Here is a 57,460-nt window from a genome sequence, read left to right as displayed (position 1 = left end):
AGGGTCTGAAAGACATGACCGTGCCGCTGCGGGTGGCCGTCATGGGCTGCGTCGTGAACGGCCCGGGCGAAGCGCGAGAGGCCGATCTCGGTGTCGCCTCGGGCAACGGCAAAGGCCAGATCTTCGTGAAGGGCCAGGTCATCAAGACCGTGCCCGAGGCCGAGATCGTCGCGACCCTCATCGAAGAGGCGAACCGCATCGCCGAAGAGATGGGTCCTGCGGCGCCCGTCGGCACGGCTCAGGTCGTCACGAGCTGAGACCGTGGCGTCCATCGAAGCCTGACCTTCGGCCCCCTCACTACACCGGCTCGAACGAGACCGTGCCGGTCGCGATGGCGCTGGCGAGCAGCCGCACGCGGACAGATTCGCCCGGCGCGCCGAAGACGCCGTCGACGGATGCCTCCACCGCCGGGTCGGTCAGCTGGATGCGGGTGTGCGCGGTGCTCTGCGCGAGGACGACCGCGTCGAACTCGTCGCCGATCCGCCCGGCGAGCAGTGCCGCCTCGATCCGGTCGATCGTGCCCGACTCGAGGCGGCCGGCGAGCCCGGAGCTGGACGCCATCGCGCGTGGCAGCGAGCCGAGCGAGGCGCGCGCCCACGCCGGCACGTCCGCTCCGCGCGAGATCGCCTCGCAGATCACCAGCCCCCAGCGGTCGACCAGCCGCCTCAACGGCGCGGTCACGTGCGCATACGGCGCGGCCAGCGCCGCCTGCATCCGCTGCTCCGGGGCGGCGCCGTCGAACGCTTCATACCCCGCGCCGCGAAAGAGGGATGCCGCATCCTGCAGGACGGCGAGCGCCCTGGGGTCTCCGCGGTCGAGGCTGCGGAGGTATTCCCCATACTCGAGGCTCTTGGCCCACGGGAGGCCGAGGAGCTCGGTCTGCCTGCGGAAGGCGGCCACCGCCTCCGGCGGCGCCGGTGGCATCGTGCGGAGGATCCCGATGCCCGCGTCGAGCATGATGCGGGCGGCGGCCATGCCGGTCAGCAGTGAGAGCTGGGCGTTCCAGTCCTCGACCGGCAGGGGCATCCGTCGTTCCAGGTCGTATCCGCCGTCGGTGAGCACGACCTCCTGGTCGGGCGCGTTCAGCGACGCCCCTCCCCGCGCGGCCTCCTGAGCGACGAGCGCCCGGCCGATGTCGGGGAGCGGCGCCAGTCCCTCGGGGGCGCCGCCATTCTCCAGCGCGCGCTGCGCTTCGTCGTACGTCCACTGCTGCCGCGACCGGATCAGCGCGCGGGTGAGTGTCGTCTCGCGCAGCGCCCCGTCGGCGTCGAGCGCGAACCGCCACACGAAGGCGCGCCTCGTGCGGTGGGGAAGCAGCGATCCGGCATCCTCCGATATGACCGGCGGATGCAGGGGCACGCGGCCGTCGGCGGCGTACAGCGTCTGCCCCCGCCGACGGGCTTCGATATCAAGAGCACCGCCGGGAGCGACGAAGAACGGCACATCGGCGATCGCATAGCGCACGGTGAACCCGGCCGCAGTAGCCGTCAAGTGCATTGCCTGGTCGAGATCGGTCGAGCCGGCCGGATCGATGGTGAAGAACTCGACGTCCGTCAGATCGGGCAGTTCGCCGAGCGGTTCGGCCGCAGCTTCGCGTGCCTCGGCCTCGACGTCGGCGGGAAACGCCTCTGTGACATCGAGCTCCGCACGCAGGTTCGCGAGGGCCGCTGCCAGCTCGCTCTGCGCCGCCGAGGGGGACAGTCGTGCCGTGCGACGCGTCATGCCCCCGACCCTACCGAGGCGCGCCGACGCCGCGATCCGCTACCGTCGGGAATCTCATGAGCGACACGCACACCCGCGCACCATTGTCCCGCCCGATCGTCGCCGGGATCGTCACCGCACTGGTCGGCGTCACGAGCTCGTTCGCGGTCGTCCTCACCGGCCTCGACGCCGTCGGCGCATCGAGCGCACAGGCCGCGAGCGGGCTGCTGGTGCTCTGCCTCACGATGGGGACGGCCGGCATCGTGCTCGCGTGGCGGTACCGGATGCCGATCACGGTGGCGTGGTCGACCCCCGGGGCGGCCGTGCTCGCGACGACGGGCGCTGTCGAGGGCGGCTGGCCTGCGGCCGTCGGCGCCTTCTTCGTGACGTCGGGACTGATCCTCCTGACCGCGCTGTGGCCGCAGCTCGGACGCCTCATCGCGCGCATCCCTCCGTCGATCGCGCAGGCGATGCTGGCCGGGGTTCTGCTGCCGCTGTGCCTGGCTCCGGTGACGGGCATCGTGGCAAACCCGTGGGGCGTGGTGCCGGTGATTCTCACGTGGCTGGTCTTCGTCCGGCTCGCGCCGCGCTGGGCCGTGCCGCTGGCGTTCGTCGCGGCATCCGCCGTCGTCGGCGTGCACGTCGTGACCACCGGAGCGGTGATCGATCCCGCGGTCTTCGTGCCCCGACTCGATTTCACCGCGCCGACGCTCACCTTCGGCGCCGTCGTCGGGCTCGCGCTGCCGCTGTTCCTGGTCACGATGGCCTCGCAGAACGTGCCGGGCGTCGCGATCATGCGCAGCTTCGGCTACGAGGTGCCATGGCGTCCGGCGATGCTGGTCACCGGCCTCGGCACCGCGCTGGGTGCTTCCGCAGGCGGCCACGCCATCAACCTCGCCGCGATCAGTGCGGCGCTCGCCGCGGCGCCCGACGCCGACCCCGACTCGAAGCGTCGGTGGGTCGCGGGCGTGTCTACCGGCGCCAGCGGGATCGTGCTCGGCGGCCTGTCGGCCGCGCTCGTGGCTCTCGTCGTGGTGGCGCCGGACGCTGTCATCCCCGCCGTCGCCGGCATCGCACTGTTCGGCGCCTTCGGGGGTGCTGTCCAGCAGGCCATCGACGACCCGGGGGAGCGCCTGCCCGCGGTGGTCACCTTCCTCGTGGCAGCGTCGGGCATCGCGATCGCCGGCGTGAGTGCCGCGTTCTGGGCTCTGGTCGCGGGCCTCGTGGTGCGCGAGGTGCTGCACGTGGGCCGTCGGTCGCGCTGACCCGGCCCCGCCGGACGTCAGTGGAGGGCGCCTGTCGGGATAGAGGCATCCTCGGTCAGGTCGAGGCTCGTGCGCACCGCGATCTCGAGGGCACGGACGATGTCGGCGAGCGGAAGCGTCGCCACCTCGGACGTCGGCGCGTGCTCGGCAGACCAGGGGACATGGATGAATCCCGCGCGGGAATCGGATGCCGCCACCTCGAGGGCCGTGAAGAACACGTGGTTGCAGACGAAGGTGCCGGCGGTGTGCGAGACCTCGGCAAGGATTCCCGCGTCCGAGAGGCGACGCGCGATCTCTTTCACCGGCAGGGTCGCGAAGCGCGCGGTCGGGGCGCCCTCGATGCTGGGCACGTCGACCGGCTGCACACCGTCGTTGTCGGGAATGCGCGCGTCGATGAGGTTCACCGCGATCCGCTCGACGCCGATGGCGGCGCGGCCCTCGGCGAGACCGGTCGCGATGACGACGTCCGGGCGGTGTTCGGCGACGAGCTCACGCAGGCGCTCAGCGGCTCCCGCGAACGTGACCGGCAGCACGGTGGTCACGAGGTCCTCCGGACCGCTCCAGCGTGCCGACATCTCGCGAACGGCGTCGCCCGAGGGATTGGTCGGGTCTCCGCCGAACGGCTCGAACCCGGTGAGGAGCACTGTGGTCACCCCGCAAGCCTAGGCCGACCGCGAACGCCGGCCCCGATGCGAGCCGCATCACCCGACCGAGGCGGGCCGCGGCATCCGGCCGCCCTAGACTTGACCCTCGTGGTCACCCGTCTGTCGCACTTCTTCCTCCGCACGCTTCGCGAAGACCCCGCCGATGCGGAGGTCACGAGCCATCGGCTGCTCGTGCGCGCCGGCTACATCCGGCGCAACGCGCCCGGCATCTTCGCGTGGCTGCCGCTGGGGCTGAAAGTCAAAGCGAGGATCGAGAAGGTCATCCGCGACGAGATGGCGGCCGCGGGCGCCTACGAAGTGCACTTCCCCGCTCTGCTGCCGCGGGAGCCGTACGAGGCGTCGGGCCGGTGGGAATCCTACGGCGACGGCATCTTCCGGCTGCAGGACCGGAAGGGCGCCGACTATCTGCTCGCGCCGACGCACGAGGAGATGTTCACCCTCCTCGTGAAGGACCTGTACTCGTCGTACAAGGACCTGCCGCTGGCGATCTACCAGATCCAGGACAAGTACCGCGATGAGGCACGTCCTCGCGCCGGGCTGCTGCGTGGTCGCGAGTTCACGATGAAGGACGCGTACTCGTTCGACTACACGGACGAAGGGCTGGATGCCTCCTACCAGCGCCAGCGCGACGCCTACGAGCGCATCTTCCAGAAGCTGGGCCTGGAGTATGTGATCGTGCAGGCCGACAACGGACTGATGGGCGGCGCTCGTTCCGAGGAGTTCCTGCACCCGACTCCGGTCGGGGAGGACACCTTCGTTCGCTCAGCCGGCGGGTATGCCGCCAACGTCGAGGCGTACACGACCACTGCGCCCGCTTCGATCCCGTTCGACGGGATCGGTGCGCCGGTCATCTTCGACTCGCCGAACACCCCGACGATTCAGACGCTCGTGGACCACGCGAACGCCCACCTGGACGCCCCGGCGCCGGGCATCGCCGGCCCCTCGACCGACGGAGTGGCCGAGTGGACGGCCGCCCACACCCTCAAGAACGTCGTGCTCGCACTGACGCACCTCGACGGTTCGCGGGAGCTTGTCATCGTCGGGCTCCCCGGCGACCGCGACATCGACGACAAGCGCGTCGAGGTCGCCTTCGCGCCGGCGGTCGTCGAGCAGGCCACCGAGGCAGACTTCGAACGCCACCCGCTGCTGGTCAAGGGATACATCGGGCCGTGGTCCGAGACGGGGCCGATCCTCGGTGAGGAGTCGGCCACCGGCATCCGCTACCTGCTGGATCCGCGCGTCGTGGACGGCACCGCGTGGGTCACCGGCGCCAACATCGACGAGAAGCACGTCCACACCCTGGTGGCCGGGCGCGACTTCACCGCAGACGGATTCGTGGAGGTGGCCAGTGTTCGAGCCGGTGACCCCGCGCCGGATGGCTCCGGCCCGGTCGAGCTGGCGCGCGGCATGGAGATCGGTCACGTCTTCCAGCTGGGGCGGTTCTTCGCCGAGACTCTGGGCCTGAAGGTCCTCGACGAGAACGGCAAGCTCGTCACCGTGACGATGGGCTCCTACGGGATCGGCGTCACCCGCATCCTCGCGATCATCGCCGAGCTGAACAACGACGAGAAGGGCCTGATCTGGCCGGCGTCGGTGGCGCCGTTCGACGTGCACGTGGTGGCCACCGGTCGCGAGCCCGTCGTGTTCGAGGTGTCGGAGCAGCTGACGGCCGAGCTCGAGGCATCCGGTCTCGATGTTCTCTATGACGACCGCCCGAAGGTCTCGCCCGGCGTGAAATTCGGCGATGCCGAGCTGGTGGGCGTGCCCCAGATCGTGATCGTCGGCCGCGGCGCGGCTGACGGGCAGGTGGAGCTGTGGGACCGCCGCACCGGCGACCGCGAGGTCGTTCCGGTGGCGGAAGTGGCTGTGCGGCTCGCGGCGCGCTGACGCCGCCCACAGCCCGGGATCGAGCCCGCACCGCGCGTCGACGTGCAACGCTGGAGGCATGCACGACGATGCCGCAGTGACTTCCGAGGTGACCGACGATCTGCGCCGCGTGATCGCGGACGCCGGCATCACCGAGAACATCGACCTCGTCGCCCGGATTCTGGTGACCGGTGTCGGCCTCGGGCTCGATGAGGCGAACCGCCTCGACCTGAAGATCACGACAGCCGCGCTCACCGAGATGCGCGCGGCGTTCCGCCTCTTCGCGCCGTACGAGGACGTGCCCAAGGTCACGATCTTCGGCTCCGCCCGCACACTCCCGGAGCAGCACGTCTACCGTGCCGCCGCCGAAGTCGCCCGAGCGCTCGCCGAGAGCGGGTGGATGGTGGTCACGGGGGCCGGCCCGGGCATCATGCAGGCCGCGGCGGAAGGGGCAGGACCTGACCGCTCGCTCGGTGTGTCGATCCGGCTGCCGTTCGAGGAGAAGCCCAACGCCGTCATCGCCGCCAATGCGCGCAACGTGGCGATGAAGTACTTCTTCACCCGCAAGCTGATGCTGGTCAAGGAGTCCCACGGCTTCGTGTGCGTGCCCGGCGGATTCGGCACGCTGGACGAGCTGTTCGAACTGCTCACCCTGCAGCAGACCGGCAAGGCCGAGCCCACCCCGATCGTGCTGCTGGACGAGCCCGGCGGCATGTTCTGGCGCGGCCTGCAGCGCTTCGTCGACGAGCAGCTCGTGGCCGGCCGCGTGATCTCGCCCGGCGACTTCGACCGCGTCCTGGTCACCGACTCGGTGGAGGCGGCGGCGCGCGAGATCACCGACTTCTGGCGCAACTACGATTCGCTGCGCTGGGTCGGTGATCGTCTGGTGCTGCGCGTACGGGCCGAGCCCACCGACGCCGAGGTCGAGAGCCTCAACGAGCGGTTCGGCCCCCTCATCCTCTCCGGACGCATCCAGCGCCGCGGCGCCCTGCGTCGCGAGCGGGATGACGATGACCGCGTCGATCTGCCGCGCCTGGTGCTGCGTCTCAACCAGGTGCACGTCGGCGAGCTGCATCGCCTGATCCGTGCCGTCAACAGCCTCGACTCCGCCCCGAAGGGGCCGGCCCGCGCCGCCTGACGCGTCATCCGCACCGCGCTTCGCCGATGGCGAGAGCGGGTGGATGCCGCATGAGCGCGCTCTCATCGGCTCGTCGCGTTCCGTTCACCCGGCGTTTCGGAGCGTGTTCGCGGACGCGAGGATCCTGACGGCCATCCGAACGTCAGGGAGGGCGTCCACCGTGAGCATCGTCGAAAACCCCCGCACCTCGCAGCCGAGCCCGCGCACCTCGCTGCCGATGGCCGATCACGTCCGCGGCAAGCGGTCAGCGGTCACCTGCCAGTACAAGTGCGCCAACGCCTGCCTCGGCCCCGAGTGCAACACGTCGTCCAACGCGCACTTTCGCGACGTCGCGTCGGCGGCGCTGTCGCGCCGCGCGCTGCTGGGCCTCGGTGCCGCGGGCGCTGTCGCCATCGCGGTCGGCGCGTTCCGCACCTCGGCGCCGACGTCGGCTCCCGCCGCGGCCGGCGTGAGCGGCCCCGGCGCTGCGTTCGCACGACCGGGCACCGCGGGCCTGGCGTTCGAGCCCATCGCCCCCGTCGCACGGACGGTGGACGCCTTCACCGTGCCCGCCGGCTACACCTGGAGCCCCATCATCCGCTGGGGCGACCCGCTCTTCTCGAGCGCGCCGACGTTCGACATCCTGGCGCAGTCACCACAGGCGCAGGGTCTGCAGTTCGGATACAACTGCGACTACCTCGACATCCTCGCCGACCCGAACGGCAAGCGGGGCGTCCTCGTCACCAATCACGAATACGTCAATCCGGGCATCATGTTCCCGCCGTCCAGCGACCCCGCCGAGCTGCGCCGCCGCAGCGAGATCTACAAGGCTGCACAGGGCCTGTCGGTGGTCGAGTTGGAGCGGCGGCGGACCGGCGAGCCCTGGCGCTACGTCGTCGACGGTCGCCGCAACCGGCGCATCACCGTCGAGACGGTCTTCGAGCTGACCGGCCCCGCTGCAGGCACCGACCTGATGAAGACCGCCGACGACCCGGAGGGGCGCTGGGTGCGCGGTACGCTCGGCAACTGCGCCGGCGGCACCACGCCGTGGGGGACCATCCTCTCGGGCGAAGAGAACTTCAACGGATACTTCGCGTGGGCCGCCGACACCCCTGGGCAGAAGCGCTACCAGTCGTCCGCGTCCACCTCGACCTCGACGGGCTGGGAGACCTACGACCCCCGGTTCAACGCTCACGACCCGGGCTTCGTCAACGAGCCGAACCGGTTCGGCTACATCGTCGAGATCGACCCGGATGACCCGACGTCGACGCCGCGCAAGCACACCGCGATGGGCCGCATGAAGCACGAGGGCGCGAACGTCATCGTGGGCCAGGACAAGCGCGTGGTGGCGTACATGGGCGACGACGAGCGCAACGACTACCTGTACAAGTTCGTCTCGAAGCACAGGATCTCGGGCTCGCGCAAGAAGAACATGCGCCTCCTCGCCGAGGGCGACCTCTACGTGGCCAAGTTCACCGGCGACTCCCCGGCTTCCGAGATCACCGGCACCGGCGCCCTGCCTGCCGACGGCCAGTTCGACGGCAGCGGCCAGTGGATCCCGCTGACCCAGAACGGCGCGTCGGTCGTCCCGGGATTCAGCACGGAAGAGGTACTCGTCTACACCCGTCTGGCGGCGGATGCCGTCGGCGCGACGAAGATGGACCGCCCCGAGGACGTCGAACCCAACCCGAAGACCGGCAAGGTATACCTCGCTCTGACCAACAACTCGCAGCGCGGCAGCGCGTCGCCGCTGGACGAGGCGAACCCCGTGACCGGCAACCGCTACGGTCACGTCATCGAGCTCACCGAAACCGCTGGACAGTCGGGCACGACCTTCGGCTGGAGCATCCTGCTCCTCTGCGGCGACCCGGCCACGAACGCGAACACGTACTTCGCCGGGTTCCCGTCGGAGCTCGTCTCGCCGATCTCGTGCCCGGACAACGTCGCGTTCGACTCGGAGGGCAACCTCTGGATCTCGACCGACGGCGCGCCGAGCACCATCGGCTACAACGACGCGCTCTACAAGGTGCCGCTCGAGGGACCCGAGCGCGGTCATGTGCAGCAGTTCCTCGCCGTCCCGCGTGACGCCGAGACATGCGGGCCCGTCATCCACGACCGTGAAGGTCTGGTGTTCGTTGCGGTGCAGCATCCCGGCGAAGACGGTACCTTCGACGCGCCGACCTCGATCTTCCCCGACTACGGCTCGACCGCGCCCGGCGCCGTGCCCAACGCTCCGCGCCCTTCGGTCGTGCAGGTGTATCGCGCCTGATCGACCCGGCACGTCCGCGGCGCCTGCGACCTTCCGGGGTTGCAGGCGCCGCCGTGATTCTCAGAGGCGCCGGAATCGAGCCGACAGCACGAGGAACACTCCGTACGCCATCAGACCGAGGCCGATCGCCGCGCACACCGCCGGTCCATACGAGAGCGCGGTCAGTCCGTCGAGTGCGGCGTCGAGCGCGCCCGTGTCGTCGGCATCGATCTTCACCGATGCGACGACCAAGAGCACTCCGACGGTGACGAGGGCGACGCCTTTCGCGACGTACCCCACGACGGCGAGCCCGTTCACCACGATGCCCGAGCGCCCCTCGGGTAGCGCGAAGCCCTCGAGGAACTTGCGACGGATGCCGACTATCCCGAACACGATGCCGCTCACGCCGATGCCGGCGCCGATCAGCCCGAGTACCCACGGGCCGCCCGGCACATCGAGAAGCCCGCGACTGGCGTCCTGAACGCTCTCGTCCGGATCGGGACGCGCGCCGATCGCGACAGCCGCGGCGATGGCGGCGAGAGCGAGGAAGACTGCCGCCTTGCCCCACTCGGTGATGCGCGCACCCCACTTGCGCGGACGGCTGCCGCGGGGCACCAGGACGCCCTCGAGGATCTCCCACAGGCCGAGGGCCGTCAGCGCGATCGCGGCGACCCACAGGACGACGAAGCCCAGGGGCGCGCCGGCGATGGCGCGGAATGCGCCGGGCTGGTCGGTCTCGCCGTCCCCTCCGAAGGCGACCACGACCGTGAAGACGCCGATCAGGATGTGGACGAGTCCGTCCGCGACGTAGCCGCCGCGAGCGAGAGCCTCGAAGATCGGGTTGGCCTCGGCGCGGCGCGCTGCCGACCTCACCTCAGCGCGTGCCATGGGGTCAGCATAGAGACCGTGCCCAGGGGTGGAGGGAGGGCTTGCTTCTCAGCGTTCGCTCTGCAGGTGGTCCCGGTGCTTCTGGCTCTGCCGCCGCCTGGTGACCACATCGATCGGCCCGGTGACCGAGAGCTCGTCCTCCCACACGGCGATGCCGTCGATATCGGGCATCCGATCCCGTGTGAAGACCGGATCGCGTCCCTCACGCCGCTGCCACGTGTAGTCCTTGAGCAGGCGGAACGCGATGCCCGAAAGCAGCCCGATCGCGATCAGGTTCGTGAGCGCCATGAGTCCCATGACGCCGTCCGCGAAGCTCCACACCAGGTCGGCGCCGACGACGGAGCCCGCGAGGACTGCGATCACCACCAGCGTCCGGTAGCCGGCGAGCACGCCGCGGTGCGGAGTGATGAACTCGATGTTCGATTCGCCGTAGTAGTAGTTGCCGAGGATGGACGAGAACGCGAGAAGGAAGATGATGACGCTGAGCGCGATGTTCGACCACTCGCCGAGCGTTCCGACCAGAGCCCCTTGCGTCAGCCCGATGCCCCGCGTCGCGGTGCTCAGGTCCGGGACGGACACCAGGATGATGAACGCGGTGATGGAGCACACCAGGAACGTGTCGAAGTACACCCCGAGCGTCTGTACGAGCCCCTGCTTGACCGGGTGCGTGACGGCAGCGCTGGCTCCCGCGTTCGGGGCGGAACCGAGGCCGGCCTCGTTGGAGAACATGCCGCGCCGCACGCCGGTCAGGACGATGTAGCCGAAGGCCGCACCGACGACTTCGTTGAAGCCCCACGCCTGCGTGAAGATCTCGGCGAACACGGCCGGCAGCCGGTCGATGTGCAGACCGACCACGACGAGGCCCAACAGGAGGTAGGCCAGAGCCATCAGCGGTACGAGCATCTGCGTCACCGAGGCGATGCGGCGCACACCGCCGAAGACGACCAGCGCCGTCAGTAGCGCCACCGCGACGCCGATCACCCAAGGCAGCCACGCCGCGGACTCGGCGCCCATGCTCGCGGTGACGGTCGCTGTGATCGTGTTGGCCTGCAGTGAGCTGAACGCGAACGGAAAGCACACGATGAGGATCACGGCGAAGACGATGCCCATCCAGCGAGCCTTCAGACCCCGCTCCATGTAATAGGCCGGTCCACCGCGGAAACCGTCGCTGTCACGCACTTTGAACAACTGCGCCAGCGACGACTCGATGAAGCTCGAGGCGCCGCCCACGAACGCCATGAGCCACATCCAGAAGACCGCCCCCGGGCCGCCGAGCGCGATCGCGGTTCCGACGCCCGCGATGTTGCCGACGCCGACGCGCGAGGCCGCCGAGATCGTGAACGCCTGGAACGCCGAAACCGACTGCGGGCGACCGTCGTCGCCGCGCGGAGTCTTGTCGGTCAGGGTGCGGAACATCTCGGGGATGAGCCGGAACTGCACCACTCCCGACCTGACGGTGAAGTAGATCCCGAGGCCCACCACGACCGGCAGGACCATCCACGTCCAGAGTCTGTCGCCCCACGTCAAGAGCCAGTCGTTCACAGCATCCATCGGCCCAGTATGTCGGCGCAGCGGTGGGCGCGGTAGTTCGTGTCGCTCTCCGCGTCGCGCCACGCTGTCGAGTCAAGGCGGCGTCAGTCGTGACGACCGTCGGTTCTGCGCCGCACGGTGGGAGGGTGCGGACCCGTGCCGGGCATCCCGGTCGATGCTGGCTGGGCGTCGGGTGTGGGAGGGCGAGATGTCGACCTGGGCACGGGGAGTTTCATCGAGAAGACCTCCGCAGGACGCCATGCGCCACTGGGCGGACGTCGGGGACGGGAGGCTCCCGTCCCCGACGGGGATGGCTACTCGAACAACGGGGGTCAAGACCCAGCCGTACGAGCCGGGCTCGACCCCGGCGTCGACCTGGAGCTTGGGGCCAGCCGTCGCGCTCCACGAACCACCGAGATGATGAGGCGGCCCCGGCCCTTGATCAGCTGGCCGGATAGGCCGCCAGCTTCGTCATGGTGACCGTCTCGCCGGCGATGGTACCGGTGACCTCAACGCTCGCCGTGCCGGCGGGAACCGAGCTCATACGAGAGTTCATCGAGACGTTCGCGGACCTTCCCGGGCCCACAGCGAGGAAGGTCTTCGAGCCGTAGGGGGTCTCGATGACGATGTCGACCGGGGAAGGCTCGTGGTTCGTCGCGACGACCGACACGTACTGCTTGCCGGCCAGGATGCGGGTGGACGCTGTGACCGCCACGGCCATCGGCTCCACCTCGAACTCGACCGTCACCGGCGTCCCGGCTCGCGTTCCGAGTGCTTGCACGAGCTCGATCGAGTTCTCACCGCGAACCAGGCCCTCGGCGATCTGGAGCTCCCACGTACCGTCGGCGGTCACCATCGTGCGGGCATCCGCGGCGGTCGAGCGGACCTCGGCACCGGGGAAGCCGGTGCCGGCGAAGGTCACCGGTTCGCCCACGCCGACGGCGCCCTCAGGCGCCTGTGCGACCGTCAAGCCGCTGAGGTCCGCGCGCTGCGTCAGCCATTCGTCCGGCGTGGTCGGCCGATCGACGATGCGCGTTTCACCCACGCAGCCGTGCCAGCCGTTGCGGGCTGCGTCATCGACCCAATCCGCGCCGATGATCCAGGGCATGTCCGCCATGCCTGCCTGGCCGACGACGTTGGTCGCATTCCGCAGAACCGGAGCCCCGTCGACGTACATCGTCGTCGTCCCCGCGGCGGCGTCGTTGACCACTGCCACGTGTGACCACGCGTCGACCATGATCTCGCCCGACCAGTTCACCCGGTCGCCTTGCGTGGCGTCGGCGGGCAGGCTCGTGAACTGGAACTCGCGCAGATTCGAGATGCCCAGAGCGGTCGGCGAAGCCGTCCAATCCCACTGGGTACGAGGCGCCCCCATCAACGAACGGTTGCCGGTACGGGTGATGGCTTTCGACCATCCGTTGGTCGCGGCATCCCAGTCGGCATCCATCTTGACGAAGGTCTCGATGGTGTAGCCGTGCGTGAGGTCGGCATCGTTGATCGCCGCGTCAGCGGCGGTCGTGAGGTAACTGAAGCGCGTGCTCGACGAGTTGTCGAAGCATGCCGCGGCCCCGTCGGCGGAGAACCCGTGCACGCTGTCGCTCTCGATGGTGACGTCTTCCCACGTGGCGCCGATGGCATTCGTCTCCGCCGGGTCGACGCGGGTCAGATCGTTGTCGCCGACGATGTCCTCGATCACGGTGTCGCCGTCGATGACGCCGTCGTGGCCGTTGAATCGCCAATGGGCCAGGGTTCCTTCGGCCGGGACGAAGTCAAGCTCGTTCCCGGGCGGCTCGGTCGCGATCGGGTCGGGGCCTTCGAAGCCGTCGAGGAGGATCGAGCGCGCGGCCGCGCTCAGCGACGGCTCATCGGGGGTGCCCGCCGTGAATCCGGGGTGGAAGCCCTGGAAGCGCTCGCTGAAGTCGAAGTCGAGTGTGAAACGCTGGTGCTGACCGTCCAGGAGCGGCTGATCGTAGCTCGTGAGTGTGTCTTGGGGCTTGAAAGTCACCCAGGGCGAACCGGTCTCGAGCGAGATGGTGTCGTTCGTGAGATCGAACTCGAACAGGCCCAGGTAACCGTTGCCGCCCTCGTACGCCATCTGATAGTCCATGAGGATCTGGTGCACCGGGTGACCGAAGTCGTTGATCTTCACCTGCCGGGTCGCGCCATGGAAATGGCCATTCAGCGTCATGAAGATCTGGTCGTTGCCCTTGATGAGCTCATCCCACATCCGGGTGCTGTCACCTGTCTCGACCGGCGTCGTCTGGTCGGCGCCGACGCTGATGAGGGCGTGGTTGCTCAGGATCACCGGCACGGTCGGATGCGCGTCGAGCACGCTCTGCGCCCAGGCGAGCGTCGCGTCGGACGGTCGCCACGACAGTGCGAGCGACATGAACTGCTGTCCCTCCGCCTCGAAGATGTGGTACTGGCTCAGGCCGGTCGGGTCGCTGCCACCGTAGGTCGACTGCATCGCGGCACGTGCTTTGCCGAACCAGCGGTTGAACGGCTCAGCGGCGGCGTCGAGCTCGGTGTCCCACTTCCTGCTGTCGAGCACGTCGTGGTTCCCCGGGAGGATCGAGTAGGGCAGGCCGGCGTCGTCGAGCGTCTTCATCGCGCGGTCGGCCGCCTCCCATTCGTGCTGGGTGCCGGCACGGTCGACGACATCGCCCAGATGCGCCGTGAAGGGGATGCGAAGGGCCTCGGCGTGTTCGGCGAGCCAGTCGGTCTGGACCGAGAAGGGGTCGGTGCCGTAGCGGGGTACGAACTGGTCGGACGAGTATCGCGAATAGAACTGCGTGTCGGGCAGCACCGCGAAAGTGAACCGCGACGCGAGTTCCTCGGCGGGCGCGGACTCTTCGGCCGCGACCGCAGCGGTTGCCGGGGCGACAGCGAACACTCCCGCGGCGAGACCGGCGGTCGCGCAGAGGGCGAGACAGCGGCGCACGACGCGCCGCATCGGATGGGTTGTGGGCGAGACCACGAATGCTCCATTCATCGGGGAAGGAAGAGCGCAGCGAGATGTCGGATCGCGCAGACGCTCTCTTGCGAGGCTGACGGCGTCGAGTAACGGATTGGTTGCGCGCAGCGCATCGGCAGGTGGACAGCCGACCAACCGGAGCGTGATCCGGAGCAGCTGAGCCGACGGGGGCGACCTCCGGCGATCTATGATGGTGCGGGTGATCCGCGGAGCCCGTCATCTCCGCGTGGCCGGCTGGAGCATCGCGCCACGGCTCCTTCGTGGCGCACCCCCGGCGGCTCTGGCAGTCGTCGGTGCGTTGTCTCTGCTGGTGGGTCTGCTGATCGTCACGCGGCCCCTGACCTCGCTGTTCCTGCTGACGATCTACGTCGGACTCAGCGCCGTGTTCACAGGCGTCGCGAGAATGCTGGGGACCCCCGAGTCGGCCCTGTGGTCGCGTGTGACGTTCGGGGCGCTGTGGATCGGGCTCGGCCTCGCCATCCTGGTCGGTCTTGGCCGCACGCTCGAACTGCTGCCACAGCTGATCGCCGTTCTGCTGCTCGTCGGCGGCCTCGCCTCGCTGTACGACGCGATCTCACGGGGCCGCGTCAGCCAGCGCGTGCTCGCCACTGCGTGGGGAAGCGCTCAGGTCGTCTTCGGCATCCTCGCCTTCTCGTGGCCCGATGTCACCGTCCTGGTCGTCGCCATCGTGTTCGGGGTGCGCACCATCGTCTTCGGCGCGACCCTGGTGGTGCGGGCGGTGCGTGCCTACGTCGCGGGCCGGGGGACCGCCCCAGCGGACGTCGGGTCACGTGAAGAGGACAAGAACGGCGCGATGGATGCCTCGGCCCAGCCGACACCTCGTGCCCGCGCACGCAGCGCGTGGGTGGCGGCGGGCCGCTACGGGGTCGCGGCGCTGCTGGTGGCGCTCGCGGCGGTCGGCTGGTGGGCCAGTTCGTGGCTGTCTGACGGCGCCCCCGTCGTGGACGCCTTCTACGATCCGCCCCCGGTGGTGCCGTACGAGCATGGTCGGCTCATCCGGGTGGGCGAGTTCGCCGGTCAGGAGCCGGCGGGCGCCCACGTCAACCGCATCCTCTACACCACGCGCGACGCGGTCGGCCAGCCGGCGGTCGCCAGCGCGCTCGTGATCGTGCCGGACGAGCGGCCACCCGGCGCACGCCCGGTCATCGCGTGGAACCACGGCACGACGGGAGTGGCCAGGGGCTGCGCACCGAGTCTGCGTGACGCCTCCGCGACGAAGTGGGCCATCCCGGCGCTCGACGAGGCGATCCGACGCGGATGGATCGTGGTGGCGTCGGACTACTCCGGTCAGGGTGCTCCAGGTGTCTTCCCGTACCTCATCGGCCGAGGGGAGGCGCGGTCCTCGTTGGATGCGGTGCTGGCGGCGGGGGAGTTGGATGACGTGACGCTGTCGGCGCGCACGGTGGCGTGGGGCCACTCGCAAGGCGGGCACGCCGCGCTGTGGATGTCGCAGATCGCCGAGGACTATGCGCCGCAGGTCGACATGCTCGGCACCGCGGTGCTGGCACCCGCGGCCGATCCGCTCGCGCTGGCGGACGAGCTCACCGACGGCGACGCCAGTGTGCTTCTGTCGATCCTGATCTCGTGGGTCCTGGTGCCCTACGCCGACACGTATGACGACGTCGACCTCGCGAGATACATCGCTCCCGGCGCCGAAGCGATCGTGCGCGAGATGACCCAGCGCTGCCCGTCCGAGCCCGGAGTGATGGTCTCGGTCGCCACGGCGCTGGGGGTGGCAGAGGACCGTCCGCTCTACGTGGGGGATCTCACCGCCGGGGCGCTCGGCCGGCGGCTCGCCGACAACGTGCCCACCGGGCCGTGGGAGCACCCGCTCCTGGTCGTGTGGGGGACGGAGGACGAAGTGATCCCTCCGCGACTGCAGGAGGAATTCGTCGACCGCCTGTGCGCCCAGGGTGAGCAGGTCCGCCGGCTCGCATACCGCGGATACGACCATCTCGGGACGCTGCTGCCGGGATCGCGCTTCCTGCCGGTCCTCGTGAACTGGACCGAGGCGAGGCTGACCCGCACCGACACGCACGTCGACGACTGCGGTCGGTGAGCGACGAGCGCCCGGCGACGCGCGCGTACCGGATTCGCGCAGCGTGGCATCGGGTAACGTTGTAGGGTTCCGGCGCGCGTCGACGTGCCGGTGAGAGCTGAATACGGAGGCCACTGTGGACATCGATCTCGGACTGCTTCGGACCGTCGAGCGCGAGAAGGAGATCCCCTTCGATGAGCTCGTGCGCATCATCGAGCAGGCGATCCTGACCGCGTATGCCAAGCACACGTCGCCGACCGGCGAACTCCCCGAGGGTGCGCGCTCGGAGCTCGACCGCAAGACCGGCCATGTCGCCGTCTTCATCCCCGTGCTCGACGAAGAGGGGGCTGTCATCGGCGAGGAGGAGAGCACTCCCGAGGACTTCGGGCGTATCGCCGCCTTCGCCGCGAAGCAGGTCATCAGCCAGCGGCTGCGAGACATCGCCGACGACGCCGTGCTGGGGGAGTTCCGCGGCAAGGAGGGCGATATCGTCGCCGGAATCGTGCAGCAGGGCCCCAACCCCCGAATGGTTCACGTGGACCTGGGCACGGTGGAGGCGATCCTGCCTCCGGAGGAGCAAGTGCCGAGCGAGAACTATGCGCACGGCTCGCGGCTGCGCGTCTACGTCACGAGCGTCTCCAAGGGTGCAAAGGGGCCGGCCATCACCGTGTCGCGGACCCACCCTGGCCTGGTCCGCAAGCTCTTCGCGCTCGAGGTCCCCGAGATCCCCGCCGGGCTCGTCGAGATCGTCTCGTTGGCCCGCGAGGCCGGTCACCGCACCAAGATCGCGGTGAAGGCGAACGATCCTTCGATCAACGCCAAGGGCGCCTGCATCGGCGAACTCGGGCGTCGTGTGCGCGCGGTCACCGAGGAGCTCGGCGGCGAGAAGATCGACATCGTCGACTACGACCCCGAACTGGCGAAGTTCGTCGCCAATGCGCTGTCGCCGGCCAAAGTGACCTCGAGCTTCATCCTGGATGCCACGAGCAAGGCGGTGCGGGCGCTCGTCCCCGATTACCAGCTGTCGCTGGCCATCGGCAAGGAGGGGCAGAACGCCCGGCTGGCCGCCAAGCTCACCGGCGCCAAGATCGACATCCAGCCCGACAGCATCCTCGAGTCCTGAGGACCGCTCGAGATCGGCGCCCGGCCCGCGAGGTGTGAGAGAGGGGTCCGGGGTGTAAGCCCCGGCGTGTAGAATGGAAGCTGTACGAACGTGCGTCGGATGCCGCACGCGTGCTCCCCGGTCCGCCCTTCTGAGGGTGGTCGCCGTCGATTCGGCTGTCGTTCCTGACACTCGTGCGTCGATGCCCGGACGAGGCGCGTGGGTGCACGAGACGAAGGAGTGCGTGGAGTCCGCCATCCGGCGCCGCGCCTTCGTTCGGGCATTGCGTGCGTCGGGTCCGCTCGACACGCAGACCATCGAGAAATACCTACAGCGAACAAAAGGCTGAACGGCTATGGAAACAAAGTGAACGGCTCGAAATGAGACCCGTCCGCGACTAATGGTCTGCCCTGTCTGGGTAGACCTCAGACAGGAGAATTGTGGCTGCCAAACCACGCGTGCACGAGATCGCTTCCGAACTCGGCGTCGACAGCAAGGTCGCGCTCGAGAAGCTGAAGGCCCTGGGCGAATACGTCAAGAGCCCCTCGTCCACCATCGAACCCCCCGTGGCGCGCAAGCTGCGCGCCGCGCTCGAGGCGGATGGCGCAGCGAAGCCCGCCGCCGATGCCAAGCCCGCGGCTGCCGCGGCCAAGCCGGCCGCACGTCCGGGCCCGTCCCGACCTGCGGCACCCGCCGCCAAGCCTGCGGCCCCGACCCCTGCCGCTCCGGCTGCTCCCGCGCCTGCTCCCGAAGCAGCGCCGGCGGCCCCCGCCGCGCAGGCTCCTGCCGCGCAGGCGCCCGCCGCGCAGGCTCCCGCCGACGCAGCGGCACCGGCGGCTCCCGCCGAGCCGAAGCCCGGCGGCGCTGCTCCCGGCCCGGCGGCCCCCCGCCCCGGCGGCACGCCGCGACCGGGCAACAACCCCTTCGCCTCCTCGCAGGGCATGGGCCAGCGCCCCGCCGGCCCGCGGCCGGGCAACAACCCGTTCGCGTCGGCGCAGGGCATGGGCCAGCGTCCCACCCCCGGCAACATCCCGCGTCCGCAGGCTCCGCGCCCGGGCGCCCCTCGTCCCGGCGCCCCGCGTCAGGGCGGCGCAGGCCGCCCCGGTGGCGGCGGTCGTCCCGGTGCCCCGTTCCAGCAGCGTCCCGGCGGTCCCGGCCGTCCCGGCGGCGCCGGTGGCGGTGGCGGCGGCTTCCAGCGTCCCGGTGGCGGTGGTCCGCCCGCAGGCGGCTTCGCCGGTCGTCCCGGTGGCGGCGGTGGCCGTGGCCGTGGTCCCGGCGGTGGCACCGCGGGTGCCTTCGGCAAGGGCGGCGGCAAGTCGAAGCAGCGCAAGTCGCGTCGCGCGAAGCGGCAGGAATTCGAGATGCGGTCGGCGCCGGTCGTCGGCGGCGTCAACGTCTCCAAGGGCAACGGCGAGATCATCCGCCTGCGCCGCGGCGCGTCGATCTCCGACTTCGCCGACAAGCTCGAGGCGCTGCGCGGCTACAACGTGCAGCCCGGCACGCTCGTGACCATCCTGTTCAACCTGGGTGAGATGGCGACCGCGACCGAGTCGCTCGACGAAGCCACCTTCGAGGTGCTCGGCGAAGAACTCGGCTACAAGATCCAGATGGTCTCGCCCGAGGACGAGGACAAGGAGCTCCTCGAGGGCTTCGGTCTCGACCTCGAGGCCGAGCTGGAGGCGGAGAGCGAGGAAGACCTCGAGATCCGTCCTCCTGTGGTGACCGTCATGGGTCACGTGGACCACGGTAAGACCCGCCTGCTGGACGCGATCCGCCAGACCAACGTGGTCGCCGGCGAGGCCGGCGGCATCACGCAGCACATCGGTGCCTACCAGGTGTGGACCGAGCATGAAGAGATCGAGCGCGCGATCACCTTCATCGACACCCCCGGGCATGAGGCGTTCACCGCCATGCGTGCCCGCGGTGCGCAGGTCACCGACCTCGCGATCCTCGTGGTCGCCGCCGACGACGGCATCATGCCGCAGACGGTCGAGGCGCTCAACCACGCCCAGGCGGCGAACGTGCCGATCGTGGTCGCGGTGAACAAGGTCGACAAGCCGGACTCGAACCCGGCGAAGGTGCGACAGCAGCTCACCGAGTACGGTCTGGTCGCCGAGGAATACGGCGGCGACGTCATGTTCGTGGATGTGTCGGCACTGCGTGGTCTCGGCATCCAGGAGCTTCTCGACGCCGTCCTGCTGACCGCCGACGCGGGACTGGACCTCACGGCCAACCCGAACAAGGCCGCTCGCGGTGTCGCCATCGAGGCGAAGCTCGACAAGGGTCGCGGCTCGGTTGCCACCGTCCTGATCCAGTCGGGAACCCTGCGTGTCGGCGACGCGATCGTCGCGGGCACGGCCTACGGCCGCGTGCGCGCCATGATCGACGAGAACGGCGACCCGGTCGACGAGGCCTACCCGTCTCGCCCGGTGCAGGTGCAGGGTCTGAACTCGGTGCCGCGCGCCGGCGACACGTTCATCGTGACCGAAGAGGACCGCACCGCTCGCCAGATCGCCGAGAAGCGAGAAGCGGCCGAGCGCAACGCCCAGCTGGCCAAGGCCCGCAAGCGCATCTCGCTCGAGGACTTCACGCGCGCTCTCGAAGAGGGCAAGGTCGAGTCGCTCAACCTCATCATCAAGGGCGACGTCTCGGGTGCCGTCGAGGCGCTGGAGGAGTCGCTGCTCAAGATCGAGGTCGACGACTCGGTGCAGTTGCGGATCATCCACCGCGGCGTCGGTGCCATCACCGAGTCCGACATCAACCTCGCGACGATCGACAACGCGATCGTCATCGGGTTCAACGTCCGTCCCGACACGAAGGCGCGCGAGCGCGCCTCGCGCGAGGGAGTGGACGTCCGGTTCTACTCGGTCATCTACAACGCGATCGACGACGTGGAACAGTCGCTCAAGGGTCTGCTCAAGCCGGAGTACGAAGAGATCCAGTCGGGTGTGGCAGAGATCCGCGAGGTGTTCCGCTCCTCGAAGTTCGGGAACATCGCCGGTGTCATCGTCCGTTCGGGCACGATCACGCGCAACGCCAAGGCGCGCGTCATCCGCGACGGCGTGGTCCTGGCCGACGGCCTGGCGATCGAGTCGCTGCGTCGCTTCAAGGACGACGTCACCGAGGTGCGCACCGACTTCGAGGCCGGTATCGGGCTCGGCAAGTTCAACGACATCCAGGTCGGCGACGAGATCGAGACCACCGAGATGGTCGAGAAGCCGCGAGGCTGACCCAGTCGGTCGTTGAGCGAGCGAAGCGAGACGAAACGCGTGCACACCGCGCGTTTCGTCTCGTTCCTCGCTCGACGGCCGGGAACAAGGAGCAATCATGGCAGGCGAACGTCAGGCCCGTCTCAGCGACCGGATCCGCGTGGTCCTCGCCGAGCGCCTCGAGAAGGGGTTGCGGGATCCGCGCCTCGGATTCGTGACGATCACGGACGTGCGGGTGACCGGCGACCTCCAGCACGCATCGGTGTTCTACACAGTGCTCGGCTCGGACGAGGAGCGCGAAGCGTCGGCGCAGGCGTTGAAGTCGGCGACCGGGATGCTGCGCTCGGAGCTGGGCAAGCACCTCAATGTCCGGCTGACCCCGTCGCTGGAGTTCATCCCCGACGCGCTGCCCGACACCGCCGGGCACATCGCGGATCTGCTGCGCGAGGCGCGTGAGCGGGATGCCGCGGTGGCGGGCATTGCGGCCGCCGCGTCGTATGCCGGCGAGGCCGACCCGTACCTCAAGCCGCGCGACATCGACGACGAGACCGGCGAAGAGACCACGGAAGAGACCACCGAAGAGGACTGACCCTTTCGGTGCGGTCATGAGGGCAGGCGGAGCATCCCGCCGGATGCCTCGGCCAGTCCATCGGCGATCAGCGAGTCGATCGCCCGGTCGCGCTGGTGAGAGTCGGGCCAGTCCGGCACGACCTCGGTCAGCGGCACCGCGTGGGCCGCCGCATCCCTCAGGGTTCTGAGGACTGCGCCGCGCGCCTGCCGATCGCTGCCCTCGTAGCGCGCCTGCCTGCGGCGCTGGTCGCCGGTCTCGGGGTAGCCGGCGGCGCGCCACGCGCAGCGGTCGGCGATCGGGCACGCATCGCAGCGCGGCACGCGTGCGACGCAGACGGTGGCGCCGAGCTCCATCGTCGCCGCGTTCACGACCGCGGCCTTCTCGATGCCGCGGGGCAGTTGCGCCTCCATCTCGGCGAGGTCTCGGCGAGAGGGTGGACCGGGCTGGGAGCGGCCGCCGAGCGCGCGGGCCAGCACGCGCCTGGTGTTGGTGTCGACGACGGGATGCCGGTCGCCATAGGCGAAGACCGCCACCGCTCTCGCGGTGTAGTCCCCGATGCCCGTGAGTGCGAGCAGATCACCCACGTCGCGAGGAACAATGCCGTCGTGGCGATCGCGGATCTCGACTGCCGCGCGGTGCAGCCAGAGCGCCCGTCGGGGATAGCCGAGGTTCGCCCACTGGCGCACGGCCTCGGCCGGCGCATCCGCGGCCAGCGCCGCCGGCGTGGGCCAGCGCTCGAGCCAGCTCTCCAGGTGAGGGACAACGCGGTTCACGGGGGTCTGCTGCAGCATGAACTCGCTCACGAGGATTCCCCAGGCCCCGTAGCCGGGGCGACGCCACGGCAGATCTCGTGCGTTCTCGCGGTACCACGCGGCGAGCGGGGTCGCGAGGTCGGGCATGCCATCGAGCCTATGCCGCCGCCGTAGGCTGGAGTCATGCGCCTTCCCGTGACGCCTGCGACCACCCTGTGGCGTGACCTCCGGGACGACGTGCTCCGGCACTACCCGGCAGGGCGCGTGATCGTCGCTGTCGACGGGGTCGACGGATCGGGCAAGACGACGTTCGCCGACGGTTTCGCCGAAACCTTCGCCGAGACCGGTGCGGCGGTGTTCCGCGCGTCGATCGATGACTTCCACCGGCCCCGGGCCGAGAGATATGCGCGCGGACGCATGAGCCCTGAGGGTTTCTATCGCGACTCGTACGACTACCCGACCTTCCGCCGCGTGCTCGTTGATCCGTTCCGCGACGGCGCGCAGGCTGGGGCCGGCACGGGGTTTCAGCTGACGGGGTTCGACCTGGTGCGCGACGCGCCGGTCGAGTCGCAGTGGGTCACCGCGCCCCGCGATGCTGTGCTCGTGGTCGACGGCATCTTCCTTCACCGTCCCGAGCTGCGAACGGTGTGGGACTGGTCGGTGTGGCTCGATGTTCCGTGGCGAGTCGCCTACGCCCGCATGGCGCTGCGCGACGGCAGCGACCCCGACCCCGACGCCGCCTCGAACGCTCGCTATCGCCAAGGGCAGGAGATTTACCTGCGCGAGGCGCGCCCCACCGAAGCGGCATCTGCGATCGTCGACAACGCCGATCTCGCACAGCCCCGCCGTATCTTCACGGGAGCGGGCTGATGGTCGCGCCCGGCATCCTGCTCGTCGACAAACCCGGCGGCATGACCTCGCATGACGTCGTCGCGCGCGCCCGACGCGCGCTGGGCACCCGCAAGATCGGGCATGCGGGCACACTCGATCCGATGGCGACCGGCCTCCTCGTGCTCGGTGTCGAGGGCGCCACCCGGCTGCTGACCTTCGTCGTCGGCCTCGACAAGACGTATGAGGCCACCATCCGGCTCGGCGTCGCGACCGACACCGACGACGCCGACGGCGAAGTGGTGTCGATGACGGATGCCTCGCTCTTGACGCCGGTGGCCATCGCGGAGGGGATCACGGCGCTCACAGGCCGCATCTCGCAGGTGCCGAGCACCTTCTCCGCGATCAAGGTCGACGGGCGCCGCGCCTACGACCTCGCCCGCGCCGGCGAGGACGTGCAGCTGAAGGCACGCGAGGTGACGGTCTCGCGCTTCGACATCGTCGCCTCGCGTACAGGGCTCGAGGCGGGGCATGGGTTCGTCGACCTCGACGTCGTGGTGGACTGCTCCAGTGGTACCTATATCCGCTCGCTCGCGCGCGACCTCGGGGCAGGCCTCGGCGTCGGCGGGCACCTCACCGCGCTGCGCCGCACCCGGATCGGACCCTTCGCCGTCGACGACGCGGGCGCGCTGGACGCCTTCCCCGACACGGCGATGCTGACGCCGGCGGCCGCGGCCGCGGTCGTCCTCGGCCGCTTCGACGTCACGGCGGACGAGGCGCGGGATCTGCGGCACGGCAAGCGGCTCACCGGCGCGGGCGTGCGGCTCTCGACGAGCCCGGTGGCGGCGGTGGGTCCCGACGGCGCTCTCGTCGGGATCGTCGAGCGCCGGGGCGACGACATCAAGAGCGCGATGAACATGCCAGAGGAGGCATCCGCATGATCCTGTGGTTCACGATCGCGCAGCTGTTCGTCGCCGTCGCAGCCGGACTGTTCTGCGTCATCGCCGGGCTCGCGGGGCGCCGACCGAGCGACTGGACCGTCGGCGCGCTCGCGCTCGTCGAGCTGCTCCTCATCGGCCAGGTCGTGGTCGCGATCATCGCGCCGCTGGTGGGCAATTCGCCCACCGGGAGCCTTCTGGAGTTCTGGGTGTACCTCGTATCGGCCGCGCTGCTGCCGCTCGGGGCCGTCGCCTGGGCCCTGCTGGAGCGGAGCCGCTGGAGCACTGTCATCATGGGCATCGCGGCGCTGTCGATCGCCGTCATGGTGTGGCGCATGCAGGTGATCTGGACCGTGCAGATCGCGTGAGCACCGGCGCCGGTCTGGCTGCCGTCGACGGGCGCCGGCGCTGCGGCATCCGAACTAAAATCGAGGGGATATGTCGACGCCGCCCCGCCCTCGCATGACCGGAATCGGCCGTGTGCTCGTGATCGTGTACGCGATCATGGCGCTCGCCGCCACCGGCCGGTCCTTCGTCCAGATCGTCCAGCGATTCGATGAGGCCCCGCTCGCCTACACGCTCTCGGCGGTGTCGGCGGTCGTCTACATCGTCGCGACGCTGGCCCTCGTGTTCGCAGGCCGCCGCGGGTGGTACCTCGTCGCGTGGGTGGCGATCGTCTTCGAACTCATCGGTGTGCTGGTGGTCGGCGCCCTCAGTCTCGCCGTTCCGGAGCTCTTCGCGCACGACTCGGTGTGGTCCTGGTTCGGGCGCGGGTACGTGTTCGTGCCGCTGGTGCTGCCGTTCCTCGGCCTGTGGTGGCTGGTGACGCACCGGCCCGCGGCATCCGTCCACGCCACCGAGCCTGCAGCGGTCCGATCGTGATCGTCTTCCGCGCCCCGGGCGACGTCCCCGCCGGATTCGGCCCCTCGGTGGTCGTGATCGGCAAGTTCGACGGTGTGCACTCGGGACATCGCGCCGTGATCGACCGCGCCCGGGTGGATGCCGAGGCCGCGGGCGCTCGCGTGGTGGCCGTGACGTTCGACCGCAATCCGCTCGCCCTCCTGCGGCCCGAGATCTGCCCGGACAGTCTGGTAGGTGCGAACCAGAAGCTTCAGCTGCTCGCTGATGCGGGCGTCGACGCGACTCTCATGCTCACGTTCGACCGCGCGCTGGCCGACCTCGGCGCGCGCGAGTTCGTCGAGCATGTGCTCGTCGGAGCCCTCGGTGTGCGGATCGTGCTCGTCGGAGCCGATTTCCGCTTCGGGCGCGGGGGAGCGGGCGACCCGGCGCTGCTGCGCGAGCTCGGCACCCAGTTCGGGTTCGAGGTCGACGTGATCGACGATGTCCGGGCGATCGACGCGGGGCGCCGCGTGTCGTCGACATGGGTGCGCGACCTGCTGGCCGAGGGCGACGTGGCCGGTGCCGCCAGGCTCCTCGGCCGCCCGCACGCGGTGCGGGGGGAAGTCGTCCACGGCCTCAAGCGCGGGCGCGACCTCGGCTTCCCCACCGCGAATCTCGCTGCCGACCTGGAGGGCTTCGTCCCGGCAGAGGGCGTGTACGCGGGCTGGCTGATCGACGCGGGCGCGCGCGGTGACGGGTCGGCGCAGCCGCGCAGCAGCGTGCGCTACCCCGCCGCGATCAGCGTGGGCACCAACCCGACGTTCGACGACATCGACGTGCTGCAGGTCGAGGCCTATGTGCTGGACGAAACCGACCTCGACCTGTACGGCCACACCGTCGACGTCGAGTTCGTCGAGCGCATCCGCGGCATGGTCGCGTTCGAGGGCGTGGAGCCTCTCATCGCGCAGATCACCGACGACGTCGCGCGAGTGCGGCGCGAGCTGTCCTGAACCGCCGTGCCATAGACCGGCGGCCCCTGTCGCGCCTACGATCGAGGCGTGAATCCGCTGGAGCTGTTCGCCGCCGACACGGCGGCCGCGAACCCCGTCAATCTGTGGGGCGCGCTCGGCTGCGCTGTCGCATATTCCGCCTCGCTGCTGGCGACGCTCGACGCGTTCGCCGACCTGATCCTCGCGAGGGGCGATGCGCCCGCCGGGCGGCTGACCCCCGGGGTAGGCTTGAAGTCCGCCTCCAAGCTTGCGGCGGCGGCGATCGCAGTCCTTGCGGCGGCCATCGTGCTGGCGCTCGACGAGAACTGGTTCGCCTTCACCACCTTGAGCATCGCGTTCGCGGTGGTCGTCGGGATCGGCGTGATCGTACTGCTACGGCATTCGAAGGCGACCGCCGTGCAGCACGCACCGGCGAACAAGACCGGGTGAGGCGTCCTCGCCCTCACCCGAGCCACACGACTGAGGGAGAACAATGAGCCGGACCGATCTGCAGACGCTGCCCGAGCGGGCCGTCGAGCTGCTCGGCGGCGAGCCCGACGACACCACGCTGCGGCGCTATCTGCACGGATTGGCAGGCGTCGATGCCGTCGGTCTCGACCAGCGCGCAGCCGGCCTGGGCACCCGCTCCATCAAGACGACCTCCAAGGCGTGGGCGCTCGACAAGATCATCGAGCTCATCGACCTCACGACCCTCGAGGGGGCCGACACACCCGGAAAAGTCCGGTCGCTCGTCGCGAAGGCACTGAACCCGGATGCGTCGGACCCGACCTGTCCGCGGGTCGCCGCCGTCTGCGTCTACGGCGACATGGTGCCGCATGCCGTGGCAGCCCTCGGCAGCGCCCACGGCGACCCGGACGAGGGCGGCGTCTCGGTAGCCGCGGTCGCCACGGCGTTCCCGAGCGGACGTGCGTCACTGGACATCAAGCTCGCCGACACGGCGGAGGCGGTCGCGCACGGCGCTGATGAGATCGACATGGTGATCGACCGCGGCGCGTTCCTCTCGGGCCGCTACGGCCTGGTGTTCGATCAGATCGCGCGCGTCAAGCATGCGTGCCGCCGCGAAGACGGCACCTACGCGTCGCTCAAGGTGATCCTCGAAACCGGCGAGCTGAACACCTACGACAACGTCAAGCGCGCGTCGTGGCTGGCGATCCTCGCCGGCGGGGACTTCATCAAGACTTCGACCGGCAAAGTGTCGCCGGCGGCCACGCTGCCGGTGACGCTGCTGATGCTCGAGGTCGTGCGCGACTGGCATCGTGCGACGGGCGAGAAGGTGGGCGTCAAGCCCGCGGGCGGCATCCGCACCTCCAAGGACGCGATCAAGTACCTCGTGACCGTGGCTGAGACCGTGGGGGAGGAATGGCTGCAGCCCCACCTCTTCCGGTACGGAGCATCCAGCCTTCTCAACGACGTGCTGCTGCAGCGCCAGAAGCTGAAGACCGGACACTACTCCGGGGCCGACTACGTGACGATTGACTGAGTCGCAGCCAGGCGACTGATTCCCGATCTCGGAAGACACACATGAGTTTCCTCGAATACGCACCGGCGCCCGAGTCCCGGGCCGTCCTCTCACTCAAGCCCGAGTACGGGCTCTTCATCGACGGCGACTTCCGGTCGGGGTCGGGCGAATCGTTCGCCACCATCTCGCCCGCCGACGAGAAGCACATCGCCACGATCGCCTCGGCGAGCGACGCGGATGTCGATGCCGCCGTCGGCGCCGCCCGCCGGGCGTTCGACAAGACCTGGTCGAAGATGAGCGGTCGCGACCGCGGCAAGTACCTGTTCCGGATCGCCCGGCTCGTGCAGGAGCGCGCCCGCGAACTGGCCGTGGCAGAGAGCCTCGACAACGGCAAGCCCATCAAGGAGAGTCGCGACGTCGACGTGCCGCTGGTCGCCGCCTGGTTCTTCTATTACGCAGGCTGGGCCGACAAGCTCGACTACGCCGGCCTCGGGGCCGACCCGAAGCCGCTGGGCGTGGCCGGCCAGGTGATCCCGTGGAACTTCCCGCTGCTCATGCTCGCGTGGAAGATCGCGCCGGCGCTCGCCGCAGGAAACACCGTCGTCATCAAGCCCGCCGAGACCACTCCGCTGTCGGCTCTCATCTTCGCCGAGATCCTGCAGCAGGCCGACCTGCCGCCGGGCGTCGTCAACATCGTCACCGGCGCCGGGCCGACCGGTGCGGCCATCGTGCGGCATCCCGATGTCGACAAGGTTGCCTTCACGGGCTCCACGGGCGTCGGACGCGAGATCGCGAAGTCCGTCGCCGGCACCGACAAGAAGCTCACGCTCGAACTCGGCGGCAAAGCCGCGAACATCGTGTTCGAAGACGCCCCGATCGACCAGGCGATCGAGGGCATCGTCAACGGCATCTTCTTCAACCAGGGCCACGTGTGCTGCGCCGGCAGCCGCCTGCTCGTGCAGGAGTCGGTCCACGACGAGGTCGTCGACCGGCTGAAGACGCGGCTCTCCACGCTGCGCCTGGGGGATCCGCTCGATAAGAACACCGACATCGGTGCGATCAACTCTCGCGAGCAGCTCGAGCGCATCCGCGAGCTCAGCCGCATCGGCGAGGAGGAGGGCGCAGAGCGCTGGAGCGCAGACTGCGTCATTCCCGACAACGGGTTCTGGTTCGCTCCGACCATCTTCACGAACGTGCAGGCGAGCCACCGCATCGCGCGCGACGAGATCTTCGGACCGGTGCTGTCGGTGCTCACCTTCCGTACGCCAGCCGAGGCCATCGAGAAGGCGAACAACACGCCTTATGGCCTCTCCGCGGGCATCTGGACAGACAAGGGATCACGCATCCTCGCCGTCGCCGACCGGCTCCGCGCCGGCGTGGTGTGGGCGAACACCTTCAACCGCTTCGATCCGTCGTCGCCGTTCGGCGGCTACAAGGAATCCGGGTACGGCCGCGAGGGCGGCCGCCACGGACTCGCCGCCTACCTGAAGGGAGCGCGCGCATGAGCAAGCGACTCAGCGTCCCGAAGACCTACAAGCTCTTCATCGGCGGCGCCTTCCCGCGTAGCGAGTCGGGCCGCACGTACGAGGTCGTCTCCAACAAGGGCGCGTTCCTGGCGAACGCGGCGCTGGCCTCCCGCAAGGACGCGCGGGATGCCGTCGTGGCCGCTCGCGGCGCCGTCAAGGGCTGGTCGGGGGCCACCGCGTACAACCGCGGTCAGGTGCTGTACCGCGTGGCCGAACTGCTCGAGGGTCGCCGCGCGCAGTTCGTCGACGAGATCGTGCAGCAGACCGGGGTGTCGACGTCCGCTGCGACTGCCGAGGTGGACGAGGCGATCGATCGGTGGGTCTGGTACGCCGGCTGGTGCGACAAGTTCGGGCAGGTGGCCGGCAACGGCAACCCCGTCGCGGGGCCCTACTTCAACATCTCGGTGCCCGAGCCCACCGGTGTGGTGGGGGTCATCGCGCCGCAGGACACCGCGCTCCTCGGCCTGGTCTCGGCCATCGCGCCGGCGCTCGTCACGGGCAACTCGGTCGTCGTCGTGGCCGCGCAGCGCTACCCGCTGTCAGCGATCTCGCTCGCCGAGGTGCTGGCGACATCCGACGTGCCCGGCGGTGTCGTCAACATGCTGACCGGTTCGCCCGCGGAGCTCGCGCCGTGGCTGGCCTCACATCCCGACGTGCACGCGCTCGATCTCGTCGGCGCCGGCGACCTCGACTGGGTCGATCTGCAGATCGCTGCCGCCGAGACGCTGACGCGGGTGCTCCCTCCCGAGAACGGGACGGATGCCGCGGCTCCGAGCCTGCAGCGCATCGCCGCCTTCACCGAGACGAAGACCATCTGGCACACCAAGAGTCTGGTCTGATCTTGACCGCTGCTGCAGTCGCATCCCCGCCTGGACCGCCCGGTTCGGCCAGCGGTGAGACGCCTGCAAGTTCGCCCCGCTCAACCTTTACGACGTGGTCTGGCGCGTGCAGAACTGGGTCCGGTCGGGGATGACTGACTAGGCGGGGACAGCGAAGGCCCCGCCTCCCAGGTGGGAAGCGGGGCCTTCAACGCTTGGTGGGGCTAGCGCAGACGCAGCACGTCACCGGGCTGGATCGTGCCCTGCAGGTGAACGTCGTTGAAGTAGAAGATGCCGGGCGAGAAGGTGCAGAACCGGGTTCCAATCCCGGCCATCGCGTCACCAGCAGCGACCGTGTAGAGCGTCGGGATGCCGTCGACTAGCTCGACGGTGCCCGCGGCGAACTCGCGCACTCCGGTGTCGATAGGAGCCTCGAGTGCCGGGCTGATCCCGCCGTCCGGGTAGTACAGCAGCTCGCAGTCGCCGTGGGTGCGGTCCTTGATGGGTTCCGCGGTGGGTTCGCGGTCCGACGCGGGAGTGAGGCCCACGTAAGCGGTCGGCTCTGGCTCGGGGCTGAACACCGCCCAGGAGGACAGTTCGCTGTGGACCGACGCGACGGCCGGAACGGCGAGGGCGACGAGGCCGCCGACAACGAGCGCTGACCCCGCCACGGTGGCCTTGGCCGAGAGTTTCATCATCGCGAATGTACCGGGTGCGGGTTCGCCCACGCCAGAGATTCCGCCCGCCGCACACAGAATCGGATCCGCTGGTGCGGACGGGGCACGCGACACGCCGCGCTGCGGCATCCGGCGACGGCGCGTCGAGGCGACCATCCGCTCCTACGGATCCGATTCTGTGTCCGGCGACCCAGGACCGGAGCCGGGGATTAAGACGGGAATGGGGATGGGGATGCCGGTGGCGAGGCGGGTCAGGCGAGCTCGAGGCCACCGCCCCAGTGGCCGGGCTCGGTCAGCTCGCCGTAGTGCACGTCGATGTCGTGTGGCGACACCGTCGCCACGCACGCGAGGAGTGACAGGGTCGGGTAGCCGTGCGGGCGGTTGTCGCGGATGATCGCGCGGTCATCGGTGCTGCCCAATGCGGCCGACCTCTCGAGCACGTCGACCCACGGCATCCACCATCGTTCGCCATCGGCGGGCTCGGCGGCGCGGAAGTCGTCCAGCCACTCGGCGATCCGCGGTGTCGCAGGGTCATCGACGTCGTCGTGCGCGATCATGTGGGTGCCCGGCGTGAGATCGACCGAGCGCAGGGTGGCGCCGTCCCAGGTCAGAACGCGCGCTCTCGGCCCCTCCACCTCCACGAGGTTGAACCCGTGCGTCGCGGGCTCGCCGTGGGGGGAGCGGCCGGCGACCGACTCGAGCACGATGCCGCCGCGGGATCCGAGCTCGGACGCCGGGCGGGTCGAGGCATCCGCGCGGTTGAGCAGTACGGCGAGTCGCCCCGTCTCGGGATCCGCCGCGAGCCACGCGCCGCCGGCACGCGCGTCCCGCACGCCGATGATCCCCGCGTGCGGCTCGGGCCACCAGCGCCCGAAGGGGTTCCAGGGCCGAGCGGGGTCCTCGTCGCGGATGGCCAGCAGGCGGACGGGCTCGTCTGCCGCCGCCGGGACGCGGATGACGACCGTGCACATATGAGAGCTCCTGCCTGTCGCGATCCGGGGTCGTGCCAAGATCGGAGGATGTTCGTCGTTGTCGGAGTCACGGGCGGGATCGCCGCCTACAAGACCGTGCAGCTCGTGCGTCTCCTGGTGAAGGAGGGCCACGAGGTCCATGTCGTGCCGACCGACGACGCCCTGCGGTTCGTCGGCCTCCCGACGTGGGAGGCGATCAGTCGCCACGCGGTGACCACCTCCGTCCACGATGACGTCGCACGCGTACGCCACGTCGCGCTCGGCCAGGCGGCCGATCTCGTGATCGTGGCGCCCGCGACGGCGAACACCCTGGCGAGGATGACCGCGGGACTCGCGGACGACCTTCTCGGAACGACCCTACTCGCCACTACGGCACCGGTCGTCGTCGCCCCGGCCATGCACACCGAGATGTGGCGACACCCCGCGACGGTGCACAACATCGCGACACTTCGCGAGCGCGGCGTGATCATGGTCGGTCCCGACGACGGCGAACTGACCGGCGGGGACAGCGGACCGGGACGGATGTCGGAGCCCGAGGCGATCTTCGACGCTGCGCTGTCCGCAGCCGGCGCCGCGCGGCGGGACCTCGAAGGTCTGCGGGTGGTCGTGACGGCGGGCGGCACGCGCGAGCCGATCGACCCGGTGCGCTTCATCGGCAACCGTTCCAGCGGAAGGCAGGGCGTCGCGGTGGCGCTCGCCGCCGCCGACCGGGGTGCAGATGTGCGGCTGATCGCCGCTCATGTCGACGATGGCGTGCTCGCCGCCGCATCCACTCGTCCGGGCATCACCGTCGAGCGCGCAGGAACTGCGGTCGAACTCGGGGAGCGGCTGGCCGGGGCCGCCGAGGCCGCGGAGGTCGTCGTGATGGCGGCCGCCGTGGCGGACTATCGCGTGGCTGAGGTGTCGCCGCGCAAGCGTACGAAGGAGACGGCGCCGGACGGCGGGATCACACTCGATCTCGTCGAGAACGACGACCTGCTCGCGGGCCTGGTCGGCCGGCGGCGCGAGGGGCAGACGATCGTCGGGTTCGCGGCCGAGACCCCCGGCGACGGCGAGACGCTGCTCGAGCGCGGACGCCGCAAGGCGGCGCGCAAGGGGGCGGACCTTCTCGCGGTCAACGAGGTCGGCTGGTCGAAGGGGTTCGAGTCCGACGACAATGCGCTGACGATCCTCGACGGCGCGGGCGAGGTCGTGGCGGCGCCGACGGGCACCAAGCGGCAGGTCGCGGACGCCCTGTGGGACGCCATCGTCGGACTCCGACAGAAAGAGTAACGAAACGGTAACGGCGCATGTAGAGTGGTCGGCACCACGTCGACGAGGACGTGGTGCACCACCCGGAGGACATGCCCGATGCCCGACTCCGCTCTTTCCGAACGCCCCGGCGACCGGACCCACGCCCTGTTCGTCGTCTGCGTGCTCGCGGCGGCGAGTCTCGTGATCGCCGTGCTCGCGGCCGCGCCGTCGCGCGTCAGCGCGCGCGAACTGCTGGGCGACACGCGCACTCCCGGCGACGCCGCCTTCATCGCCAGCCACCGCGGTGGCGCGGCGAACGCTCCCGAGAACACGCTGCCCGCGATCGCGGCCGCGCTGTCGAGCGGGTTCGACTACGTCGAGGTCGATGTGGCTCTCACGCTCGACGGGCATCCGGTGCTCATGCACGACGCCACGGTGGACCGCACCACGGACGGCCACGGCCGCGTCGCCGAGCTGACCCTCGCGGAGGTGCGTGAGCTGGATGCCGGGTCGTGGTTCTCCGCGGACTATGCGGGAACGCGGGTGCCCACCCTCGAGGAATTCCTCGACGCGCTCGCGCCGTCCGGCGGGCGGGCGATCGTCGAGCTGAAGGGTGAGTGGGATGCCGCATCCATCGACGCCGCCCTGGCCGGTGTGGCTGCGAGGGATCTCGAGCACCGGGTGGCCCTCGCGAGCTTCGACGCGCGCTCTCTCGCCCTGGCCGCCGCGGCGTCCGACGTCGTGTCGCGCCTGCTGATCCTCAAGCACCTGCCGTCCGACGTCGTCAGCGCGGTGGCCGAAGCGGATGCGCGCGGCGTGGTGGTCAGTCGAAAAGCCGTGCTCGCCCGCCCCGGGATCGTCGATGAGCTGCACGCGGTCGATGCTCGCGTCGTCGTCTACACACTCAACGATGACGCGCATTGGGACGCGGTGACCGCGCTCGGCGTGGACGGCATCGTCACCGACGACCCTCATACTCTTTTCGAGTGGCAGAGGGCGTACGCCGGCTCGGATTGAGGCGTCAGGTGCCCCCCGCGTGGCTGCCGCGGCGTGTCTCGTCGCGCGGCGGCTTGTCTCGTCGCGCGGCGTGCCTGGGCGACGTAGGCTCGGATCACGCGAGACCGGAGGTCACATGCAGTTCCATGCTCGGAGTTCGGCGGGGCGGGTCGTACTGATGTTCGCAGCCGTGGCGACCCTGTCGGTGATGGCGACCGGATGTCAGCCGGAACCGGGGCAGACGCCTTCGCCGGCGTCGACGACGTCCCTCGAGGCTCCCACGCCCGACCCGTCGTTCAGTCCGATCGAGACCGAGCTTCCCGACGCGGATTTCGCACTGCCGGAGTCGTGCGAGGAGATCTACTCCGCCGACATGCTCGCGCAGCTGCAGGCCGCGAACCCGCCGCTGAACGACCCGGGCGTGACGATGCTCTCGACCGAGAGCGCCGATCTGCTTGAGATCATCCACAGCGGTGCGCCGACGATCCGCTGCTCGTGGGGCCAGCCGAGTGAGTTCGGACTGGCGACGAACGTCACCGTGGTCGACGCGGGTCAGGCCGACGCGATCGCGGCAGCTCTGCCGGCGGCCGGGTTCGGCTGCGAGGCGCTCGGCGATGGCACGATCTGCCGCATCGAACAGCGCGGCATCACTCTCGACGACCAGGAGTACACGCGCGGCGAGACGCACTACCTGGGTGAGGGAGCGGTCGTCACCACGGCGTGGATCAACTTCTCGCCCGAGGGCTACACCGAGGATGTCGTCGCGACCCTCTGGGGCTGAGAGGCGCTGTCTTCGCTGCACCTTCCCCGGATACGGGCCGTTTCCCCTTAGAATGGGCGAAGGAAGACCGCTGACGACGTCGCAGCTCGCAGAAGCGAGTGCCCGCGGCCGTCGACGATCAACCCCGATCCCGCGTTCGTGACGGCGTGCGCGCCGCCCGCGGGAGCACGCACAACCATCGGTGTCATCATCCGATCATCGCCGGCCCCGATCCGGCACTCACGCTCAGGAGGAGCATGCCGACCACGGCACCCCAGACGGCGCAGCGTCGCCGCAAGACCTCGTCCGCACGTCGCGACGACGAGGCTCCGATCATCCCGATCCTCGCGCGCAAGGTGCGCGAGGTCGAGGCGAAGGCCCAGCGCGGCAAGCTCGGACCGACCAACCGTGTCAAGTTCCAGGTCATCGCCTTCCTGGTGCGCGAGGAGCGCGCCCGGGTCAAGGCCGACACCGAGCTGACCGACGCCGTGCGCGCCGAACTGCTCAAGCGCCTCGACGGCGTGGCGACGATCCTCGCGAAGACCGCCGCGCGCGACACCTCGCTCATCCAGCTGCTCGAGGTCGATCAGGCCGCCTCGCCGGTCGCCCGGCGCATGCGCCGTGATTGGCTGCTCGAGTCCGGTGCGGAACTGCCGCCGGACGAGCTCATCATCACCGACCTCGCGCCCGTCTCCGTGCCCGTCGTTCCCGCAGCCCTCGCCGAGCGTCAGGTCGTGCCGCCGCAGGTCGAGGCCCGCCAGCTCGCCAATCCCTTCCTCGCTCCGGACCTGGCTCTCCGCGCCCCCAAAGAGACTCCACGCCGGCGTCTGGACAGCTGGGAGCTCATGGGCCCGCTGTACAAGGCTTTCGAGACCGGAGCCGGCGGCGGGGCGGCGTCGATGGACCTGCCGGAAGTGCCCGAGTTCGACCATGTGTCGCCCAAGGGCTTGGAAGTCATGCCGCACCAGTCGCGCTTCCTCGAAGCGGTGCGCACCGGTCACCGATCGTTCCTCCTCGCCGACGAGCCGGGCCTGGGCAAGACCGCGGAGTCCGTGCTGGCGGCATCCGTCGCAGGCGCCTACCCGCTGCTGGCCGTCGTACCGAACGTCGTCAAGATGAACTGGGCTCGCGAGGTCGAGCGCTGGACACCGCAGCGACGGGCGACCGTGATCCACGGGGACGGCGAGAACATCGACGCCTTCGCCGACGTGTTCATCGTCAACTACGAGATCCTCGATCGACACCTTTCCTGGCTCAGCTCGCTCGGGTTGAAGGGCATGGTCGTCGACGAGGCCCACTTCATCAAGAACCTCACGTCGCAGCGCTCGCAGAACGTGCTGGCCCTGGCCACCCGCATCCGGGAACAGGTCAGCAACCCGCTGCTGCTCGCCCTCACCGGCACCCCGCTCATCAACGACGTCGAGGACTTCGACGCCATCTGGCGGTTCCTGGGCTGGACCACGGGCGAGAAGCCCGGCCCCGCCCTCATGGAGAAGCTCGACGAGACGGGGCTCACCCCAGCCGACAAGGCGTTCTATCCCGAAGCGCGCAACGCCGTCATCTCGATGGGCATCGTGCGCCGCAAGAAGAAGGATGTCGCAGCCGACCTGCCCGACAAGCTGATCGCCGACTTGCCCGTCGAGCTCGACGACGAGTTCGGTCGCTCGATCCGGCAGGCCGAGCGCGAGCTCGGCGAGCGCCTCGCTGCTCGCTACCGGCGCATCATCGAGGCTCGCGGCGATCGTGGGCTGGCGCCGGGAGAAGTGGATGCCGACATCGTGCGCCTCGTCGCGCAGAACGAGCTCGAAGAGTCCAAGGCCGCGGGAACCGGTTCCGAGAACGTGTTCACGATGGTGCGGAAGATCGGCCAGGCCAAGGCCCTGCTCGCTGCGGACTACGCAGCGCAGCTGCAGCGCTCGGTCGGCAAGGTGGTCTTCTTCGCCAAGCACATCGACGTCATGGACGCCGCGGAGGCGCACTTCGCGGGGGCGGGTCTGAAGACGGTGTCGCTGCGCGGCGACCAGACCACCACAGCTCGCCAGGAGGCGATCGACGCGTTCAACAACGACCCCGACGTCGGGATCGCCGTGTGCTCGCTGACCGCCGCCGGTGTCGGCGTCAACATGCAGGCATCCTCCAACGTCGTGCTCGCCGAATTGTCGTGGACGGCGGCCGAGCAGACGCAGGCGATCGACCGGGTGCACCGCATCGGTCAGGACGAGCCGGTCACCGCGTGGCGCATCATCGCCGCGCACACGATCGACACGAAGATCGCCGAGCTGATCGACTCCAAGCAGGGGCTCGCGCAGCGGGCACTCGACGGCGAGGCCGTTGACCCGCAGTCGAGCGACTCCGTGCAGCTGTCGGCGCTGATGCACCTGACACGTCAGGCGCTCGGGACGGCATAGCCACTGCGAGACCACGAGGAGGACGTGCGCCGGTCCGGGCGCGCGTCCTCCTGGCGTTTCCGCCGTGTGGCAGGCCACGGCATCCGGCACTAATGTCGGGTGAGGCAGCGTCGCCGACTCTCTTCACCCGACAGCGAGGAACTTGAGCTATGAAGATCGGCATCCTGACGAGTGGCGGCGATTGCCCCGGGCTGAACGCGGTCATCCGTGGCGTCGTGCTCAAGGGGACGACGTCGTACGACCTCGAGTTCGTCGGCATCCGCGACGGCTGGCGGGGCGTCGTGGACGGCGATTTCTTTCCGCTGACGCGCCACGAGGTCAAGGGCCTGTCGAAGGTCGGCGGGACGATCCTCGGCACCAGTCGCACGAACCCGTACGACGGTCCTCGCGGCGGTGCCGAGAACATCGCCAAGACGATGTACGGCCACCGCCTCGACGGGATCATCGCCATCGGCGGCGAGGGCACTCTCGCGGCAGCGAATCGGCTCGCGAACGACGGCATCAACGTGCTCGGCGTGCCCAAGACGATCGACAACGACCTGCGCGCCACCGACTACTCGTTCGGCTTCGACACCGCGGTGAACATCGCCACCGACGCGATGGACCGCCTGCGCACGACCGGGGACTCGCACCAGCGCTGCATGGTCGCCGAGGTCATGGGCCGCCACGTCGGCTGGATCGCGCTGCACGCGGGCATGGCCGCCGGCGCACACGCGATCTGCATCCCTGAGGTGCCGATGTCGATCGACGAGATCTGCGCGCAGGTCACCAAGGCGCACGACCGGGGGCGCGCGCCGCTCGTCGTCGTGTCGGAGGGCTTCACGCTGACCGGCATGGACGAGGCCTTCAGCGACAAGGGCCTCGACGCCTTCAACCGCCCGCGTCTCGGTGGCATCAGCGAGGTCCTCGCGCCCGAGATCGAGCGCATCACCGGCATCGAGACGCGCTCCACGGTACTGGGCCACATCCAGCGCGGGGGGTCGCCCTCGGGCTTCGACCGGGTCCTCGCGACCCGCCTGGGGCTGCACGCGGCCGACGCGGTCGTCGACGGCGCGTGGGGGCAGATGGTCGCGATGCGCGGCACCGACATCGTGCGGGTGCCCTTCGCCGAGGCGCTCGGCGAGCTCAACACCGTGCCCCTCTACCGCTACGAAGAGGCCGCCGCGCTCTTCGGCTGAGCCCCGGGAACCGCCGCTCCCGCAGGCGGTTGGTGTGCCCTCTTCCTCCCCAGATGGCCCGCTGGGATGGGGCGTTCACAGATCCCCGCCGTACGACCTGAGGCCTCTGCCGAACGAGCGACAGTGGGCATATGCCGCGCCACTCGCCTCTACCGTCAGAACTTTCGACCCTGTTCAGTGTCTCCCAGGCGGTCGCCCTCGGGGTTTCGCCGTCTCGGCTCACCCGCCGCGACATCCGCCCACCCTTTCATGGTGTTCGTGCACTGGTCGGGGTCCCCGACTCGACGCTTGTCGAAGCCTGCCTCGGCTATGCGCCCCGCCTGGCGCCGTGGCAGTTCTTCAGTCACGAGACCGTGTTCGGCCTCATCGGGGCGCCGACGCCCGAGTGGCCGTATCGCCCGGCCGTCCACGTTTCGGCCCACCGCCCAGCTCACGAACCGCGAACATCTGGCGTCGTCGGGCATCGGCTGCAGCAGCGTGAGCCCGCCACGCTGATCCTCGCGAACGGGCTCCCGATCGAGCATCCCGTGCGAGCCTGGCGGCAAGCGGGCGCGTTGTGGGCGCTCGACGATCTCATCGCGACGGCCGAGTTCCTGATCTCCGATCGAGGACGCTCACCGATGGCGTCCGTCGAAGACCTTGTCGGGGAGGTCGAGGCGATGGGCGACCTCCGAGGCGGGCTCCTGCGCAGAGCGCTCGCACATGTGCGGGGACGGGTGCGCTCGCCGCGAGAGACTCGACTTCGACTGCTCCTGGTGCGGGCAGGTCTTCCCGAGCCCGAGATCAACTGGACTCTTCGTGACCATCGCGGGACTGCTGTGGCCGAGGCCGACCTCGCCTACCTGCGTTGGCGCGTCGCGCCCGAGTATGACGGGCGAGTGCACGCAGAGGACCCGCAACAGTTCGCGCGAGATGCTGACCGCTGGGAATTGATCCGCGCGCTGGGGTGGGATCACGTTCGCATCCTGAATCACCACATGCGCGACGGTGGGTGCCCGGCCGTTGCAAAAGTTCGCGACGCTCTGATCCGCGCGGGCTGGCGCCCCGGTCAGGCCTGACCCGCTGGCGAGATCGACATTCCCGGCTTCCCGAAGCCTGAGGAAGCCCCGATCCTCGAGGTCAGGCTCAAACGCAGCCCTCCGAGGTCCGAAGTCGCAGCTCCGCGAAGCGTGTCCCACTTTCGCTTGGATAGCCGCCGCTCGGCCGTGGGTGGGGATCAGGCGTCGGCGACGCCGAGCGTATCGAGCAGCCACGCCAGCTCGAACGCGCGCTCGCGCCACGCGTTGTAGCGCCCGCTGACGCCGCCGTGGCCGGCCACCATCTCGCACTTGAGCAGTGCGTCGGCCCCGACCTCGCGCAGCCGTGCCACCCACTTCGCCGGTTCGACGTAGAGCACCCGGGTGTCGTTGAGCGAGGTCACGGCGAGGATCTTGGGGTAGGTGGCATCCGTCCGCACGTTCTCATACGGCGAGTACGACTTCATGTACGCGTACACGTCGGCGTTGTGCAGCGGGTCGCCCCACTCGTCCCACTCGATGACAGTGAGCGGCAGCGACGGGTCGAGGATGGTGGTGAGGGCGTCGACGAACGGCACGTCGGCCAGCACCCCCGCGAACAGCTCGGGAGCGAGGTTCGCAACGGCTCCCATCAGGAGCCCGCCCGCCGAGCCGCCTTCTGCCACCAGCTGCGAAGGCGTGGTGTAGCCGGCGTCGACGAGGTGCCGGGCGCTGTCGACGAAGTCCGTGAAGGTGTTGCGCTTGCGGAGGAGCTTGCCCTCCTCGTACCACTGGCGCCCCATTTCGCCCCCGCCGCGCACGTGGGCGACCGCGAAGACGACCCCGCGGTCGAGCTCGGACAAGCGGGCCACCGAGAAGCCTGGCTCGATCGAATGCTCGTACGACCCGTACCCGTACAGGTGCAGGGGACGCGGCGCGCTGCCGATCTCGCCGAACGACGGCTTGTAGACCAGCGAGATCGGGATCTGCGTGCCGTCGTGTGCGGTGGCCCACACCCGGGACTGCGCGTAGTCGCCGGGCTCGTAGCCGCCGAGCACGGGCTGGCGCTTGCGCAGATGCAGCTCGCGCGTGGCGACATCGAGGTCGTACACGGTGCCGGGAGTGACGAACGAGCCGTAGCCCAGGCGCAGCAGCGGGGGCGCCCACTCGGGGTTGCCGCCCGATCCCACCGAGTACAGCGGCTCGTCGAACTCGATCTCGCTCACCTCACCGGTGGCGTAGTCGAGCAGACCGAGGCGGGCCAGCCCGCCGCGACGGTAGCCGAGCACGCCCCAGTCGCGGAAGGTCGAGACGCCGAGCAGCCGTTCGCCGGCACGGTGGGGGATCACGACGGTGCGTTCGCCGGCGGGGGCGGATGCCGCCACCCGCACGAGCTCGAAGTCCAGGGCGCCGTCGTTGTGCAGCACGAACAGCACGTCCTCGCCGTCGATGACGGCGTGGGAGCTCTCGTACTCGACGCCCTCGGTGCGAGGCCACACCACGCGCGGCTCGGAGCGGAGGTCGGAGGCATCCACCAGCCATTCCTCCGACGTGATCGACGAGCCCAGCCCGATCATGAGATAGCGATCGCTGCGCGTGAAACCCGCGCCGACCCAGAAGCGCTCGTCGGGCTCGTGGAAGAGCTTCACGTCCTCGCCGACCGGCGTGCCCAGCTCGTGCAGCCACACGGTGTCAGGGCGCCACGCGTCGTCGACGGTCGTGTAGACGATGAACCGGCCGTCGGGTGAGAACGTCGCGCCCGCGAACGTCTCGGGGATCTCGTCGGGCAGCTGCTCGCCGGTGACGAGGTTGCGCACGCGCACCGTGTAGCGCTCGTCGCCGGCCACGTCGACGCCGTAGAGCATCAGGGTGCCGTCATTGGACACCTCGAAGCTGCCCAGTGAGAAGAATTCGTGTCCTTCGGCCTCGACGTTGCCGTCGAGGAGGATCTGCTCGCCGGGCACCTCGGCTCCGGGAGCGAGTTCGGGGGGCGTCCAGTCGTCGGGCGACGCAAGCGGTGCACGGCACTGAATGCCGTACTGCTTGCCTTCCACCGTGCGTCCGTAGTACCACCATTGCCCGCGCCGGGTCGGCACCGAGAGGTCGGTCTCGAGGGTGCGGCCCTTGATCTCTTCGAAGATGCGCTCGCGGAGCCCCGCGAGGTGCGCCGTGCGCTCCTCGGTGTAGGCGTTCTCGGCCTCGAGGTGGGCGATGACGACGGCGTCCTCCTTGGCCCGCAGCCATTCGTAGCGGTCCTCCACGTCGTCGCCGTGGTGGGAGCGGACGGCCGGGCGGGTCTCGGCGATCGGTGCGGGAGGGAGGGTGGATGCTGTGGCAAGCGAGTCGTCGACGGTCACACCCCCACGCTAGTCGAGGCCTCGGGCACCGGCTCAGCGCACGGTGATGAGCAGGCTCTGCCAGCCCGTCGAGCCGTCGGGAGCGATCGGGGCACGCTCCTGGATCTGCACGGTGCCGTTCTTGTCGACCGCGCGCGCCCTGACGTAGTGGGTTCCCGTGGGCGCCTCCCACGGCAGCCGCCACTGCACCCAGGTGTCGGCGTTGAGGGGAGCAGACAGTTCAGCCTGCTGCCAGTCACCGTCGTCGATCGACACCTCGACGCGCTCGATCCCTATGGTCTGTGCCCAGGCCATGCCGGCGACCATCGTGGCACCGGCTTCGATCGGCGTGCCCGCGCGCGGGGTGTCGATCCGCGACGACATCTTGATGGGCGCCTTCGCGCTGTACCCCCGAGGCGTCCAGTACGCCTCGTCCTTCTCGAACGTCGTCACGGTGAGCTGCGTGAGCCACTTGGTGGCCGAGACGTAGCCGTACAGACCGGGAACGACCATACGCACCGGGAATCCGTGCTCGAAGGGCAGCGGCTCCCCGTTCATCGTCACGGCGAGGATCGCGTCGCGCCCGTCGTCGGTGAGCGTCTCCAACGGTGTGCTCGCCGTGAAGCCGTCGGTGCTGCGTGAGAGCACCATGTCGGCACCGCCGACGGGCCGGGCACGCCGCAGCAGATCACGCACCGGTACGCCCGACCAGATCGCATTGCCCACGAGTCCTCCGCCGACTTCGTTCGAGACGCAGGTCAGGGTGATCGCGTATTCGTCGAGCCCGAGGTCCAGCAGTTCCTGGAACGTGAGCTCGAGAGGTTGCTCGACCATGCCGTCGATGCGAAGTCGCCACGCCTGCGGGTCGATGGAGGGCACGGTCAGGGCGGTGTCGACGCGGTAGAAGTCCGCGTTCGGCGTGATGAGCGGTGAGAGACCCGGCACGTCGAACTCCGCACCGTCCGGGACGGAGACCTTCGATCGGGGCGCGGGCAGGCGAAGAGCATCGCGGATGCCGGCGATCGAGCTCGTCACGGCAGCGATCGCGCGCGCTCCGACACCGACCACGACCGCCGTCGCTGCCGATATGAGGGCGAGAGTGAGGAAGGCTCGACGACTCGGCCCCGTGGCCGCCTCGCCAGCGGCGGAGCGATCCGCCTCAGCGTCGTCGTCCGCACGCGCGAAGGCGGAGGCCGCCTCGCGCCACGCGCGCAGCCGCCTCGCCAGCAGCCAGAGCATCACGCCGCCGGCCGCACCGCCGGCAAGCGGGGGCAGGAAGGCGAAGGTCGTCGCGCCCGCACGCGTCAGGATCGCGGCGGCCGCCAAGCCAGCACCGACGGTGAGGAGCGCGACCCCCCAGAACGGCCGCGCGAACTCCACGACGCCCGCGATGGCCGACGCGACGACGACGGCCAGGCCGAGGCCTGCCAGCAGGGCGATCTTGTCGTACTCTCCGAAGGTGCTGATCGCCAGCTCCTTCAGCGGCTGCGGCACGATGTCGATCACGAAGGAGCCGACCGCCAGCAGCGGACTCGCGTCGCGGGCAACCAGAAGGGCCATGAGTTCGGCGGTGGCCAGCAGCACCGCCGCCGACACGACGCCCGCTCCGGCAGCGAGCAACCAGAAGCGCGCCCTTCGGATCCCCATTCGCATGTGCCGCCCTCTTCCGTCGCAGACGCGCGTGCGTCCCCTGCTTGTTCGGGGCGGCGGCGGCAGCGGATTGAGCAGTCGAGGGCGATCCGCGCCGCCACATCGGTCAGGTGGTATCGCGCGGCCGCCGATGTAAGATTCTGTCTGGCCGGTTGCCGGTTCCTGAACACTTGGTGAACTCTTCGTTCGTCGCGCCGATCTCGTCGGCATCCACATCCCCTCACGGAAAGCGACCGGTGGAAACCGCAACCCTCATCATCGTGCTGGTGATCGTGCTGGCGTTGTTCTTCGACTTCACGAACGGCTTCCACGACACCGCGAACGCGATGGCGACGCCCATCGCGACAGGGGCGCTCAAGCCGAAGACCGCCGTGCTGCTGGCAGCCGTGCTGAACCTCGTCGGCGCGTTCCTGTCGACCGAGGTGGCCAAGACGATCTCCGGCGGCATGATCCGGGAGGATCAGATCTCGGCAGCCGTCTTCCCCGCGATCATCTTCGCGGGCCTCATCGGCGCCATCACGTGGAACATGCTCACCTGGCTGCTCGGCCTTCCCTCGTCGTCGTCGCACGCGCTGTTCGGCGGCCTCATCGGTGCGACCCTGGTGGGGGTCGGCTTCATGGCGATCGACTTCGGCGTCGTCATGTCCAAGGTGATCCTCCCCGCCCTCATCGCTCCCGTCACCGCCGGAATCATCGCCTTCGCGGTCACCAAGCTCGCGTACGTGCTCACCCGGCGCTACGACAACAAGCCCGACGGGCGCGACGGCTTCCGGGTGGGGCAGATCTTCACCTCGTCGCTGGTGGCGCTGGCGCATGGCACCAACGACGCCCAGAAGACGATGGGCGTCATCACCCTCGCCCTCATCACGGTGGGGTGGCAGTCGCCGGAGCAGGCCGACCCGCAGACGTGGGTCATCTTCGCGTGCGCCATCACGATCGCACTCGGCACCTACATGGGCGGCTGGCGCATCATCCGCACGCTCGGCAAGGGGCTGACCGACGTCAAGCCGGCGCAGGGCTTCGCCGCCGAGAGTTCGACTGCGGCGACGATCCTGGCCTCGAGTGCATTGGGCTTCGCGCTGTCGACCACGCAGGTCGCCTCCGGCTCGGTGATCGGCTCGGGGCTCGGCCGTCGCGGGTCCCACGTGCGCTGGCGCACCGCGGGCCGCATCATGATCGGCTGGGTGCTTACGCTTCCCGCCGCGGGCGGTGTGGGAGCGCTCGCCGCGCTCGTGGTCGTGTGGCTCGGTTTCTGGGGCATCATGATCGACGCGGTGCTCGCCGTCGCGATCATCCTCTTCCTGTACCTGCGCTCCCGCCGCGACCAGGTCACCGCCGGCAACGCGATGAGCGAGGTCGCCGAATCCGGACGCGCGGTCAAGGTCAAGCGGAACCCGCCGCCCACGCCCCGGCAGCGAGCCGTCGCCCGCGCGGAGGCCCGCACCCGTGCCGCGGAGCAATCAGCCGCGAAGAAGGCGGCCAAGGCCGCGAAGGCCGCCGAGAAGTCGTCGTCGAAGGATGGAGGCGCGCGATGATCGCCATCGACTGGATCGCTTTCGTCGAGGTCTTCGCTGCCGCGCTGATCGCGGCGGTGCTCGTGGTCGGCTTCTACGCGCTGGGTCTTCGGCTGCTGGTGCGTGCGGGGCGCCCTCCCGTGGTCGCCCCGGCGGAGTTCACCGACGCCATCACGGTCATCTCCGAGAAAGAGGCGCGCCGGGCGGAGAAGGCCGCGGCGAAGTCGGCCAAGCGCAATCCGCTCACCGAGGGGCAGAAGCGTCTGGCCCTCGTCGGGGCGTACGGCTCGTTCAGCGTGTGCGCCGCCGCAGTGCTCGCCGGCATCCTCCTCATCGTCCTGAACCACTGAGGGCGGCGGATGCCGCAACCCGGCCGCCGTCGCCGGCGCCGCGTCGCCACCACCGCCTAGGCTGAGCGCATGACCCCCGCGGCACCCGTGCAACTCGGTCAGTACTCGCCGGCGAGGCGGACGCTCCTGCACCTCAGTGACACGCATCTGCTCGCTGCCAACCGACCGCTGGGCGGGCGCTTCGACACCGCCGCCAATCTCGCGCGCACCCTCGTGGCTGCTGAGGCCACCGGCATCCGACCCGCCGCCGTCGTCTTCACGGGCGACCTGACCGACCTCGGTGAGCCCGAGGCATATGCGGCGCTGCGGGCGGCCGTGGAGCCGTTCGCCGAGCGGCTCGGCGCGCCGGTCGTGTGGATCGCGGGAAACCATGACGAACGGCCCGCCCTGCGACGCGGTCTGCTCGACCTCGAGCCGACGCAGGACCCGGTGACCGGAGTATGGGATCTCGGCGGGCTGCGCCTGGTCGCACTCGACTCCACCGTCCCCGGCTGGCATCACGGCGACCTCGATGCCCGGCAGCTGGCGTGGCTGAGCGAGATCCTCGCGGTGCCGGCCCCGCTGGGCACGATCCTGGCGCTGCACCATCCGCCGCTGCCGTCGCACGTGCCACTGTTCGACATCCTGGAGCTTCGGCATCAGGGCCGCTTCGCCGAGGCGATCGCCGGAACCGACGTCCGCGCGATCCTCGCCGGCCACCTGCACTACTCGACGAGTGGCACGTTCGCCGGGGTGCCGGTGAGCGTCGCCGCCGCCAGCTGCTACACCATGAACCTCGCCCGCCCGTCGGTCGAGGTGAACGGCATGGACGCCGGGCAGTCGTTTCATCTGGTGCACGTGTACGACGACACGATCACGCACGCCGTCGTACCCGTGGTGGACGCGCCCACCGGCGACTTCTTCTCGGCGGAATGGTACGAGCGGATGTCGCGCCTGACGCCGGAGCAGCGGCTCGAGGAGTTCTCGCGCAAGCGTTCCTGACGTCCGGTGGCGCTCGCCGCGCTGTACGGCTGTGCGGGGGAGTTGTACGAGGTGGACAGCGGCACGCGTTCCTGCCGCGAGTAGGCTCGAGACACCCCGCACACCGCTGTGATCGACCCACGAGGACTGCACACATGGCTTTGGACGCAATGATGCGAACCCGCACCGAGACCGACTCCTTGGGATCCCTCGAGATCCCCGCCGAGGCGTACTGGGGCATCCATACCGCCCGTGCGCTGGAGAACTTCCCGATCTCGAAGCGGCCGATCTCGGTCTACAAGGACCTGGTCAAAGCCCTCGCGATGGTCAAGCAGGCGTCCGCGCGTGCCAACAAGGAGATCGGCGTCCTCGACGCCGAGAAGGCCGATCTCATCGATCGTGCCGCGCAGCTGGTGATCGAGGGTCAGTACCACGACCAGTTCGTGGTCGGAGTGATCCAGGGCGGGGCCGGCACCTCGACGAACATGAACGCGAACGAGGTGATCACCAACATCGCGCTCGAACTGGCCGGTCGAGAGAAGGGCGACTACGCGTTCCTGTCGCCGATCGACGACACCAACCGCAGCCAGTCGACCAACGACGTCTACCCGACGGCGATCAAGGTGGGGCTGGGGCTGGACCTGCTGACCCTGCTGGACGAGCTCGATCAGTTGCGCAAGGCGTTCCTGGCCAAGGCGGTGGAGTTCCACGACGTGCTGAAGGTGGGGCGCACGCAGCTGCAGGATGCCGTGCCGATGACGCTCGGCCAGGAGTTCCACGGGTTCGCCACGACGCTGGGCGAGGACCACAGCAGGCTCAAGGAGAATGCCTATCTCCTCTACGAGATCAACATGGGCGCCACAGCCATCGGCACCGGCATCACGACGCACCCGGCCTACGGTCAGTCGGTGCTGCGGCACCTTCGCGAGATCAGCGGACTGGACCTCGACCTGGCCACCGACCTGGTGGAATCCACGAGCGACACCGGTGCTTTCATGTCGTTCTCCTCCTCGCTCAAGCGCAACGCGATCAAGCTGTCGAAGATCTGCAACGACCTCCGGCTGCTCTCCAGTGGTCCGCAGGCCGGGTTCGGCGAGATCAACCTGCCGGCGCGGCAGGCCGGATCCAGCATCATGCCCGGCAAGGTGAACCCGGTGATCCCCGAGGTCGTCAATCAGGTGGCGTTCGCGGTCGCGGGCGCTGATCTGACGGTGACCATGGCGGTCGAGGGCGGCCAGCTGCAGCTGAACGCGTTCGAGCCGGTGATCGCGCACTCCATCTTCCAGTCGATCACCTGGATGCGCCGCGGCATGCACACGCTGCGGGTCAACTGCGTCGAGGGCATCACGGCCAACCGGGAGCGGCTCGGTGCCATGGTCGGTACCAGTGTCGGCGTGATCACAGCGCTCACGCCGTTCATCGGATACGCCGCCGCTGCTGCGCTGGCCAAGACCGCGCTGCTGACCAAGCGAAGCGTTGCCGATCTGGTGGTCGAGGCCGGTCTGATGTCGCGTGAAGACGTCGTCAAGCAGCTCTCGCCCGCGCGTCTGTCAGGGCTCGAGGCGATCACCGCAGCCATCCCGGTGATCCCGCCTCTCACCGAGCCTGGCGACGATCCGGACGCTTCGTAGGCGATTCTCTTCGCCTGGCCACAGCGTCCGGTCACGTGCGACGTCGGGCGCGAGTGCCGCAGCGCGGCGCGGGCGATTGCCCGAGGGCGCCGCTGCCGATACCGTCATGCTCAGACCCCACCATCGAGAGGAACGTCATGACCGATCCGCAGAACCCCGCAGACCCTGCACCTCCCGCATCGGGCAGCGTGCCGCCGGCACCGCCCGCCTACGACGCCGCACCGCCGGCGCCGCCGGCAGCAGAGACGGCATCGGCTCCCGACGCCGGCACCGCGTACCCCACCGCACCGCCGCCCGCCTACGGCGCGCCGGCCAACGAGCCCGTCCCGGGAAAGACGCTCGGCATCATCGCCTTCGTCGTGTCGTTCTTCGCCTCGCTCATCGGCCTCATCCTCGGCATCGTCGCGCTCGTCCAGAGCAGGAAGGCCGGGCACAAGAACGGCTGGGCCGTCGCCGCGATCATCCTGGGCTCGGTCTTCCTGGTGATCACGATCATCATCGTGGTGGTCCTGGTCGGCATCGCCGCAGCGGGGGCCGCGCAGATCGCCGAATTCTGCGCCCAGGTCGGCTCGGGCACGCACACGACGACGTCGGGGCTCGAGATCACCTGCCCGTGAGCTGAGGCTCGCATCGTCTGAAGAGGGCGGATCCGCTACGCGGGTCCGCCCTCTTCGCGCTCAGTCGAGGATCCGGCAGTGGGTCGTGAGCGACCCGATGCCGTCGATGCCTACGGTGACCGTCGACCGATCGCGCAGGAACACCTGCGGGTCGCGGGAGTATCCCGCGCCACCGGGGCTTCCCGTCGAGATGAGCGTGCCCGGCAGCAGCGTGGCCGACTTCGACAGGTGTGAGATCAGAGTCGATACCGGACGCACCATCTGGGCGGTCGTGGCATCCTGCATCGTCCGTCCGTCCAGCACCGTCCAGATGTGGAGGGCCTGCGGGTCGGGCACCTCGTCGGCCGTGACCACGAACGGGCCTGTCGGGGTGAAGCCGTCGAACGACTTGCACCGCGACCACTGTGCCTCCGAGTACTGGATGTCGCGGGCCGTGATGTCGTTGACGACGGTGTAGCCCCACACATGGTCCAGCGCCGCTTCGGGCGCCACATCCTTCGCCGGGGTGCCGATGATCACTCCGAGCTCGGCTTCATAGTCGACGGATTCGCTCAAGGAGCGGGGCCAGATGGTGGTGTCGTCGTGCCCGGCCAGCGAGTTCGGCCACAGGACGAAGACCGTCGGTGTCGAGTCCGTCTTCAGGCCCAGCTCGCTGGAGTGGGCAGCGTAGTTGAGTCCGATGGCCAGGATCACGGGAGGCGAGAGCACCGCCGACGCGTAGCGCTGACCCTCGAGTGGATGCCGAACCCCGGATGCCGCACTCGCGCGCACCCGCTCCAGCAGCTCGTCGCCGCCGTCGATGAGCTGCTCCAGCGCGCGGGGGGCGCCGTCGAACAATTCATCGACGAACACCGTCTCGTCGCCATCGACCAAGACGAGCCGCGGTGCGTCCGAGCCGGGCGGGACGACGTGGGCGAAGCGCATCCCTCCAACCTACCTGGCCGCTTCCGGCGCCGAGGCGCGTCGGTTCTAGGCTGGGCGCATGATGCACGATCAGGGCGCCGCGCCGTCCCGGCCCTCGCTCACCCCTCCCGAGTTCGCGTCGGCGCTGTCGCAGCCGCGTCACGCCGCTCCTGCCGCGATCGCGCCGCCGGCGACGTCGCCCGCTCCCGTCCCCGTCGCGGTGGCCGCGCCGCAGCGCGGACGCACGGCGACGGTGTGGATCGTCGGGCTGCTGGTGCTCGTGCTCGTCGCGCTCGTGGGGTACTTCCTCAACGCCATCGGCCCTGGTGCATCCCTCGTGGGCATGCTGCTGGCGCTTCTGCCGCTGGCGGGCGTGTTGTTCGCCGTGCGGCTGGTGGATCGATGGGAGCCGGAACCTCGCGGCCTCCTCGTCCTCGCCGTCGCGTGGGGCGCCGTCGCCGCGGTGGGCATCGCGCTCGGCGTCGACCTGCTCGTCACGATCGCGATCGGCGTGGACGGCTCGCCGCTGCGACAGGCGTTCTCGGCCGTCGTCCAGGCTCCGATCGTCGAGGAGGTGGCGAAAGGGATCGGCGTCTTCCTGATCTTCGCGACATCCCGCCGGGCGTTCGACGGCCCGGTGGACGGCATCGTCTACGGTGCGCTCATCGGCGCGGGCTTCGCCTTCACCGAGAACATCCAGTACTTCGCGCTGGCGTTCATCGAGGGGGGCGCGGCCGAGACCTCTGCGACGTTCTTCGTGCGCGGCATCCTGTCTCCCTTCGCGCACGTGATGTTCACCGCTGTGACGGGCTTCGCGCTCGGGCTGGCGGCCCGTCGCGGTGTGTCGGCAGGGCAGGCAGTGGGGCCCTGGCTGCTGGGCTTGGCCGGTGCCATTGCGCTGCACGCGCTGTGGAACGGGTCTGCACTGTTCGGCGACTTCTTCGCGCTCTACCTGACCCTGCAGCTTCCGTTGTTCGCGGGCTTCCTGCTCGGCGTGATCGCGCTGCGCCGCGAGGAGTCGCGCCTGACGCGTCGCCGTCTGGGAGAGTACGCAGTGGCCGGCTGGTTCACGCCGCAGGAGGTCGACATGCTCGCGACAGCGGCCGGACGCCGGACGGCCCTGGCGTGGGCGCGCACGCTGCGCGGCGACCGCACCGCCCTCATGAAGGGGTTCATCGCCGACGCCACCTCGCTCGCGGCGACGCGGCAGCGTGCGATCACCGGCCGTGACGCGCACGCTGCATCGGAAGAGCGCGAACTGCTCGCCAGGACCGCCGCGACGCGGGCGGCGATGTTCGCTCCCTAGGCCTTGACACCGCTGTGGAGCCTCGGCATCCTGATTGCAGACCAACTCAGCGCTCGGTTGACACGCAGGCATCGCCGCGGCACCGAGCGCTGAGTTTTGTGGTCGCATCCCGCTCGTACGAGCGACGCGGCGCGAGGCGTGCTTGGATGGTCCCATGACTGACGACCGCACCAAGCCCGAGATCGACGCACCCGCGGGCCCGGCGCCCGCCGACCTCGTCGTCCGCGACATCATCGTGGGCGAGGGTGCCGAGGCGAAGCCCGGCGACACCGTGACCGTCCACTACGTGGGCGTCGAGTACGAGTCCGGCGAGGAATTCGACTCGTCGTGGAATCGCGGCGAGAGCATCCAGTTCCCGCTCCGCGGTCTCATCCAGGGCTGGCAGGACGGCATCCCCGGCATGAAGGAGGGCGGACGCCGCGAGCTCGTGATCCCGCCGCACCTGGCGTACGGTCCCGCCGGCGGCCACTTCCTCGGCGGCAAGACGCTGATCTTCATCATCGACCTCATCGCGGTCGGCTGACCCGACCGAAACCTCGAAGGGACGGATGCCGTGAGTCACGGCATCCGTCCCTTCCGTCTTGTGGCATCCGCGGGATCAGCCCGACACCGACACCGTCTCGCCGACCAGGCTGTGCTGCTCGACCAGGTCGGCGTGGACCTCGGCGACGGCGCGCCGCGTGACCTTGCGGTTGCGGGTGCGCCCATCGGTCGAGGTGAAGCGCTCGGCGGCATCGTGGTCGGTGAGGTGGACCGGCTGGACGATGGTCCAGTCGAGCTCTGATCCGCGCAGCAGGCTCTCCTGCAGCTCGGAGTCGAAGATCTGCGGCTTGATCATGAGCGCGAACAGGGCGCGGTCGAAGAGGCCGAGCAGGTCTCTCGTCGGACCGACGCCGTAGGAGGACTGCACGATGATGCGCCGTATTCCGGCGGTGCGGGCGGCGCGGATGAGTTCGGCGGTGCCCCGGGAACGGACATCGTCGGGGGTGCGCTGTGCCCCGCGCAGCCGGACGCGGAGCACCGGCTCGGAGATGCCCAGCGTCACCACCACTGCGTCGTGGCCCGGGAGAAGGCGGTCGAGGACGGCGCGGTCGGTGGCATCGCCGTCGACGCGGTCCAGACGATCGTGGGGCGTGAGCCGCGAGGCTCGCCGCGCCAGCGCGGTGACGCGGTGCCCGCGTTCGAGCAGCGCGTCGCACACGGCGCGGCCGGAGCCGCCGGTCGCTCCGATCACGAGGATGTTCATGGTTTCTCCATTCGTCGGGGAGGGGATGCCTCCGACTCTGGCATCGCGGACTTGGATGTTCTATCGTCAGGGTTACGCATTTCTTGATCGATCGTCCAAGGAGCAAGATGGCGACGCCCATGCCGTGGGATCGAGAGGATCCGCTCACCGAGGCGCTGTACCAGCTTCGGATGCGCGGAGCCTTCTACTCGTGGACGGAGGCAGCGGGCGAGGCAGCCGTGTCGATGCCGGAGTTCGCCGACACGCTGAGCTTCCACATCGTCGCGCGGGGCACCGCCTTCCTCGAGGTGGACGGCGAAGAGCCCCAGCGGCTCGACGCCGGCATGCTGGCCCTCGTGCCGCGGGGGATCGGTCATCGCGTCGCTACGCGACCGGGCGCGCGGGTGCTGGGTCGCGCCGATCTGCTGCCGCAGACGCTGCTGGGCGACGCGTTCTCGGTGCTTCGGCTCGGTTCCCCCGACGAGGAGGCGCCGCTGGCCATGCTGTGCGGCGTCGTCGCCTTCGATTCGCCGGCGGTCAACGACATGCTCGCCGTGCTGCCGGCGGTCGTCCGGGTGGATTCGGCGCGCCATCCGGTGATGGCAGCGCTCGTCCCGCTGCTCGCCGGCGAGCTGCGCGATCCGCGCCCGGGCGGCGAAGCTGTCGCGACTCGCCTCGCCGACGTGCTCGTCGTCGAGACGGTGCGGGCGTGGCTCGCGGATGAGCCGGACGCCGCGACAGGCTGGCTCGCCGCCCTGCGAGACCCGCTCCTCGGTGCGCCCCTGGCTGCCATCCAGCGCGAACCGGGGCGCGCGTGGACGCTCGCCGGGCTCGCCCGGCGCGCCGCGATGTCGCGCTCTGCCTTCGCGGCCCGTTTCACGGCGATGGTGGGGACGCCGCCGATGGCCTATGTCGTGGCGGCGCGAATGCGCGCGGCACGCACGATGCTCGCCGCCGGCGAGAGCGTCGCGACGGTCGCTGCCGCGCACGGGTACGGCTCGGAGGCGGCGTTCAGCCGTGCATTCTCGCGCACCACGGGCGAGACCCCGGGGCGGGTCCGTCGCGCCGCAGCAGCCTGATACGGGCATCCATTTCTCGGATTTGCATTCATGGGAATAGATGCCGGAGACGCTCGCGTTGCACCCGGCATGCGCGCCGCGCACCGCGACGCGTGCCCCGAGACGAAGGATGAGCATGACTGACACCGCCACCACGATCGACGTTCCCGGCTACAAGACGGGCACCTGGGTGCTCGACCCCGCCCACAGCGAGGTCTCGTTCAGCGTGCGCCACATGATGATCTCGAAGGTGCGCGGAACCTTCGGTCTCAAGAGCGCGACCCTGATCGCGCCGGAGAACCCGCTCGAGGCGAAGGTCGAGGCGAGCGTCGACGTCGCCTCGGTCGACACGAAGGACGAGGGGCGCGACAACCACCTGCGCTCGGCCGACTTCTTCGACGTCGAGAACAACCCGACCATGGAGTTCCGCTCGACCGGCGTGCGCGTGCAGGACGGCGACTTCCTCGTCGACGGCGACCTCACCATCCGCGGCGTCACCAAGCCCGTGACGTTCGACTTCGAGTTCGGCGGCTTCGGCGTCGACCCGTGGGGCAACTACAAGGCCGGCGCGACGGCGAAGGCCGTGGTCAACCGAGAGGACTTCGGCCTCACGTGGAACGCGGCGCTCGAGACCGGCGGCGTGCTCGTGGGCAAGGACATCACGATCACGCTCGACCTGCAGGGCGCGCTGCAGCAGGACTGATCAGCGGGCAGAAGGGACGGACGAATGCGGAGCCACCGCTCCGGGTTCATCCGTCCCTTCGACGTTGCGCGGGCGGCGACGGGGACGCAGCCGGTTCTGTGCGAGCAGGATGCCGAGGAAGACCACGAGCGCGCCGGCCGGCTCGTTCCAGCTGAGCTGTTCGCCGAGGATCATGACGCCGAGCACGACGCCGACGAGCGGGGTGATGTAGGTCACGGTCGAAGCGCGCGTCGGACCCCAGGCGCGCACCGTGTTCTGGTTCCAGATGTACGCGACGCCGGTGCCGAGGCAGCCGAGCAGCACGACGCTCACGACGATCCACGGGTTCAGACGCACCGGCTGCAGGACCAGCACCGGGGTCAGCACGACCATGATCGCCGCTCCCAGACCGATGTTCAGGAACGAGAACATCAGGGCGCTCATGCCGGTGTTCGACACGAATCGTCGCATGTAGGCGAGGCTGAAGCCGTAGCACGCGGTCGCTCCGAGGATCGCCAGCTGTGCGATGAGGCCCTGCGAGAGATCCAGGCCCTGCCAGGGCCCGATGATCACGACGACACCCAGGATGCCCAGGCCGATGCCGGCGACCTGCAGGCGCTTGAGCTTCTCGACGCGCAGCACCAGCGCGGCCATGATCGCGGTCATGATCGGGGTCGTGGCGTTGTAGATGCTCGCAAGGCCCGAGGTCACGTGCTGCTGGGCCCACGAGAACAGCAGGAACGGCACCACGCAGAACGTGATCGCGAGCACCGTCATGTGGCCCCAGATTCGCGCGCTGCGGGGGAGCCGCTCCCGTCGCAACGTCACGAAAAGTCCCAGCGCGAGGCCCCCGAGGATCAGTCGGGACCAGGCGACCTGCGCAGGCGAGATGCCCTCGAGCGCCACCTTCATGAAGAGGAAGCTCGACCCCCAGATCAGTCCGGTGAGGATGAACTGCACCGCGACGGACAGCTGCGACGGAACAGCATCCGGCGTGCTGGTGGTGAGGGCGGTGGTGGGCACGCCGTGACTCTACGCCCGGCCCTCGGCTGAGTTGACCGGGAGGGGATGCCGCGTCCGAAATCCGCCGGTGCCTGGCCGTCGGACGACGGTTCACGCTCGCCGCTTCCGGACTGGTAGACTCTTGAGGTTGCCGTTAGATCGGCCGCGGATAAAGAGAGCTCACGCATCAGGCGTCGGGCACCGCGCAACGACGAGAAAGGGGATCACTTTATGGCACTGGAAGCAGAAGTCAAGAAGGCGATCATCGAAGAGTACGCGACGCACCCCGGTGACACCGGATCCCCCGAGGTGCAGGTCGCGATGCTGACGCAGCGCATCAAGGACCTGACCGAGCACCTCAAGGAGCACAAGCACGACCACCACTCGCGTCGTGGGCTGTTCCTGCTCGTCGGTCAGCGCCGTCGTCTGCTCGGCTACCTCCAGGACATCGACATCAGCCGTTACCGGTCGTTGATCGAACGTCTCGGACTGCGCCGCTAAGGCACATCGCGACCAGCGTTCAATCGCGCAAAACTTTCTTGGAGAGCCGCCCCACGGTGTGGGGCGGCTCTCATCGTTGTCGGCATCCTCATCTCGGTGCCAAAACACCAGTCAGTGACGACGACGCGCCGATACGGATGCCGTGTCCCCGGCGTGTCGCGTGACCGACCAGTGTTTTGGCACGTTGCCGTCGCCGAGCACGGCGCTCATCGGGTCAGTGCGTGGCGAAGCCCAGCGGCACGTGCGACACCGGATCGATGCCCGTCAGCGTCACCCAGCCCTCGGCGAGCAGCGCCGCGTCGCTTCCCGGCTCGGGCGTGCTCGGCAGGTCCTCGACCGCGAGCCGGATGTGGCCGACGCCGCGCTCCGAGAGCGTCGTCTGCACGATTCCGAAGGGGGCCAGTGCCGCCTCGACCACGCCCTGGTTGGCGGCCGCGTTCGGGACGTTGACGTTGATGACCGTCCCGCGGGGGCGCTCGAGCAGGAACGGCAGCAGGTCCATGACGGCGGAGGCCGCGGCATCCCAGTGGAAGTCCGTCGGGTTCATGCCGACATCCAGCGACACCGCCGCGCCCCACGCCCCGTTGAGCCCGCCCGTCAGTGCGGCGCCGACGGTGCCGGAGTGCAGGATGGCGCGTCCCACGTTGGCGCCGTGGTTCACACCGGACAGCACCAACTCGGCAGGCTCGCCGAACGCGCCATGCGCGGCGATCAGCGCGATCAAGCCCGGCCCGCCGCGTACCGCGAAAGCGGGTACGCCGTCGAGCTCGGGAAGCTCGCGTCGCTCGATCGCGATGCGCCCGTCCTCCTCCGCCGCGATGATCGACGCGCTCGATCCGCTGGACTGACGCGCGGGCGCGGCAATGGTCACGTCGAGCCCTGCGTCCCGCGCGGTGCGCGCCAGCGAATGCAGGCCCGGTGCGTCGATGCCGTCGTCGTTCGTGATGAGCGTGCGGGTCACCGTTCGTCCTCCGGCCGGGCGAGGGCCGCGAGCCCGTCGGGACTCACGTGGCCGGTGACAGGCTGCGAGATGTGCGCCGCGGAATCGTCGATGATCTCCCGGACCGTCACCGACTCACGCAGCTTCGAGATGGCCTCGGCGTCGCCCGTGCCCAGTCCGTGACGTGTGACATTCAGGGCCCCCGCGGCCGCGCCGGTGATGACGGCGTCCCGCGGCCGCTCGCCGCGCGCCATCGCGGAGACGACCCCTGCCGTGAGCGAGTCTCCGGCACCACGCGTGTCGGCGACGGCCATGCGAGGCTGCGTCACTTCGGCGAAGCCCTGCGCGTCCAGCAGCAGGAACGGATCAGTGGCGCGCGACACGATCACCGCATCCGCCCCTCGCTGGTGCAGTGTCCGCATGGCCTTCATGATCTCGGCGACAGACTCGTTCTCGACGAGTCCGCCGCGGATGAGCTCCTCGTCACTCACCTTGAGCACGTCCACCCCTCCGTCCACGGCGGCGGCGAGCCGCTCGCCGGCGAGGTCGACGACGACCTTGGCGCCCCCTTCGCGCAGATCCGCCGCCAGACGCCGGTACGTGTCGGAGGGCAGGGCCTCGTCGCCCGCCGGACCGCTCAGGATGGTGAGTTTCGACTCCAGCCCTTCGCGCAATGTCAGGCCGTACAGCTCATCGAGGTCGTGTCGGGCCAGCGGCTCGCCCTCCGTCTCGGCGATGACACTGCGGTGGCCGCCGCGACGGTCGTGGACATAGGCAGAGCCCCTTCCCGGGCGCTCCAGCCCGGCGACCCCGATGCCCTCGTCCTCCAGCAGGTGGCGCAGCATCCCTCCCACTTCGCCGGTGAGGGTGCAGCACATCGTCACGGACGCGCCTAGTCGCAGCAGCATACGTGCCTGCCAGACGCCCTGGCCGCCGGCGTGCACGTGGATGTCGGGCTCGCCGCCATGCTCCTCGACCGTCACCGTGAGCGTCGGGGACGGCGCGAAGATCGTCACGTCGCTCATACCCGCCACGGTATTGGGCTGGCCGCGGGTCGCGCACCCCCTTGCATCGGTCGTGAGCAGCGTGCAAAGGGGGGATCGGGATCAGGATGCCGAGGTTCGCGAGGCGACGAGATCGCTGTGGTGGATCGCCGCCACATCGGGGTGCGCGCGCAGGCGCGACTTGAGCGCGTTCTCGCCGTACAGGGCGTGGATCGGGTTCGTCGGGTCCTGCGTCACCCCTCGTGCCTGGGCAGCCAGGTCGGCGGGCAGCTCGATGAGCGGCAGTCGCTTGTCGAGTGCGGGATTGAAGAAGAACGGCACCGAGATGCGGTCGTCGGGAAAGCGGGGTGAGATCACACGGTGCTTCGTCGCGATGAGATAACCCTGCGTGGCGTACTCGAGCAGCTCGCCGATGTTCACGACGAACGCGCCGGGAACCGGCGGTGCGTCGACCCACTCGCCGCCGCGCTCCACCTGCAGGCCGCCCTTGCCGGGCTCGACCCACAGCAGCGTGAGAACGCCGGAGTCCTTGTGAGCGCCGACGCCTTGCTGGGGCGTGGGATCCTCTTTGCCGGGATAGCGGACGATCTTGATCAGGGTCGACGGCTCGCCGAAGTGCTCGTCGAAGTACGTCTCGGGTGCGCCCAGCGAGAGCGCCCACGCGCGCAGCAGCCTGCGGGCGACGCGGGACAGATGGTCGTGCCACTCCGATACGACGTCGCGCAGTCCGGGTTGTGCCGCGGGCCACAGGTTGGGGCCGATCAGTCGGGCGAAGTCCGGTGCTGCGGGCTCATGGACGGCTTCACGCTCCGGCCCGATGTCGATCTGCTCGCGCCAGTCGACCCTGCCCTGCGTGCGCTCGCCGCCGATGCGGGTGTAGCCGCGAAAATGCGGGCTCTTGACGTTCTCGATGGCGAGCTTGTCCGCCTCGGGCAGCGCGAAGAAATCCCGGGCAGCCGTGAGAAGGCGGGACTCGAGCTCGGGAGTGACGCCCGTGCCGGTGAGGTAGAAGAATCCGACGTCGTGGGTGGCCGCGCGCAGTTCGTCGCGAAAGCGCGAGGCGGCGTCAGGGCCCTGATCGAGCTGCGACAGATCCAGGATCGGCAGGTTGAGGTCGCTCATGAGGTGAGAGTAGGCGGATGCCGTCGCATCCGCCCCCTTTGTTGCACAGGGTTAAGCGGCGGTGCCGGGGCAGCT

The 57,460-nt window shown here is 69.6% G+C and carries 51 protein-coding genes (1 of these 51 cut by a window edge); 35 read left to right on the top strand and 16 right to left on the bottom strand.

Annotated elements, in window-relative coordinates:
* Positions 1-257, top strand: the end of a protein-coding gene (gene ispG / locus K0817_RS12395) for a flavodoxin-dependent (E)-4-hydroxy-3-methylbut-2-enyl-diphosphate synthase (RefSeq protein ID WP_219981986.1). Its footprint begins 874 nt before the window's first position; only the last 257 of its 1,131 coding nucleotides appear in the window; its start codon lies off the left edge, out of view; it ends in the stop codon at positions 255-257.
* A 40-nt stretch (positions 258-297) separates the two neighbouring features.
* Here ispG and K0817_RS12390 read toward each other — a convergent pair whose 3' ends face one another.
* Positions 298-1,722, bottom strand: coding sequence for an RNB domain-containing ribonuclease (locus K0817_RS12390; protein WP_219981822.1), 1,425 nt, complete (start codon positions 1,720-1,722; stop codon positions 298-300).
* Between the two features lie 56 nt (positions 1,723-1,778).
* Here K0817_RS12390 and K0817_RS12385 point away from each other — a divergent pair, with 56 nt between their 5' ends.
* Positions 1,779-2,966, top strand: coding sequence for a benzoate/H(+) symporter BenE family transporter (locus tag K0817_RS12385; protein ID WP_219981821.1), 1,188 nt, complete (start codon positions 1,779-1,781; stop codon positions 2,964-2,966).
* Between the two features lie 17 nt (positions 2,967-2,983).
* Here K0817_RS12385 and pcp read toward each other — a convergent pair whose 3' ends face one another.
* A complete protein-coding gene (gene pcp, locus K0817_RS12380) occupies positions 2,984-3,619 on the bottom strand; it encodes a pyroglutamyl-peptidase I (protein WP_219981820.1) in 636 nt (211 codons plus the stop codon).
* 99 nt (positions 3,620-3,718) lie between these two features.
* Between pcp and K0817_RS12375 the strand changes: the two genes are divergently transcribed.
* The 3 genes from K0817_RS12375 (at position 3,719) to K0817_RS12365 (ending at position 8,883) form a co-directional block, all read left to right on the top strand.
* The gene (locus K0817_RS12375) at positions 3,719-5,518 is read left to right on the top strand and encodes a proline--tRNA ligase (protein ID WP_219981819.1); all 1,800 of its coding nucleotides are present in this window, start codon (positions 3,719-3,721) and stop codon (positions 5,516-5,518) included.
* A 58-nt stretch (positions 5,519-5,576) separates the two neighbouring features.
* Positions 5,577-6,635, top strand: coding sequence for a TIGR00730 family Rossman fold protein (locus K0817_RS12370; RefSeq protein WP_219981818.1), 1,059 nt, complete (start codon positions 5,577-5,579; stop codon positions 6,633-6,635).
* 217 nt (positions 6,636-6,852) lie between these two features.
* The gene (locus tag K0817_RS12365; protein WP_219981985.1) at positions 6,853-8,883 is read left to right on the top strand and encodes a PhoX family phosphatase; all 2,031 of its coding nucleotides are present in this window, start codon (positions 6,853-6,855) and stop codon (positions 8,881-8,883) included.
* A gap of 60 nt (positions 8,884-8,943) precedes the next feature.
* On the opposite strand, the gene K0817_RS12360 is transcribed toward K0817_RS12365, so the two are convergent.
* The 3 genes from K0817_RS12360 to K0817_RS12350 form a co-directional block, all read right to left on the bottom strand.
* Positions 8,944-9,750: a DUF1206 domain-containing protein gene (locus K0817_RS12360; protein WP_219981817.1), complete on the bottom strand. Its 807-nt coding sequence runs from the start codon at positions 9,748-9,750 to the stop codon at positions 8,944-8,946.
* A 48-nt stretch (positions 9,751-9,798) separates the two neighbouring features.
* Entirely contained in the window at positions 9,799-11,301 is a 1,503-nt protein-coding gene (locus tag K0817_RS12355) for a sodium:alanine symporter family protein (protein WP_219981816.1), read from the bottom strand.
* A gap of 421 nt (positions 11,302-11,722) precedes the next feature.
* Positions 11,723-14,257: a LamG-like jellyroll fold domain-containing protein gene (locus tag K0817_RS12350; RefSeq protein WP_219981815.1), complete on the bottom strand. Its 2,535-nt coding sequence runs from the start codon at positions 14,255-14,257 to the stop codon at positions 11,723-11,725.
* A gap of 187 nt (positions 14,258-14,444) precedes the next feature.
* Between K0817_RS12350 and K0817_RS12345 the strand changes: the two genes are divergently transcribed.
* The 5 genes from K0817_RS12345 (at position 14,445) to rbfA (ending at position 21,213) form a co-directional block, all read left to right on the top strand.
* Entirely contained in the window at positions 14,445-16,334 is a 1,890-nt protein-coding gene (locus tag K0817_RS12345; RefSeq protein WP_219981814.1) for a lipase family protein, read from the top strand.
* A 115-nt stretch (positions 16,335-16,449) separates the two neighbouring features.
* Positions 16,450-17,436, top strand: coding sequence for a transcription termination factor NusA (gene nusA / locus K0817_RS12340; protein WP_219981813.1), 987 nt, complete (start codon positions 16,450-16,452; stop codon positions 17,434-17,436).
* Between the two features lie 73 nt (positions 17,437-17,509).
* A complete protein-coding gene (locus tag K0817_RS12335) occupies positions 17,510-17,764 on the top strand; it encodes a YlxR family protein (protein WP_219981812.1) in 255 nt (84 codons plus the stop codon).
* 91 nt (positions 17,765-17,855) lie between these two features.
* On the top strand, positions 17,856-20,645 hold the full coding sequence (gene infB / locus K0817_RS12330) for a translation initiation factor IF-2 (protein ID WP_253735357.1): 2,790 nt from the start codon (positions 17,856-17,858) through the stop codon (positions 20,643-20,645).
* A gap of 97 nt (positions 20,646-20,742) precedes the next feature.
* Positions 20,743-21,213, top strand: coding sequence for a 30S ribosome-binding factor RbfA (rbfA, locus tag K0817_RS12325; RefSeq protein WP_219981811.1), 471 nt, complete (start codon positions 20,743-20,745; stop codon positions 21,211-21,213).
* A gap of 14 nt (positions 21,214-21,227) precedes the next feature.
* On the opposite strand, the gene K0817_RS12320 is transcribed toward rbfA, so the two are convergent.
* A complete protein-coding gene (locus K0817_RS12320) occupies positions 21,228-22,094 on the bottom strand; it encodes an A/G-specific adenine glycosylase (RefSeq protein WP_219981810.1) in 867 nt (288 codons plus the stop codon).
* 36 nt (positions 22,095-22,130) lie between these two features.
* On the opposite strand from K0817_RS12320, the gene K0817_RS12315 reads away from it, so the two are divergent.
* The 9 genes from K0817_RS12315 (at position 22,131) to K0817_RS12270 (ending at position 29,387) form a co-directional block, all read left to right on the top strand.
* A complete protein-coding gene (locus tag K0817_RS12315; protein WP_219981809.1) occupies positions 22,131-22,817 on the top strand; it encodes a uridine kinase in 687 nt (228 codons plus the stop codon).
* Positions 22,817-23,716, top strand: a complete 900-nt coding sequence (gene truB, locus K0817_RS18555; protein WP_219981808.1) for a tRNA pseudouridine(55) synthase TruB — start codon at positions 22,817-22,819, stop codon at positions 23,714-23,716. The genes K0817_RS12315 and truB overlap by 1 nt, the downstream gene beginning before the upstream one ends.
* Positions 23,713-24,081, top strand: a complete 369-nt coding sequence (locus K0817_RS12300; protein WP_219981807.1) for a hypothetical protein — start codon at positions 23,713-23,715, stop codon at positions 24,079-24,081. Before truB ends, K0817_RS12300 begins: the two co-directional genes overlap by 4 nt.
* A 70-nt stretch (positions 24,082-24,151) precedes the next feature.
* Complete coding sequence (locus tag K0817_RS12295; protein ID WP_253735356.1) at positions 24,152-24,595, top strand: hypothetical protein; 444 nt, start codon at positions 24,152-24,154, stop codon at positions 24,593-24,595.
* Entirely contained in the window at positions 24,592-25,563 is a 972-nt protein-coding gene (locus K0817_RS12290; RefSeq protein ID WP_219981806.1) for a bifunctional riboflavin kinase/FAD synthetase, read from the top strand. Before K0817_RS12295 ends, K0817_RS12290 begins: the two co-directional genes overlap by 4 nt.
* Positions 25,564-25,611: 48 nt before the next feature.
* Positions 25,612-25,992, top strand: coding sequence for a hypothetical protein (locus K0817_RS12285; protein WP_219981805.1), 381 nt, complete (start codon positions 25,612-25,614; stop codon positions 25,990-25,992).
* A gap of 43 nt (positions 25,993-26,035) precedes the next feature.
* Entirely contained in the window at positions 26,036-27,043 is a 1,008-nt protein-coding gene (gene deoC, locus K0817_RS12280) for a deoxyribose-phosphate aldolase (RefSeq protein WP_219981804.1), read from the top strand.
* A gap of 41 nt (positions 27,044-27,084) precedes the next feature.
* A complete protein-coding gene (locus K0817_RS12275) occupies positions 27,085-28,527 on the top strand; it encodes an aldehyde dehydrogenase family protein (protein WP_219981803.1) in 1,443 nt (480 codons plus the stop codon).
* Entirely contained in the window at positions 28,524-29,387 is an 864-nt protein-coding gene (locus K0817_RS12270; RefSeq protein ID WP_219981802.1) for an aldehyde dehydrogenase, read from the top strand. The genes K0817_RS12275 and K0817_RS12270 overlap by 4 nt, the downstream gene beginning before the upstream one ends.
* Positions 29,388-29,590: 203 nt before the next feature.
* Here K0817_RS12270 and K0817_RS12265 read toward each other — a convergent pair whose 3' ends face one another.
* Positions 29,591-30,061, bottom strand: coding sequence for a hypothetical protein (locus K0817_RS12265; protein ID WP_219981801.1), 471 nt, complete (start codon positions 30,059-30,061; stop codon positions 29,591-29,593).
* A 233-nt stretch (positions 30,062-30,294) separates the two neighbouring features.
* Positions 30,295-31,014: an NRDE family protein gene (locus tag K0817_RS12260; protein ID WP_219981800.1), complete on the bottom strand. Its 720-nt coding sequence runs from the start codon at positions 31,012-31,014 to the stop codon at positions 30,295-30,297.
* Between the two features lie 48 nt (positions 31,015-31,062).
* Between K0817_RS12260 and coaBC the strand changes: the two genes are divergently transcribed.
* From coaBC to K0817_RS12230, 6 genes are all read left to right on the top strand, one after another.
* Positions 31,063-32,286 (top strand): bifunctional phosphopantothenoylcysteine decarboxylase/phosphopantothenate--cysteine ligase CoaBC, encoded by a 1,224-nt coding sequence (gene coaBC, locus K0817_RS12255; RefSeq protein WP_219981799.1) that lies wholly within the window; start codon positions 31,063-31,065, stop codon positions 32,284-32,286.
* Positions 32,287-32,364: 78 nt separating this feature from the next.
* Positions 32,365-33,264, top strand: coding sequence for a glycerophosphodiester phosphodiesterase family protein (locus K0817_RS12250; protein WP_219981798.1), 900 nt, complete (start codon positions 32,365-32,367; stop codon positions 33,262-33,264).
* Between the two features lie 157 nt (positions 33,265-33,421).
* A complete protein-coding gene (locus K0817_RS12245) occupies positions 33,422-34,024 on the top strand; it encodes a hypothetical protein (protein WP_253735355.1) in 603 nt (200 codons plus the stop codon).
* Positions 34,025-34,260: 236 nt separating this feature from the next.
* On the top strand, positions 34,261-36,411 hold the full coding sequence (locus K0817_RS12240; protein ID WP_219981796.1) for a DEAD/DEAH box helicase: 2,151 nt from the start codon (positions 34,261-34,263) through the stop codon (positions 36,409-36,411).
* A 149-nt stretch (positions 36,412-36,560) separates the two neighbouring features.
* Positions 36,561-37,589, top strand: coding sequence for an ATP-dependent 6-phosphofructokinase (locus K0817_RS12235; protein ID WP_219981795.1), 1,029 nt, complete (start codon positions 36,561-36,563; stop codon positions 37,587-37,589).
* Between the two features lie 131 nt (positions 37,590-37,720).
* Positions 37,721-38,647, top strand: coding sequence for a hypothetical protein (locus K0817_RS12230; protein WP_253735354.1), 927 nt, complete (start codon positions 37,721-37,723; stop codon positions 38,645-38,647).
* A 158-nt stretch (positions 38,648-38,805) separates the two neighbouring features.
* On the opposite strand, the gene K0817_RS12225 is transcribed toward K0817_RS12230, so the two are convergent.
* Positions 38,806-40,941, bottom strand: coding sequence for a S9 family peptidase (locus K0817_RS12225; protein WP_219981793.1), 2,136 nt, complete (start codon positions 40,939-40,941; stop codon positions 38,806-38,808).
* A 33-nt stretch (positions 40,942-40,974) separates the two neighbouring features.
* Entirely contained in the window at positions 40,975-42,573 is a 1,599-nt protein-coding gene (locus tag K0817_RS12220) for a molybdopterin-dependent oxidoreductase (RefSeq protein WP_253735353.1), read from the bottom strand.
* A 233-nt stretch (positions 42,574-42,806) separates the two neighbouring features.
* On the opposite strand from K0817_RS12220, the gene K0817_RS12215 reads away from it, so the two are divergent.
* The 5 genes from K0817_RS12215 (at position 42,807) to K0817_RS12195 (ending at position 47,642) form a co-directional block, all read left to right on the top strand.
* On the top strand, positions 42,807-44,105 hold the full coding sequence (locus K0817_RS12215; RefSeq protein ID WP_219981792.1) for an inorganic phosphate transporter: 1,299 nt from the start codon (positions 42,807-42,809) through the stop codon (positions 44,103-44,105).
* Positions 44,102-44,434 carry a peptidase gene (locus K0817_RS12210; RefSeq protein ID WP_219981791.1) on the top strand — a complete coding sequence of 111 codons (333 nt, stop codon included), beginning with the start codon at positions 44,102-44,104 and terminating at the stop codon, positions 44,432-44,434. Before K0817_RS12215 ends, K0817_RS12210 begins: the two co-directional genes overlap by 4 nt.
* 69 nt (positions 44,435-44,503) lie before the next feature.
* Entirely contained in the window at positions 44,504-45,415 is a 912-nt protein-coding gene (locus K0817_RS12205) for a phosphodiesterase (protein WP_219981790.1), read from the top strand.
* Between the two features lie 134 nt (positions 45,416-45,549).
* Positions 45,550-47,025, top strand: a complete 1,476-nt coding sequence (locus K0817_RS12200) for an aspartate ammonia-lyase (protein ID WP_219981789.1) — start codon at positions 45,550-45,552, stop codon at positions 47,023-47,025.
* A gap of 137 nt (positions 47,026-47,162) precedes the next feature.
* The gene (locus tag K0817_RS12195) at positions 47,163-47,642 is read left to right on the top strand and encodes a DUF4190 domain-containing protein (RefSeq protein WP_219981788.1); all 480 of its coding nucleotides are present in this window, start codon (positions 47,163-47,165) and stop codon (positions 47,640-47,642) included.
* Between the two features lie 60 nt (positions 47,643-47,702).
* Here the strand turns inward: K0817_RS12195 and K0817_RS12190 are convergent, their stop codons facing one another.
* Complete coding sequence (locus K0817_RS12190) at positions 47,703-48,566, bottom strand: fumarylacetoacetate hydrolase family protein (protein WP_219981787.1); 864 nt, start codon at positions 48,564-48,566, stop codon at positions 47,703-47,705.
* A 58-nt stretch (positions 48,567-48,624) separates the two neighbouring features.
* Here K0817_RS12190 and K0817_RS12185 point away from each other — a divergent pair, with 58 nt between their 5' ends.
* Positions 48,625-49,851: a PrsW family intramembrane metalloprotease gene (locus K0817_RS12185; protein ID WP_219981786.1), complete on the top strand. Its 1,227-nt coding sequence runs from the start codon at positions 48,625-48,627 to the stop codon at positions 49,849-49,851.
* Positions 49,852-50,005: 154 nt separating this feature from the next.
* Positions 50,006-50,374 carry an FKBP-type peptidyl-prolyl cis-trans isomerase gene (locus K0817_RS12180; protein ID WP_219981785.1) on the top strand — a complete coding sequence of 123 codons (369 nt, stop codon included), beginning with the start codon at positions 50,006-50,008 and terminating at the stop codon, positions 50,372-50,374.
* 75 nt (positions 50,375-50,449) lie between these two features.
* Here K0817_RS12180 and K0817_RS12175 read toward each other — a convergent pair whose 3' ends face one another.
* Positions 50,450-51,097 (bottom strand): NAD(P)-dependent oxidoreductase, encoded by a 648-nt coding sequence (locus K0817_RS12175; protein WP_219981784.1) that lies wholly within the window; start codon positions 51,095-51,097, stop codon positions 50,450-50,452.
* A gap of 107 nt (positions 51,098-51,204) precedes the next feature.
* Between K0817_RS12175 and K0817_RS12170 the strand changes: the two genes are divergently transcribed.
* Both K0817_RS12170 and K0817_RS12165 read left to right on the top strand, forming a co-directional pair.
* Complete coding sequence (locus tag K0817_RS12170; protein ID WP_219981783.1) at positions 51,205-52,155, top strand: AraC family transcriptional regulator; 951 nt, start codon at positions 51,205-51,207, stop codon at positions 52,153-52,155.
* 115 nt (positions 52,156-52,270) lie between these two features.
* Positions 52,271-52,837, top strand: a complete 567-nt coding sequence (locus K0817_RS12165) for a YceI family protein (RefSeq protein WP_219981782.1) — start codon at positions 52,271-52,273, stop codon at positions 52,835-52,837.
* On the opposite strand, the gene K0817_RS12160 is transcribed toward K0817_RS12165, so the two are convergent.
* Positions 52,838-53,839 (bottom strand): DMT family transporter, encoded by a 1,002-nt coding sequence (locus tag K0817_RS12160; RefSeq protein WP_253735352.1) that lies wholly within the window; start codon positions 53,837-53,839, stop codon positions 52,838-52,840.
* Positions 53,840-54,049: 210 nt separating this feature from the next.
* Here K0817_RS12160 and rpsO point away from each other — a divergent pair, with 210 nt between their 5' ends.
* Positions 54,050-54,319 carry a 30S ribosomal protein S15 gene (gene rpsO, locus K0817_RS12155; RefSeq protein ID WP_219981781.1) on the top strand — a complete coding sequence of 90 codons (270 nt, stop codon included), beginning with the start codon at positions 54,050-54,052 and terminating at the stop codon, positions 54,317-54,319.
* A 214-nt stretch (positions 54,320-54,533) separates the two neighbouring features.
* On the opposite strand, the gene surE is transcribed toward rpsO, so the two are convergent.
* The 3 genes from surE to K0817_RS12140 form a co-directional block, all read right to left on the bottom strand.
* Positions 54,534-55,280: a 5'/3'-nucleotidase SurE gene (gene surE, locus K0817_RS12150; protein WP_219981780.1), complete on the bottom strand. Its 747-nt coding sequence runs from the start codon at positions 55,278-55,280 to the stop codon at positions 54,534-54,536.
* The gene (locus K0817_RS12145; protein WP_219981779.1) at positions 55,277-56,284 is read right to left on the bottom strand and encodes a 1-phosphofructokinase family hexose kinase; all 1,008 of its coding nucleotides are present in this window, start codon (positions 56,282-56,284) and stop codon (positions 55,277-55,279) included. The genes surE and K0817_RS12145 overlap by 4 nt, the downstream gene beginning before the upstream one ends.
* An 81-nt stretch (positions 56,285-56,365) precedes the next feature.
* A complete protein-coding gene (locus K0817_RS12140; RefSeq protein ID WP_219981778.1) occupies positions 56,366-57,385 on the bottom strand; it encodes an isopenicillin N synthase family oxygenase in 1,020 nt (339 codons plus the stop codon).
* Positions 57,386-57,460 lie beyond the last annotated feature (75 nt).

The organism is Microbacterium sp. HD4P20 (assembly GCF_019449275.2).
GTDB lineage: Bacteria > Actinomycetota > Actinomycetes > Actinomycetales > Microbacteriaceae > Microbacterium.
Note: the sequence above shows the minus strand (reverse complement) of the source record. Positions and strands in the feature narration are given on the sequence as shown.

Bases quoted from the DNA above. Each gene is read 5' to 3' on its own strand.
- K0817_RS12185 (WP_219981786.1), top strand. From the start codon at position 48,625: ATGATGCACGATCAGGGCGCCGCGCCGTCCCGGCCCTCGCTCACCCCT.
- K0817_RS12270 (WP_219981802.1), top strand. From the start codon at position 28,524: ATGAGCAAGCGACTCAGCGTCCCGAAGACCTACAAGCTCTTCATCGGC.
- coaBC (WP_219981799.1), top strand. From the start codon at position 31,063: ATGTTCGTCGTTGTCGGAGTCACGGGCGGGATCGCCGCCTACAAGACC.
- K0817_RS12210 (WP_219981791.1), top strand. From the start codon at position 44,102: ATGATCGCCATCGACTGGATCGCTTTCGTCGAGGTCTTCGCTGCCGCG.
- K0817_RS12300 (WP_219981807.1), top strand. From the start codon at position 23,713: ATGATCCTGTGGTTCACGATCGCGCAGCTGTTCGTCGCCGTCGCAGCC.
- K0817_RS12335 (WP_219981812.1), top strand. From the start codon at position 17,510: ATGGAAGCTGTACGAACGTGCGTCGGATGCCGCACGCGTGCTCCCCGG.
- K0817_RS12315 (WP_219981809.1), top strand. From the start codon at position 22,131: ATGCGCCTTCCCGTGACGCCTGCGACCACCCTGTGGCGTGACCTCCGG.
- K0817_RS12365 (WP_219981985.1), top strand. From the start codon at position 6,853: ATGGCCGATCACGTCCGCGGCAAGCGGTCAGCGGTCACCTGCCAGTAC.
- K0817_RS12145 (WP_219981779.1), bottom strand. From the start codon at position 56,284: ATGAGCGACGTGACGATCTTCGCGCCGTCCCCGACGCTCACGGTGACG.
- K0817_RS12170 (WP_219981783.1), top strand. From the start codon at position 51,205: ATGGCGACGCCCATGCCGTGGGATCGAGAGGATCCGCTCACCGAGGCG.
- K0817_RS12230 (WP_253735354.1), top strand. From the start codon at position 37,721: ATGCCGCGCCACTCGCCTCTACCGTCAGAACTTTCGACCCTGTTCAGT.
- K0817_RS12275 (WP_219981803.1), top strand. From the start codon at position 27,085: ATGAGTTTCCTCGAATACGCACCGGCGCCCGAGTCCCGGGCCGTCCTC.
- K0817_RS12165 (WP_219981782.1), top strand. From the start codon at position 52,271: ATGACTGACACCGCCACCACGATCGACGTTCCCGGCTACAAGACGGGC.
- K0817_RS12295 (WP_253735356.1), top strand. From the start codon at position 24,152: ATGTCGACGCCGCCCCGCCCTCGCATGACCGGAATCGGCCGTGTGCTC.
- K0817_RS12245 (WP_253735355.1), top strand. From the start codon at position 33,422: ATGTTCGCAGCCGTGGCGACCCTGTCGGTGATGGCGACCGGATGTCAG.
- K0817_RS12355 (WP_219981816.1), bottom strand. From the start codon at position 11,301: ATGGATGCTGTGAACGACTGGCTCTTGACGTGGGGCGACAGACTCTGG.
- K0817_RS12235 (WP_219981795.1), top strand. From the start codon at position 36,561: ATGAAGATCGGCATCCTGACGAGTGGCGGCGATTGCCCCGGGCTGAAC.
- K0817_RS12195 (WP_219981788.1), top strand. From the start codon at position 47,163: ATGACCGATCCGCAGAACCCCGCAGACCCTGCACCTCCCGCATCGGGC.
- K0817_RS12265 (WP_219981801.1), bottom strand. From the start codon at position 30,061: ATGAAACTCTCGGCCAAGGCCACCGTGGCGGGGTCAGCGCTCGTTGTC.
- K0817_RS12385 (WP_219981821.1), top strand. From the start codon at position 1,779: ATGAGCGACACGCACACCCGCGCACCATTGTCCCGCCCGATCGTCGCC.
- K0817_RS12205 (WP_219981790.1), top strand. From the start codon at position 44,504: ATGACCCCCGCGGCACCCGTGCAACTCGGTCAGTACTCGCCGGCGAGG.
- K0817_RS12370 (WP_219981818.1), top strand. From the start codon at position 5,577: ATGCACGACGATGCCGCAGTGACTTCCGAGGTGACCGACGATCTGCGC.
- K0817_RS12220 (WP_253735353.1), bottom strand. From the start codon at position 42,573: ATGCGAATGGGGATCCGAAGGGCGCGCTTCTGGTTGCTCGCTGCCGGA.
- K0817_RS12190 (WP_219981787.1), bottom strand. From the start codon at position 48,566: ATGCGCTTCGCCCACGTCGTCCCGCCCGGCTCGGACGCACCGCGGCTC.
- K0817_RS12175 (WP_219981784.1), bottom strand. From the start codon at position 51,097: ATGAACATCCTCGTGATCGGAGCGACCGGCGGCTCCGGCCGCGCCGTG.
- rbfA (WP_219981811.1), top strand. From the start codon at position 20,743: ATGGCAGGCGAACGTCAGGCCCGTCTCAGCGACCGGATCCGCGTGGTC.
- K0817_RS12320 (WP_219981810.1), bottom strand. From the start codon at position 22,094: ATGCCCGACCTCGCGACCCCGCTCGCCGCGTGGTACCGCGAGAACGCA.
- K0817_RS12250 (WP_219981798.1), top strand. From the start codon at position 32,365: ATGCCCGACTCCGCTCTTTCCGAACGCCCCGGCGACCGGACCCACGCC.
- K0817_RS12180 (WP_219981785.1), top strand. From the start codon at position 50,006: ATGACTGACGACCGCACCAAGCCCGAGATCGACGCACCCGCGGGCCCG.
- K0817_RS12200 (WP_219981789.1), top strand. From the start codon at position 45,550: ATGGCTTTGGACGCAATGATGCGAACCCGCACCGAGACCGACTCCTTG.
- K0817_RS12390 (WP_219981822.1), bottom strand. From the start codon at position 1,722: ATGACGCGTCGCACGGCACGACTGTCCCCCTCGGCGGCGCAGAGCGAG.
- truB (WP_219981808.1), top strand. From the start codon at position 22,817: ATGGTCGCGCCCGGCATCCTGCTCGTCGACAAACCCGGCGGCATGACC.
- K0817_RS12240 (WP_219981796.1), top strand. From the start codon at position 34,261: ATGCCGACCACGGCACCCCAGACGGCGCAGCGTCGCCGCAAGACCTCG.
- K0817_RS12345 (WP_219981814.1), top strand. From the start codon at position 14,445: ATGGTGCGGGTGATCCGCGGAGCCCGTCATCTCCGCGTGGCCGGCTGG.
- K0817_RS12260 (WP_219981800.1), bottom strand. From the start codon at position 31,014: ATGTGCACGGTCGTCATCCGCGTCCCGGCGGCGGCAGACGAGCCCGTC.
- K0817_RS12140 (WP_219981778.1), bottom strand. From the start codon at position 57,385: ATGAGCGACCTCAACCTGCCGATCCTGGATCTGTCGCAGCTCGATCAG.
- deoC (WP_219981804.1), top strand. From the start codon at position 26,036: ATGAGCCGGACCGATCTGCAGACGCTGCCCGAGCGGGCCGTCGAGCTG.
- K0817_RS12360 (WP_219981817.1), bottom strand. From the start codon at position 9,750: ATGGCACGCGCTGAGGTGAGGTCGGCAGCGCGCCGCGCCGAGGCCAAC.
- rpsO (WP_219981781.1), top strand. From the start codon at position 54,050: ATGGCACTGGAAGCAGAAGTCAAGAAGGCGATCATCGAAGAGTACGCG.